The sequence below is a fragment of the Paenibacillus lactis genome (assembly GCF_017873605.1).
GTDB classification, from domain to species: domain Bacteria; phylum Bacillota; class Bacilli; order Paenibacillales; family Paenibacillaceae; genus Paenibacillus_AQ; species Paenibacillus_AQ lactis.
The window spans coordinates 57,672-115,342 of sequence record NZ_JAGGKI010000007.1 but is presented as its reverse complement, the minus strand read 5'-3'; the positions used below and the strand labels follow the sequence as shown (position 1 = coordinate 115,342).

Here is a 57,671-nt window from a genome sequence, read left to right as displayed (position 1 = left end):
GGTCCCGAACCGGGCCATGCTCCGGGCGGTAGGATTCAACGATGAGGATTTCAAGAAACCGATGATCGGGGTGGCAAGCACTTGGAGCGAGGTCACGCCATGCAATATCCATATCGACGCACTGGCCAAGGAAGCCAAGAAAGGCGTCCAGACCGGCGGCGGAGCTCCCCTAATTTTCAATACCATTACCGTGTCTGACGGCATTTCGATGGGACATGAAGGGATGCTCTTCTCCCTGCCAAGCCGGGAAATCATTGCCGATTCCATCGAAACCGTGGTGAACGCCGAACGTTTCGACGGTCTCGTTGCCATCGGCGGCTGTGACAAGAACACGCCGGCTTGTCTCATGGCCATCGGACGCATGAATCTCCCCGCAGTCTACGTCTATGGAGGCACCATTCAGCCCGGATCGCTCAATGGACGCGACGTCAATATCGTGACCGCCTTTGAAGCGGTCGGACAATATCATGACGGGAAAATGACCCCGGAGGAGCTCCATCAGATCGAGTGCCACGTATGTCCGGGTGCCGGCGCCTGCGGCGGCATGTATACTGCTAATACCATGGCCGCAGCGGCCGAGGCACTCGGTATGAGTCTGCCCGGTTCATCCTCCACGGCAGCCATAGCAAGCCATAAAGCCGATGAATGCGTCAAGGCTGGAGAAACGGTCGTTAAGCTGCTGGAAATGGGGATCTATCCCCGGGACATTATGACGAAAAAAGCCTTCGAAAATGCGATTACGGTTGTTATGGCCTTGGGAGGCTCAACCAATGCATTCTTGCATTTATTGGCTATCGCCCATTCGGTTGAGGTCGACCTGACCATCGACGACTTTGAGCGTATACGCAAAAAAGTTCCGCATCTTGCGGACCTTAAGCCGAGCGGTCAATATATGATGCAGGATTTGAGCAATGTCGGAGGCGTTCCTGCCGTGATGAAATTGCTGCTGGAGCACGGTCTTCTGCATGGGGATTGCTTGACCGTCACGGGGCGAACACTCGCCGAAAACTTGGCAGAGGTTCAGCCGCTTACGAGCGGCCAGGATGTGATCCGGCCGTTTGACCGGCCGCTGAAGCCTACCGGACCGCTCGTACTGCTGAAAGGCAATTTGGCGCCGGAAGGCGCCGTGGCCAAAATGTCCGGACTCGCCAAGCTTACATTCACCGGTCCTGCACGCGTGTTTGACAGTGAAGAAGAAGCTACGGAAGCCATTCTGAACGACCGCATACACAAAGGGGATGTGGTGGTTATCCGCTACTGCGGTCCAAAAGGCGGGCCGGGAATGCCTGAAATGCTGTCTGTCACGGCGATGATTGTCGGCAAAGGGCTTGGCGGCGAGGTCGCCCTCTTAACGGACGGTCGATTCTCCGGGGGATCGCATGGCTTCGTGGTCGGACATGTGGCGCCTGAAGCACAGGTTGGCGGACCGATCGCCCTCTTGCGCGAGGGGGACATCATCACCATCGACAGCGAAACACAGGAAATCAATATGCAGGTAACCTCTGAGGAGCTTGAAGCAAGAGCCAAGCAATGGACGCCGTTACCATTAAAGCATTCCAGCGGAGTCCTCCGCAAATATGCCAAGCTGGTATCCTCCGCCTCCAGAGGAGCCGTAACGGACTAATGTGCAGGGAGCGCCGCCTAATGCGGCGCTCCCTTTTTTTTTGCGAAAGACTTGATGCAGCTTTAACGTTCATGGACTTTAGGATTTATTTTGCTAAAGCTCCCTATTCTGCTGGACGAGAGCCGCCCACCTTCATCACGCGAAAGAACGTCTCGTCATGCGCTTTTTCCACTAAATTGTATGAACGATTAACAAGATCTTCTCTCGATCAATTCGAAGTCGTCGTTACTGCAGCGGGGGCAGCCGGCGTTCTTCAGCTTCTCGATGGTTGCGACTTGCTGATTCGCTCCAACCGTTACTTGCTGCTTGCATTGCGTGCAGCTGTATGTGCGAACGGTTCGCTTGATCTCACCCGTGTAGATGGCATCCGGATATCGGCCTGCAAATTCTGCCGACATATGATCGGTCGTGCGAAGCACAAACATTTGGCTCCGGTTTCCGATCAGCTCCGCTCCCTCGTAAGCATTGAAGCTGGGATAATTGGCGTTGATGGTTAAGCCCATTCGAACGAACTCGCGCTGCATGGCCAGCATAACCTCCGGAGATTTGTGGGCGAACGAGAGAAAAACCGGCAGTCCTTGGACCATCTTCAGGGCACGGATTCCCCGTGAGACGAACAAATTCATCCCTGGCAGCGTGTAGGGCGGATCGGTATAAAAGCAGTCAAATTGACCATGCAGTTCCCGGGGCAGCGGCTCTCTGACATCATGAAGATGGCACACAATGGGCAGCTTTCGTTCAGTTGCGATACTCTCGATAAAGCCGATGAAGCGTTCGTCAATATCAACGACGTGCACGCTTGTTGCCGTGTGATCACCGGATGGAAACAGCTTTTGCAGCAGCAGCCCGATCGAAATGCTCACCAAATCATCATCACCTACGCACAGGATTTGCTTACCGATCAGGGTGTGATACTGCAAGCCAAGCACAGCCCTGCGCAAGCTGGTTTCGGGGGTGCAGGAAGATTGGTCGATCTGAACGTTGACTTGCGGCCGCGAAGAGAAGATTTGCTGCAAAACCGATAGGATCTCCCTCCAGTCGTCCGTATCCTCCCGTCCGAGAAGCATCGACTGATGGCAATCGCGCTCTAGCCCCGCGTATCCCCATTCGCGTTCAACCGATTGACGGCCTTCGAATGTGCACCGGACGCCGCGATCCTGAACAAGCGCCCCTGCCCGAATCAGCTCCTTCTTGATGGCGGCGGCAACCGGCGTCGGAAGCAAGGCTGCGCGCGCCAGCCCTTTCGTTGATATCCCCGGATTCAAATAGCATTCGATCAGGAATCGTTCAATAGCCATCGGTCCTTCCTGCAGTCGGATGTGCTGACTTGCTTGTGCTACGTATGGATTCATGTCCTATCACCCCTTCTAGTGGTAAAAAGCAAAAAGGACAGAAGTGAACATACGTTCACCCCTGTCCTCGTATAACCCTCACTAAGCGCGTCAAAAAATAAAAAAATCCGTACGAAGAGTACGGACGCATACGCCTAGAAAAAGGTATCCCTAAGGTTGGTTATATCCGTTGTTCTTAACTAATTCCGCGACTTCGGTCCGCCAGCAAATAACGCCCCGGAATGGACATACGGGTAGCGTAAAGCGGATAAATACAAGCCAAAGTCCTTGTATGGAATTTGATTAGTTAAGAACACTCGCAGACATAAAACATTCCCCTTAGTAAAGTTACTCCCAATCTTACCGGAATGTCCCAGCGAAGTCAAGACGATCGTTTGCCTTCCTTTCTCTTGACACGCAGTCATTCCGTCGATATGATATTCCCTAGTTGTGACCAGTTAGTTTTTAATAAAACTTATTGGTCACAAAAGCGAATCAACTTCTTATTTTTGGCAGCTGGAAGTGTTATTCGCCCTTTTAAATCTTTATACTACTTAGAAAGCAGGTGCACGCTCATGTCAAATCCAACATCAGCTCATATCCCTCAAGAGCAAGGACCGCTGCCCATGAACAAAATCATAGCTTCGCTGGTCGCGGTTGTGATCGGAACCTTCATGGTTCTTCTGGACAGTACGGTTGTTAACGTCGCCATCCCTACATTGGTGAACTATTTCGACAGCTCGCTTCATCTCATCCAATGGTCGATTACCGCCTATACCTTATCCTTGTCGGCAGTCATTCCTTTAGCAGGCTGGATGTCGGATAAATTCAGTCCGAAACGTGTATTTCTGATCTCTATAGGTTTGTTTACCCTCGGATCGGTCTTATGCGCCTTCGCTCAAACGCCTCAGCAGGTGATCCTCTTTCGGATCCTGCAGGGCCTGGGCGGGGGGATGGTTTCCCCGATCGGCATGGCCATGGTCTACCGTATTGCCCCGCCCGAGAAACGAGGCTCCATTATCGGGATGCTTGGCATTCCGCTGCTGCTGGCTCCCGCTCTCGGTCCGGTGCTGTCCGGTTGGATGGTGGAATACGTAAGCTGGCAATGGATCTTTCTGATCAATCTGCCGATCGGTCTTCTGGGCCTCGTAATCGGGAAGAAATATTTGCCTGTCTTTCCGAAACAGAAGGCGCCGACGCTGGATAAGACGGGGTTAATCCTCGGGCCGTTGGCTTTTGCATTGATCACGTTCGGCGTTGGCGAAGGCGGGGTGAGCTGGAGTTCTGCCCGAACGTTATCCGGTCTCATCATCGGAGGCGCAGTGCTTCTTGTGTTTATTCTTTCTTGCTGGAGGAAAGCCGAACCGCTGCTGGAGCTGAGAGTTTTTCGATCGTCTGATTTCAGACGCGGGATTATCACATCCTGGTTCATGCAGGCCGCGATGTATGGAACGGTGCTGCTCTTTCCGCTTCTGCTTCAGCAAATCAAGGGATACTCACCGTTCACGACGGGTCTTATCTTGCTGCCGCAGGCCATCGGCTCTATGATATTCATGCCGTTAGCGGGCAGAATCTTCGATAAAGTCGGTGCCCGTCCGCCTCTCATTGCCGGCATGGCCTTGATGACGAGCGGATTGTTTGCGATGACCTTTCTCCGAACGGACACGCCGCTGCTCTTTATTCTAGTCGTTTTGTTTATGCAGGGCTCGGGGATGGGCTTGTCCATGATGTCGTTAAATACCTATGTATTAAATGCAACACCTCGGCATTTGGTCAGCAGGGTCACTCCACTCACCAGCGCATCGCAGCAGGTCATCGCCTCGTTTGCCATATCGGGCTTTACCGGCTTCCTAGCCTCCCGCATGAAGGCTAACCTGACCCTTTCCGGAACGAACGGGAATGTGCTGGAGGCAAGCCTGACTCCGTTTTGCGATACCTTCTTCGCTGCCGCATGTATTGCATGTGCGGGGCTTGCGCTCAGCTTCTTCATCCGGAAGCCGCAGCCTGTCGCCGCTGAGGTCTCCAGTCCGGGCGCGAGTTGAAGTTTCACGCTAAGCACGTCACGATGTGCCTGCATCAGGCAGGCATCCGTTGCCACAATATGCTGCCTCATTCAGGTTTCCATCGTCATAATAAGACTTGGTTACAAGGGATAAGCCGCCAGATTGGCCGTCTCATGGTGTCGTCATTCATCGTGTTAAAATAACATTATGTGCAGCCCATCATTCCTTTACGCTCGGGTGCACATGCCGGTCCATATTGTTATCCTTCGGATCTTATCAGGGTGTCATGTATTTATTGCGCCAGGACTGGTACAATGAAATTCGTATACTACGCCCGGGTGTTCCATACATGCAACCTTTAGGCCCACGAACCCGAATCCTTGGGCGATTATCGAATATATATTGATGTTTTATGTCATTGAAGGAGGCGGCAGGATGAGCATGATTAAGGAGAAAATTCTTCAATCGGCGGTCCGGCTCTTCGCGGAGAAGGGCTACCAGGCGACATCCATCCAGGATATCGCAGATGACTGCAGCATTGCCAAGGGCTCGCTGTACAAGCATTTTTCCTCGAAAGAAGAGTTGTATGTCAGCATTTTGGAGCGGCGGCAGCAGGTTATGGTCGACGAGGTGGACCGAATCAGGAAAAAGCAATTGTCCAAAAGAGATACCTTTTTGGCCGAAATTGCGTATCAGTTCGATTTTTACGTGGAGCACGGTTACTACATATCCAGGGATCACAACGAGCTTGCCCCGCTCGGCAGCGAAATCATCGAGGACGTATTAAGCCGCATTCGCAGAAGCATGTTCCTGTATTATCAGGATATTCTCCGCCGCCAATACGGATCGGCGATTGAGCCTTGGAAGTGGGACGCCACCGCCATATTTAACGGATTCATCCGCGAATATACCTTCCATCTGTTATTCGGATACAAGCCGATGGACAAGCAGGCGCTTGCTTTGTTCATTGCGGAACGAATGGACGATCTGGTGCATGGGCTGAACCAGCGATCCTCCCCTTCCCTGCTCACGGATGAGCTCATGACCGAGTATTCGGGCATGGAGCTCCGGTCGTTGTTTGCTTCGCGCGGATCGAGAAGAGATGCGCTGATTGAAATGATCGCCTCGTTGATCCCGGACATCGCCGTGCCTAACCAGAGAAAACAAGAATTGACGGAGGTCGCGGCCATGCTGCGCGATGAAGCCGTGCAGGAGCAGCCGCGATTGTTCCTGCTCCGGGCTTTAATGCGTGATCTCGAGTCTGAGAGCGAACTGGCCTTTTACGTAAATCAGCTTCGTCAACTGATCTAGTGTCGAGAGGTTATAGGGGATGCCATCCGTCCGCTTTAACCAGTGCATTCACCATCCAAAGAACCGGAGCATCCGCTCCGGTTTTTTATCGTTTGGCAGGACGTATGCACGAACATAAGCACTGCAGTTATTTGCAGAATACTGAACCATTTTTTATCCCTTTAGCTTTGTGGCTCGTATTCCTCCAACGGTATCCCCGTTTCATCCTTATTTCTATGCTCAATCAGCGAGATTCGGTGTGTCTCGTTTTGAATGGTAACGTCGATCATTTCCTCATAGACCATCGGAATCGAATCCCTCAGGCGCAGACGCAGCTGATATACGGTTTGCATCTCATCCGTACGAATCTGATCCACGTACATTTCATATACCCATGGACTCGATACATCATAGCGTTCAAGCGGAGCTTTGACCTCCGGATGCTCCCAGATGTCCGGCGTCGGGCCTCCCCAGACTCCAAGCTCCCGTTTCATGAATGCGATCCCCAGCGTTACGATCGTGCGATCATTGCCTTGCTTCGTCTCATGATCTGAAGAGCTCCACCAATCGTAATCGCCACCTGCACCGGGCTCGAAGCTGGATTGAAACGCTCCTCCCCCTTGGATGGCGAGACTTGGGGTTACCTGCTTAGGAGAATGAGCTGTCTGGTCACCGATCCAAATGCTCCCGGCACCGAAGACAAGCAGCATCACAGGTACGATTATGATAGCAGACCGAACCCTTCCACGTCGGTTTCGCTTCTTCCTAACATTCTCAAGCCGTTTCTCCACATCCTCCATCATATCTGCCGTAAACCGCCGCTCCTTAAATGGCGGCCGTGCCATCTTTTGATCCCAATCCGACCTCCATTCATTCATCATCCTTCGCTCCTTTCCATTCGGCGGCTATCTTCTTTTTAGCCCTGAAAATTCTGGACTTTACCGTTCCTGGCGCCAGACCTGTAATAACGGATATTTCCTCCATGGATAGTTGATAATGCACGCTCAACACAAGCGGGTCGCGATATTTACCGGGCAGCTTTATAACCTGCTTCCACAATTCATCCGCCATCTCCCGCTCCATATACTCCTCCTCTGCAGATGGCGATGACGAGTCCCTCGTCATCCTCCCCAATCCATCTTCCGGCGATCGCTCTCCAAGGAGGACCACTCTGCGAAAGAACGCCCGTTTTAGATAGGACAACGCGGTGTTGCGTGTGATTTTGAGCAGCCAGGTTTTCATCGAAGCCTCCCCACGAAAGGAGGCAGCATGTTGGTAGGCTTTAATAAACACATCCTGTGCAACATCATCCGCCGTATGCGCATTCTTTGTAATGACGTAAGCGTAATTCCAAACGTCCTCTCCATAGGATTCCATAAGCCCCCGTATATCCGATATGTTCAGCTCTGCAGAAAGCTGCGGCTGCATTTCCTTCAAGCTCCTCCCCCCTTACTCAAACAGACTCCACATGAAGGAAGAAAGTTCCCAAAATAGGCTGATCGATTTTTCTTGTGTCAGCCGCGTGTCGTTTTGGGTTGTTTCTTTATAGCAAAAGAGTATAAGACCGAACCAACACCGAGCATGATACTCATCGCACCGTAGAATCCTAGATCCATTACGGAGGTTTGTTGGACGATCCACCCTCCTGTAGCGGCACCGACAGCCATTCCGAGTTGGAAAATGGAGTTATTCATCCCTAACGCCAGCCCGGATGATTCAGGCGAAAGCGAAATCAAATAGTACTGTTGTACAGGCGTCGTCATGGTGGCAAAACCGATCCAGATCGCGAGGATCATTATTGCCCCGATGAATGTTGTCGCTGCCCATGGAAAAACGATCAGCGCCGCTGCGTGAAACAACAAACTCACCATCAGCATCCGGAATATACCCCAGCGATCGGACCCAAAGCCTCCTATTCTTGAGCCTGCTATAGCGAAGATCCCGCTTACAAATAACGCGGCACTAATCCGGGTCGCATCAAGATTTGCGGTTTCCTGGAGAAAGGGTGTGATATACGTAAACATCATCTGATAACCGGTAACCCAGAACAAAGTAATGAGCAGCCCGCTTACAATGCGTCGATTTCTCAGTACCCCAAGCTGCTGCTTCAAGGATAAAGACTCCTGATGCTTTGATATCGGCACGGTATAAGCAATGCCAATTACGGAGAGCAATCCCAGCATGATAATAAAAACAAAGACAAAGCGCCATCCCCAATGCCCACCGATCAGTGTTCCCAAAGGAACGCCGACAGCTAATGCCGTACCTGCTCCCATAAGAATAGTACCGATGGCTGTTCCCTGCCGGCCGGGTGCCGCAAGATTGGATCCCATCGTCAGGGCTACGACCGTAAACACGCTCGCACTTGCCGCTTGGACAATACGAGCGATCACAAGGATCGAAAAATCAGGACTTAAGTACCCGATGCCGTTGCCAATGATAAATGTTAGGAACGATAAAATAAGGAGCCGTTTTCTTTCAATCCTTGCCGTAATTGCCATCAAGACCGGAGAGCCGATAGCAATAACCAATGCATAAACCGTCACCAACTGACCTGCCATCCCAACCGACACCTTCAAATCTTCGGATATCATCGCTAAGATACCGGAAACCACGATTTCGGCTGTTGCCATGATAAAGACGCCGAATGCCAGCCAATAAATGCCTAGTGAATTTCTCAAAAGGATCACCTCATGCTCTATTTTTCTTGAATGATCATTAAAATAAACTCAAAAAAAAGAGAGGTTCGCTTTCAATCAAAAATCGAAAGCGTCACCCGGATAATATCTTCAAGAACAGCCGGATCCGAAACCGTTTTTGCGGTAACGATCAGCCCGGCTTGCGCATTGTTTAAATATCGCGCCAGAGCCCTCAAATCTTGGTATCGGTCGCCAAGATCGCCTTGTTCCTTGGCGCGGCTTAATGCGAGGAGATAGGCGTCTTCCACGCGATGGCTTTCTTTCTCAACAAAGTCTGCGATTTCGGCATCATGCGACGCTAGTTCTACGCAAGTGTTCACCATGAAACAGCCCTTCGCTCGATGATCGGGCTGTGAAAGGCTGGATAATAAATCATGAAATACCTTGATGATGGCTTGCTTTCCGGATGGAGTCTGTTCGAGCGTGGCAACAACCGTGCTCCGATTCACATAAAGCTTGAGGGCCGATAAATATAAATCCCGTTTCCCTCCAAACGTGTTGTATAGGCTTTGGGCCTTGATTCCAACATGCTGAACCAGCTCATTGATGGAGGATCCATCAAAACCATGTCTCCAAAAATACTCCATCGCTTTGGTCAATACTTCCGTCGTATCAAATTCTTTATGGCGTGCCAACGTGAGTCCTCCCTTTCTTTTTGCTGTATATTACCATTTATTTAATGAGTGTTCAAGAATTATTTTTAATGATTGTTAAAAAATAACTGGAGTCATTGAATTAACCTATAAAAAAGAGAGCCCCTATCATGGCTCTCTTCCATTAATAATATACACCTGCTTCTTTAACCTTTTGCTCTTGAAAACACCCGTACGGTCTCGTTCTCAACGATCGCTAACGACACCTCCTGAATATTCGAAATGGGCGCGATTTGTGTAAGCAGCCAACCGGTATCCTTTCCGATTTCCTGAAGAAGGGACATATCGACCTTGCCGTCTACAATGATCGGTCTTAGGATCGTGAACGGCTGCGTCTCTAGTTTCAGGTTAGCCGGTGTCACCGGTTGGTAGGGGGTGTCCATAAAGACGGATATGGTTCCTCCTGGCTCCCATAATGCCAGCGCTACTTTTTGGACATCCTCTACTTTTTCTTTCCTAAGCTCGGAGAATAAATAATCTATAGAGATCCTTGCTTTCGATAAGTTTTCAAACTGAATGAGGCCTTGTTTGATGAGCGTGATTGGCGACGGATCCAAATACCGTTTAAAGAACGGCCACTTCAGCCCGAGCCATGTCGTTGCGATATATAGCACAATGAGGACGATCGTCGTGATCATGGACCCTTTTAAACCCAACTCCTCATCGGACAGCGGGTGAGCGATAATATTGCCGAGCGTTAGAGCAAGAATGAAATCGAGAAACCTTAATTGAGAAATGGAGCGTTGGCCTAGAAATTTGGCAGCAATCAGCAAAAAAATAAAGCTGACAATTCCCCTTAAGATCCATTCGATGGCTGTCAACGATTCTTTACTTTCGAAAAAATCCACCCCATTCAGCCCTTTCACCTTTGGTCCAGTTAAGGATGATCCCTTTAATACCCGTCCGCTGAAGCGCTTCTCCATCATCTCATAAATCGAGTGTGCAATTTGAGACGGTTTAATAATCGACATGTGTTTCCTTCGCTGCATTAGATAAGTAAGTTGCCTATAGAGTGCCTCCTTTTATCAAAATCATGCCAATTTATAAGTTTTTATCCATAAACAAAAAAAACCGCTGACCTCCCAAGGTCAACGGCTTCGCTTTCTTTACACTTCCAATGAACATCCACCCTCAGCAAAATAGAGGGGCCATGTTACTTAGGTTATTGTCCCTCTTCATAGACAACAACCGTTTTACTTTCGGATTCCCATTTTACGGTGGCATTCAATGCCTCGCTTATAAAACGTACCGGCACATAGGTGCTGCCCTTTGTCACGGTGGCTGGCGCATCCAAGGTCACGTTTTTACCATTTACCTTTGCAGCTTTACTGCCCACCAGAAGTTGAATAATTACCCCATCCTTTGTGACGATGATCGTGCGATCTTGAGGATCCCATGCAACTTCGGCATCCAGTGCCTCAGCGATGGCGCGGAAAGGAACGAAGGTATTGCCTTTTTTGACAAAAGGCTCGGTGTCAGCAGCAACGCCGTTAACATATAGCTTGACTCCATTCTTTTTACCAGCCTTGTCATTGAGCTTTCCTAAAGTTTTATACAGGTCCAGGTTTTTAAAATTCACTTTAATCGCTTCTTCCTGTACATACACAGCGTCGGTTACATTACCGTTCTTATCGAGCATATCCGCCGCCTTCTCCAGCGCGTCGTCCTTTTCAACTATAGCTTCAAGTTCTTTCTTCTGTTCGTCGGTCAGCTCAGCCTCATATTCTGAAAGCAAAATATTGGCCAGAACAGTACCAGCCGGCTTATCTTTTACGTTTTGAATAGCATTGAGCAGACCTTTGTATCCTTTATGGCCCTTCTCCTTGGGCTCCGACTTATCGGCTGTACTGCTGTCCCCATTTTCCGTTTCCGTGGATGCCGGCTCCTGATCAGGCTTTTCCTCTTGCTTAACCGGATCAGAAGACTGGATACCCCCGTCTTGATTCGCTTCGATTTGTTTATCCTTATCTTTATTTTTATCTTTAGATTCTTTGGTTTCTTTGGATTCGTTAGCTTTGACATCATGACTTGAATGGCCAGGCGGCGTGTTTCCCGGTTTGGCTAATGCTGTACCAGCGGTGGTCCCGAGTATCATTGCCGCACTGAATAGTAAGATGACTGTTTTCTTCATGATCGATTCCTCCTGAAATATGAAAGATATGTACTCTTTCAATATCGGTAGAATGAATATCTTTCAATAGATAGGCGCCGAATAAAAGTGAGTGGATTGGATATATTTGCACAAATGGCATAAAGTACATTAATCTTATACTTATCGTAGCCAAGCGAGTCTATCATTCACAACGATTGGAGCAGCGTATGATTATTATGCTTTTAATGGCGGGAGGTATCGTGAACGGCGTTCTATGTACTATAGCTGGTGGGGTGGTATTGGTAGGTCTTGTATTCTTCCTGATCGGTTTGCCTGAAGCCAAATCTTCGAAAACAAGCGGCGGCGTATTTAGATTTACGTCAACCGTCTTTTCGACATTACTCACCTTGATTGTGTTTATGGTCATTACATATTGGAACGCCCGGAACGGTGCATCGCTTGCCTTTACCTCTTCAGATCAGGCTGATGCCTACTTGAATCAAGCCAAGAATCTAGTAATTTGGGGTGCTGTTCAAGGTGCATTCTCGCTTCTTGCTTTCCTCTGGATCCTGCCGCGATTCATTGGGCACCTTGGGCTTGGTACAAAGCATAAATGGGGACTGGCGGCAGGAGCAGTGTTGACGATCGCTGGCGGAGGCGCTGCATGGCTCTCGACGATTTTTTAATGAAAAAATATGATTATATTATGGAGGCTGGAATGGAACAAACCCTTACGGAGCAATTGAACCAATGGCATGATGAAGACGAACATCAGCAAATCGTGGATGTGCTGTTAACCGTTCCCGAGGAGGAACGGGACTACGAGGCCGTCAGTCGACTGGCCAGAGCGTATAACAACCTGGGACAATATGAAGATGCACTCCGCCAATTCGATAAAATTGCTGATGCGGGGCAGCACGACCCGCTGTGGCATTATCGGGTAGGTTACGCTCTCTATCATTTGAAAAGATATAAAGAAGCTGCTCAGGCATTAGCTACCTCTGATCAACTGGAGCCCGGCGATGAGCACACCGAATTATTGCTAAGCTGGAGTTTGCAAAAAGCGGAGAAGCAGGACAGAGAAGAGCGCCGAATCGCTGCCAAAAGAAAAGCCTTGGCGTCCCGCGGGTCGGTGCCGGAGGCTCCCCCGTGTGACAACATGCCGTTAGCTGATTTTTGGGACGACAGCGAGTATGCAAGAGATTCCTACCAATCCGCCCCGCCGACGGATGAGCTGATCGCCTCCATCGAGGAAGAGCTTGGATACAAGCTCCCCTCCGCTTATATTGCGCTGATGAAGCAGCAAAACGGAGGGGTTCCGAAGAACACCTGCTTCCCGACCGAGGAGCCCACTTCTTGGGCGGAAGACCATATTGCCATTACGGGGATCATGGGAATTGGCCGTGAGAAAAGCTATTCGATTGGCGGTGATCTCGGCAGTCGGTTTATGATCGAGGAATGGGGCTACCCAGACATTGGCGTAGTGATCTGCGATTGTCCTTCTGCCGGGCATGATGTCGTGATGCTCGACTACCGGGCATGCGGAAGAGATGGTGAACCCGAGGTGATCCATGTCGATCAGGAAGATGATTATGAGATTACGTTCCTGGCTGAAAACTTCGAGGCGTTCATCCGGGGGCTCGTAAGCGAGGAGGAATATGATACCTCGGAGGAGGACAAGGAAGCGGATTTGTACAAGGTCGCCCACGGGAAATTCTCGCCTTTGCTTGAGGAGCTTTGCGCTCAAGTCACGGAAGTGGAGCATATTAATGAAAAGATCCGCAGCATCTGTACCCGTATTGTTGAAGAGAAAGGTCACTTTTCATTTCATGCGGATGAATTATCTTATCTGATGTATGACGTGCAGTTTTGGCTATACGTGAAGTCTTACCCGGATACGAATCGAGATCAATATTTGGCGAACTATAGTCAAATGATTGCATTTGGCGGGGAATTCGGCCAAGGCGGCTATGCTCCTGGATGGATTACCGAATGGCTGGACCACCGCATGAATGAAGGGCTGATCATCCAAGCGAATGGACGCCTCCGGTTTATGGATACGTTTGCTTCGGATCTCGTTAAGCAGCTACGTGAATTCTAAATAGCTCATTCAAACATGGCATCATGACCAGAGCCCACGTTCGACGTGGGCTCTTCTTCGGTTTAGCCCTGCACGGGTCTTTTTTTCTACTTTACAATCTGTCGAGCTAGTCTCCCTTGACGAAGTTCAGCATGATGCTCCCCTACCGACTCCCTAATGGTAAGCCGATAGGCTAAAGGAGCTGCTCTCTACTTATAGAACATTAGGATTGGACTGAAGTCTGAACTCTTGAGGGGAGACATGGTACACTTTTCTAAACATTTTGGAAAAATGCGAAAAATTATGATATCCAAACGTTTTGGCTACATCCGAAATTGGGATGGATGAGGTCGCGATCAAGTCTTTGGCCTGTGACATCCGGACATGCAGCATGTAGTCCGATATCGATTCCCCGACCTCGCGTTTGAATAAGCGCGATAGGTAAGCGGGATTGAGATGCACGAAACCGGCAAGCTGCTCTCTTGTAATCGGCTCGCTTAAATGCTCTTGTATATAAGATTGTACTCGTTCAATCACAGACGGTTTCAAATGTAACTGATCATGAATGATCTGAACCGTTTGAAGCGCAGAAGCTTCCAATTGTTCAAGGTTGCGGGGCTGCGTGTACAGAAGCATTCCTTCCTCATCCTTAAACAGCTCAAAGGCAGATCGTCCGTTCTTATGGAGAATATAATGGACCATTTGCATAAATTCTCGCCGAAAGCCTTCAAGCTCCATTAGCGATAGATTAGGTTTATCGCTTAACTCTGCGATTCTACCGCGTATCTCTCGCCGGATCTCCTCCAACTGCCCATGCTCCATGAGAAGGGTCCAGGTCGATATTCGCGGGATCATGGTCTTCATTGAATGGCTGCCTAATGAAGCGAGCATATACACTTGGTTGGATTTGTTCAGATTGTTGTACTCCATCTCCAGCAGCTGCCTATACGTATCCGCAATTTCATACAGTGAGGAGCGATTCCCGATATAACAGGAAATTTTACAACCGAAATAGTTATAACAGTCTTGAATGAACTTCTCACATCGCAATTTCAGCTCATGGGCAGTATCTTCCTTCGTTCCACCCTCTCCAACAAGAAGCACAACATTTACCCCTTGCTTGGTCTGAATGACCTCTCCATTGCCGGCGGACAGCAGCATTTCGGATGCTCCTTTGCGGATGGCGTATTCCATCATCTCCTCATCCCTTGTGCTGAACTCACGCTGCCAGGATTCCACGCTCACCAGCACAGGGAGAATGACGGCATCCTGAAGTCCACTGAGATCATGCTCTTCAAGAACATCCGCAGCATTCGCTGGAGTACAGACGATTCTGCCCGAGAACACATCGTTCCAGAACTTATCCGTAATGAGACTTTTTTTCTTCCGCCACAGCTCATAATAAGGTTTATAGTGCTCTCTCATATGACGGAGCTCTCTTTCCTCTTTTATAGCATGCAGCGCTTTGGCAATGGTTGTTTGAAGAACATCGAATTCGATCGGTTTTAATAAATAATCAAAGCCATCCAGCTGAATCGCTCGCTTCATGAAATCATAAGCCGAGTGAGCCGTCAGGAAAATGGTCTCCGTATCGGGAGAAATATCATTCACCCGCTCCAGCAGCTCAATTCCTGTCCCTTTGGGCATTTCAATATCACAGATCATAATATCAATCCGCGTACGTTCAAATACCTGCAATGCGTCTCGCATATTATATGCCTCATACACTTCGGACACCTGCAGTTCCTGCCAATGGATGCCGCTCTTGATCCCCATCACCGCATAGATCTCATCATCTACAATAAGTGCCGTATACATTGCGACTCCCCCCATATCAATATGACGAAAACTGCTCTACCGTTCGGAAAGGAATGACAATCCGTACCCTTGCTCCGGAATCCGGCATATTATCGAACTCCAGTCGAGTCATTTGTCCAAAAATATGTTTAAGCCGATATTGCACATTGGTAATCCCTAGATGCTCTCCATTCTGATTCTCTAGGTAACTGCCCGACTGCAATTGCTGCAGCACTTCCCGAGAGAAGCCATTCCCGTTGTCTGAAATTACAATTTCCAATTGATGTTCCTCAAGCAAAGTAATACGGATGTCAATATGAAATGGATAATCCATGAAATCAAAGCCGTGTTTGATCGCATTTTCAATAAAAGGCTGAATTAAGAGCGGCGGAATTGCCGCTTGATTTGCACCCTCGGCAATATGTATTTCATAGCTGACTCGCGCCGGAAACCGGAGCTGCTGTATTTTAATATAGCTCTCCATATGCTCCATTTCTTCCGCGATGGTTACGGCGATTTGATTCGTTTTCGTTGTAAAACGGAAATACTTCACGAGATTCATGCACATGAGCTGGATCACGCTGTAATTTTTGATTTCAGCCAGATTGTAAACGATATTAATGGAATTCAGTAAGAAATGAGGGTTGATCTGAAGTTGCAAATGCTTGAGCTCTGCCTTATGCGCTTTGATCTGCTCTTCATATACGCTGATCTTCAGCTCATGAATCTGGGAGGCCATGCTGTTAAAAGTTTCATTAATGATGGTGAATTCCTTTGCTTTAGAAGAATGAAGCCGTGTAGTCCAATCCCCATGCTTGATCCTGCGCATTCCGCGTACAAGATCGTTCATAGGCTTCAGAATCGTCTCATTGAGATAAACCAAATAAATCACCAGAATAATTAACGCCACGATGGATATGATGATAATCCCTCTCCGGAAGTGAAATAGATTTTTCAGCATCTGCGATTCCGGAATGAAGGCGCTTAAAATGACATCGGTGCCCTGAATTTGATCCATGACCACGATGTATTTTCGATCATCCTTCCCCACCATTTGATACACTTGATTGGATTCGGAGGCGAGGGCAGTGTCCAGACGCTGCGTTCCAATAGCTGATGTGTTGGTTACCATTTCACCCCGCTTATTCACGAATCCGGCAAAGCCAGCTTCCAGATGGATCATATCCAGCGGTATCATCAAATTCTCCAGCTTTACGAATGCACCGAGATAAAAATCATCTCCCGTATCGACCAGTCTGATCAGCGCGTATTTATGCCGGCTATACTCAATGGCTTTCCATTCCCCGAAATAGCTGCTGTCCGGCTTTACTTGCTTAACCAGCTGTTCAATGGTTGTTTGGATGGACAGCAGCTCGTCATAGGACGAGGTCCTGATCGGCGTATAGAATAGATCCTGCTTCTGAACGGAGTAGATAAACTGAAGATCGACGCTGTTGTCGAACCGGTGGTATCGCGTAAGTGTGTTCAAAATTCTGGCCTTGGCAAGAAAGTACTCGTCAGGATCATCGAGAAGCTGCGAGAGTGCCGCAATATTAGGATCTTCAACCGCGATATTGTACAAGAAATTCGTTTCCTTGTTCAGAGCTGCCTCGATCTGATGCGAATAAAGGATCATCGAATTTTTATTGGAGTCCGCCACCTGTTCTCGAATCGTATTGGACGCGTAATGATTATTGTAGAGGAGGAGGGCGACAAGAGGTACGGCAATGGTGAAGAATCCGATGATCAACTTAAAACGAAGCGAGTCTCTAATGTTCAACATCATATACTACTCCTGCTCTATAAAAGGTTAGCAGAATGAGCTGCGTGATTCGACAAGTTCATTCTACACTTTGAGTATATTGATATACTGGTAAAAAAGGAATCCCATAAAGGACACACATCGATCGTCCCGGTCTGGAATCCCCCTTTTTCCTTAATCCCTATTACTTCTGAGTCTCAGCCCACTCAGCCAGTTGCCTTTCCACTTCGGCTTTCACTTTATCAAAGCCCGCGGACTTCCGTTTTTCTTTCCATTTGGCAATAATCTTCTCAGGATCAACGGCTCCCGATTTCAGCGTAGCCCCGAACTCTTTCTCGACATTCGCTAAGGATGCCATCTCTGATTTAACCGGCTCTTGATTAAAAGCAAACCCGAGCGCAATCGAATGCTCCGTACGTTCATTAAACTTCTTGAACTCTTCCCATTTATTCGGATCTTCATTTACCCATAAATAAGAATTGAACTGGTTCCCGAACATCCAGCCTCCCGGATTTGGGTAGCCTTGCGTGTCCGCATTCACACCCTCAGGATAATCAATCACATTATCGGATTTCTTGACATAATGTTTACCTTCGATACCCCAGTACAGCATATTGAGCAGCTTCGGATCACTGTATAGCAGATTCAAGAACATCATCGCTCTTGCCGGATCCTTAGAAGTACGCGATATTCCGAGCATCGCGCCCTGCGCGTCTCCTGTCGTTGTAAACGGCTCCGCCGTCTCTACCTGCACAACCTCTACACCCGATGATATGCTCATTTCCTTGTCTTTCCCTGGCTTTAAGGATTGGGCAACCGCAAAGGCTTTGCCTGCCTTGATCATATTCATCCCTTGGTCAGCGTCTGATGTAAGAATATCCTTATCAAACCAGCCGTTCTGATTCCACTGATGCATTCGTTTGTAGAAGTCGATGAATTTTGGGTCTTCCAGGGTATCAACGGCTTTCAATTCTTTACTTCCCCGTGGTACCGCGAGATTGGCCACGATGTAATCGTAATTGGCTGCATCCCAAATATTTGTGAATTTGCTTGAAACGATTGGAGTCACACCAGGCTCATTGTCCTTAATCGTCTTGAACATCGCTTCCATATCTTCCAGCGTCTTGACGCCACTAATATCGAACTTGTATTTATCTACCAGCTTCTTGTCTAGAAGGAACCCGAACCCCTGCCCGAATTCTTTCTTGGTGGGAAGTGCGTACAGCTTGCCTCCGATTCTGGATCCCTTGATAAATTCCTCGCCGAGGATGCCCGGAATATCTTTGCCATATTGGGCCATCAAATCATCGAGTTCCAGATACTGCCCTTTAGCAACATCCTTCGCATACGAGAACCAGCTGGCTGTGAACATCAGATCAAACGGTTCATTGGAGATTTTCATCAAATTGGTTTTATCATCCCATGAAGCCCACTCAATGGGTTTGAGCTCAATCGTAGCATTGATCTTTTCGGTCAGATATTTGCTCATTTCTTCCTGAACAAGCAGTAAATCTTTAGGAGCCGTTGCCGGGTAAACAAGCGTTATTTTATAAGGGCTAAGCGAGGAATCCGAATTATTTCCTGTTTGATCCGCTGGAGTCGGTGTGGTACCGGCAGCTCCCTTACTACAACCTGTTAATGCCAGTATTCCGCAAAGCATGAATATAAGCACTAGGTAATGCGCCTTTTTCATATCCCTGAATTCTCCTCTCAACATTTATCTTCTCTCAAAGAGCGTTATTAAAGTGCGAATCGCCTGCCCCACCTCCTCAATTGAACAGTGGTTTTAAAGCTAACCTTTCACGGCACCGGTTGTAATTCCGCTTATGTAATACTTCTGGAAGAACGGGTAGGCAAACATCAATGGAGCAATCCCAACAATGGCGAGGGCCATGCGGACCGTTTCTCTAGGCATGGTGGCGAGCAGTTCCCCGACCTGGGCCGAGCTATTGGATTTCATCAGAAGATACTGAATATTCGTGAGTGTCTTTGTCATCAGGTACTGGATGTTATACAACTCGGGTTTATCGATGAACAGCATACAGTTGTACCAGTCGTTCCAGTAAGCTAACGTGTTGAATAGGCCAATCGTCGCCATAATCGGCAAAGAAAGCGGAACAACGATTTTAAAGAAGATCTTCATTTCGCTTGCGCCGTCAATCGTCGCGGATTCAACCACGGATTCCGGAATGGACGAGGCGAAGAAGCTGCGCATAAGCAGTACATTGAAGGCACTTAACAGCAAGTTGGGAATGATCATGGCCATAATCGTATTTTTCAAATCAAACATGTTCACATAAGTGATATACCAAGGCACCATTCCTCCGCCGAACAGCATGGTGAAGAAAATATAAAACGAAAGGGTGCGGCGAAACGGAAGCTCGGGTCTGGATAACGGATAAGCGAACAGGGCTGTTATAAAGAGGCTTACGACAGTACCGACCAGGGTGGACAAGATCGTAACCCCATAAGCTTTCGCGATTTCCGAAAAATCGTTGAATAAAAATTGATAGGCTGCAAAGCTGATCTGACTTGGAAACAGCGAGTATCCGTTCTGCAGGATGGAATCCTCACTCGAAATGGACACCATAAAGACAAGAATGAACGGAATTAATGATACAAATGTAAATGCCAAAAAAAACAGGTGAATCGAGGATGCGCCGATCCATTTTTTTGCGCTCACTTCCTTCACTACATTGACCTCCCCTCTGTTAAAATAAAGCGTCTCGTTTATTAATCCGTCTTACGGCTGTATTCGCTACTAATATCAGTACAAAACAAACAACGGACTGATAGAATCCAGCTGCAGTTGACATGCCTATATCCCCCGATTGAATCATCGCACGATAGACAAAAGTATCAATGGTGTTCGTTGTCGGGATCAGAGCGCCAGTATTCATTGGAACCTGATAGAACAATCCGAAATCCGACCGCAGAATGCCGCTAACCGCAAGCAGGGTCATGGTGATGATAACAGGCAAAATTAGCGGGATGGTAATCCGGGACATCTGCTTCCACTTGCTTGCTCCGTCGATCGTGGCGGCTTCATAATATTCTTTGTCTATACCAATAATCGCAGCGAAGTAAATGATGGATAGATATCCTACGTTCTTCCATGCATTGACGATGACCAGTATGTATGGCCAATACTTGGGCTCACCATACCAAGAAACCGCCTCGGAACCAAACCAATTGATCAATAATCTGTTCACAAGGCCGCTATCTACATTTAGAAAGCTGTAGACCAGATAGGCAACCACGACCATAGAGATAATGTGCGGCAGCAGAAATGTGCTTTGATAGAATCGGCTGATCGCTCTATTCTTAATCTCATTAATCAGCAGCGCAACCAGAACCGCTAAGACCAGATTCAGCACAATAAAGACGAAATTGTAAAGGAAGGTATTCCTGGTAATGATGTAAGCATCCTGTGAGTTGAACAAAAATTTAAAATTATCAAATCCGGCCCATGCACTTCCCCAAATGCCATCGACATAATTGTAGTTCTTAAATGCTAGAATCACGCCGTACATCGGGATATAGTTGTTGATGAATAAATAGACGATCCCTGGCAACGTCATCAGCAGCAGCCATTTATACTTCTTCAAACTCTTCATAAAATGAGACGTGTCTCTCATGTTCCAACCCCTTTGTCACGACATGTAAACCTTTACATCCCCATTTTATAGCCATTTGATTTTGCCGGGCCACTATCTTCATGACTTTATGATGCAACGTTGGTGACTTTATCGTAAGGATCAAAAAGAAAGACGACTGCTTCGTGCAGTCGCCTGAGACTTACATTTACCATTTGATATATCTAGAAATAATTTATTAATCAGCCGTTAAATTTTGACGAACGACTTCTCCCTTGAACTTCGATTGCTGACCCAACGATAGCTTGCCTACCCCATACCATAGCAGCTCGACCACCGCGATGGCACCGGCGATGTCCAGAAGGACATGCTGCTTCACGAACAGGGTCGAAGCAATGATCATCCAGGCACATACTTTCACCGCTGTCCGTTCCCAATTAGGATAGGATGCACAAGCCATTGCACCCTTGATCATTAAATAACTGGTCAACACATGAATGCTGGGAAAGCAATTATAAGGATTATCGGTGCTGTACACCAGGTTCACTAAGCCTTCGAAAATCCCAGTCCCCATGGCGGTCGGACGCTCAACCGTCGTCTGGAACAGATAAAATATGATATAGCAAGCAACCAAACCGAGACACTGGGTTAGCAGCGTCCGGTAATATACACTACGCTCCCTGATACAGAGCATAAACAGAACGATGATGATGAATGGGTACCATATCAGATAAGGGATGATAAACATCGGCACAAACGGAATTTGGGCATCCAGATCCGTCATCAGGCTGTAAACCGGCAGATGCGCCTGGTTTAGTACAGCGTAAAAGATGTTCAGTACCGGAATGACCAGAATCCATAACATCGGGAGATAGGCTTTCACTTTCGAATTCACATGCTCCCTCCATTCTTCCGAGACACATCATTCTGATCCATGTATATGAAGCGGCAGCCTCTCGACATGACTCGTTGGTTTTTGATTTTTTTAGCCTTAAAACATTGAAAATCCATTCCTTGCACTCCTTATTTTCACAGTGAAGTTCATATTCTATCATGACGGACCGGATGTACAAAGTAAAAAACTGGTTAACGATGGAATCAAGCAGGAAGGTTACACGCAAAAAAACCGCGATGTTTCGCGGTTTTTTTGAATGAGCGCAAGCGAAAGGAGCATGCCCGTTCGTTGTTTCATTGGCTTTATCATTTCTTCGTGCTTCTATCGTCCGAAGCATTTATTCGTTTAACCATTAGTCAAAACAGAGATTGCCCGCAATCACCCCCCGTGTTACACCAAATGGCAGGCAACATAGTGATCGTCGCCGACAAGACGGAATTCGGGCACTAGCTCTTTGCACTGGGCTGTGGCAAGCGGACAGCGGGTATGAAACTTACAGCCTGAAGGCGGATTGGCCGGACTCGGAATATCGCCCTTGAGAACAATTCTCTCCCGCTTCAGTCTCGGCACCGGCACAGGAATTGCCGAGAGCAGCGCTTTCGTGTAGGGATGGAGCGGCCGGCTAAACAGTTCGTCCCGTGAAGCCATTTCCATCATCGAGCCGAGGTACATAACCCCAATCCGGTTGCACAAATGCTCGACTACGCTTAAGTCATGGGAAATGAACAAATAGGTCAATCCCCGGGTATGCTGAAGCTTCTGGAACAAATTAATGATTTGGGCTTGAATGGAGACATCGAGCGCCGAGACCGGCTCATCGGCAATAATAAAATCGGGGTTCAGCACCAGAGCCCGGGCGATGCCGAGCCGCTGCCGCTGTCCGCCGGAAAACTCATGGGGAAACCGGCTGTAATGATAGGAGGAAAGACCGCACGCCTCGAGCACATCGAGCACAACGTCGCGAAGCTCATCCTTCTCCGCCAAACCATGCTCCAGCAAGGATTCGCCAATGGCATCGCCAATACGGATGCGAGGGTTGAGCGAGCTGTACGGATCCTGGAATATCAGCTGCATCTTGGGTCTAAGCTTGCGGACCTCCGTTTTGGGCAGCCCGTGAAAGGGGATTCCCTTAAAAAGCACGTCCCCGCTCGTTTTCTCATGCAGCCGCAAAATGGTCCGTCCAACGGTGCTCTTGCCGCTCCCGGATTCGCCGACAAGACCGAAGGTCTCTCCCGGCTGGATCGTGAAGCTGATATCGTCCACGGCTTTAACGTAGCCGACCGTCCGGTTTAACAGCCCCGCGTTGATCGGAAAGTACTTTTTCAAACGGCGCACCTCAAGCAATGCTTCGCTCACGCTTCCGCCTCCTCTTCATACAGCCAACAGGCTGCTAAATGACCGGCTGCCACTTCGCTTAGCTTCGGCTGCCGGATTCGGCAGATCGGGATGCAGGATTCGCACCGATCATGGAAATAGCACGATTCCGTCAATTCAAGCGGACTCGGGACCTGCCCTGGTATCGAATACAGCTGTTCTGCTCGTTGACCGATGATCGGCTTTGATTTTAGCAGTCCCCGGGTATATGGATGCTTCGGCCGCTCGAACAGCTCCTCGACATCCCCTTCCTCAACGATCTTCCCGGCATACATGACAATCACATAGTCCGCCATCTCCGCCACCACGCCGAGGTCGTGCGTGATCAGCATGATCGACATATTGGATTGCTCCTTGCTTTGACGGAGCGTTTCAAGAACTTGAGCCTGGATCGTTACGTCCAGCGCCGTTGTCGGCTCGTCGGCAATCAGCAGCTTAGGGCCGCAGGAGATTGCGATCGCGATCATGATCCGCTGCAGCATGCCTCCCGACAATTGATGCGGGTATGAAGCCGCAATTTGTTCAGCCCTCGAAATGCCGACTAACTCAATCAGTTCCAGCGCCCGGGCATAAGCTTGCTTCTTGTTCAGCTTTTGATGAAGCATGAGCGGCTCCATAATTTGCCTGCCGATGGTGATGACCGGATTAAGGGAGGACATCGGTTCCTGAAAAATAATGGAGATGTCGTTGCCGCGGATGCGCCGCATCTCTTCTTTGCTGATCTTCAAGAGATCCTTGTCTCCGAACCGGATTTGACCGCCAACGACTTTCCCGTGAGGTTCATCCACCAACCCCATGATCGACATCGCCGTGATGCTCTTTCCGCAGCCGGATTCCCCCACGATGCATACCGTTTCCCCTTCACGGATGCGGAAGCTAATATCGTCAACCGCCTTGACCGTTCCTGCGCCGGATTCAAAATAAGTGCTTAAGTTATTAATCTCGATTAATGAATTCATCTTCCGTTCACCTGCTTGTATTCTGTTTAGGGTCGAGAACGTCTCGGAGCCCGTCGCCGAAAATATTGATGGCAATGACCGTCAAAAAGATGGCCAGTCCGGGAGGGATCCACAGCCAGGGCCGCTTCTCGAAATCGATCACATTGTTGGCCGCATCGATCATATTTCCCCAGGTCGGCGTCGGCGGCATAACCCCAAGCCCAAAAAAGCTGAGCGCGGACTCCGACAATATCGCCCCTCCAATGCTCAATGTAGCGATTACGATCAGCAGCGGAAATACATTGGGCAGCAAATGGCGAAACAGCTTCCGCTTATCGCTGAGGCCGAGCACGTCGGCAGCCTGCATATATTCCCGTTCCCTTAATGTCAGCATCTGGCTTCGGACAAGGCGCGCCACGCCCGGCCATCCGATAATGCTCAGCATCAGCATCACGAGATACAGCCGATAATCGGTCGGAATCTTCCAATCCGACATTAGTGCCCCCATGATGAAGAGGATCGGAAGTCCGGGGATCGTGAACAACAGGTCGGCAACCCGCATAATGATCTGATCCACAACGCCGCGGTAGTAACCCGAAACGATACCGAGAACCGTTCCAATGGTCATCGACAGCGCCATGGATGCGAGACCTACCGTAAGCGAAATCCTGCCGGCTTGCAGCAGCCTTGTGAGCACGTCTCTGCCGAGCAGATCCGTTCCCAGCCAGTGCTTGGCGCTCGGAGGCTGGTGCATATTGGCGGGGTTGATCTTGCCGTCTGCATAGGGCGAGAATAACGGGCCGATAAAACAGATCAGAAACATAAACGCGATAAAAGCGAAGCCGGCGACCGCCAGCTTGTTTTTGCGCAATTGGCGGATCGATTGCCGCCATAACGAATCGGATACATCCAGGGCGCGGATGGCTTTTTCCGGACGTCCTGCCGTCGTTGGAATAGACATGTGCAGCTCCTCCTTTCGCTAAAGCCTGACCCGAGGGTCGGAAGTATGATAGAGGATATCGGAGATGAATGTACCGACGACCGTCAAGATGGCCAGAAACATCGTAAAACCCATCAAGAGCGGATAATCCCGGACCGTAAACGACTGCATGTACAGCTGACCGATTCCCGGCCAGTTAAAAATCTTCTCGATAATGATGGAGCCCCCGAACAATCCTGGCAGCTCAAAGCCGATTAAAGTAATTGCAGGCAGCATCGCATTTTTCAACGCGTGTCGATAAAGAACCGTTCTCTCCTTCAACCCTTTGGCCCGGGCGGTACGGACATAATCCTGCTTAATGACTTCCAACATGTTGCTGCGGAAGTACCGGGTCAACGAGCCTACGCCGAGCAGCACCATGACGGCAACCGGAAGCAGCATATGATGCAGAACCTGGGCGACATATTCCCAGCCTACGGCACGGCTGCCGGTCGTAATCATTCCTCCCGGCGGAAGGATTTTCAAATCGACGGCAAACACTTTGATCAGGAACAGCCCGATAAAGAACGAAGGAATGGACATAGCGGCGAATATGCCGACCATAACCAGCGTATCGAGCAGCGAATACTGTTTGTAGGCCGTCAGTACGCCGACGACAACGGCAAAGAACCAGGTAAAGAACGTTGAGACCACCGCTAGCAAAAAGGAATTCCATATGTAATCCTGAAACAGATCGAGGACCGGACGCTGCTGTGCCAGGGAATATCCGAAATCGCCTTTGAACATATTGGCCATCCAATTTACGTATCGCTCGAGAATCGGTTTGTTCAGCCCATGTATCTCCCTAAGCTCTGCCTTGCGCTCCTCGCTTAAGCTCAAATTGTTGTCGACGTAATCGCCGGGCGTTAAAGAATACAGGAAAAAGATCAACAAGGACGCGCCAATCAAAATTAAGAGCATATATAAACATCTTCGGAGCAAATAGGTTCTCATGTTCTCTCCTTCAATCAAGCATCTCCGGCCTGAAAAGCTCAGGCTGGAGATGTCTTTGTTATCAAGCGGTTCACAGCCACTTGCTGGCTGAAGCGTACTTATTTAAGCTCCCAGTCGGGCAAGCTGTGGGCGATCCCCGCCAGCGGGTTTAGCTCGAACCCGTCAATGCGGCCATTGATGGCAATCACCGATTTGGTATAGTTGGTAAACATGATCGGCAGCTCATCGTTAAGAATTTTGAACATTTCGTGGTAAATCTTTTTGCGCTCCTCTATGTCGTCTGTTGCTAAACCTTTCGCATAAAGCTCGTCGATTTGAGGATTGTTATAGCCTTTTGTCTCCCCTTTAATAAAGCTGCTAACGCCCTGGGAAGGATCACTGATAATCGTCGTAGAGAATGAGGCCATGTCAAAATCCCCGCCGTTCACCTTTGAAACGAGCGTATTGAAATCAGGGAACTGCTCAGGGATAAAATCGACGCCGATTTCCTTGTAGTTCTCCTTGGCAACGGCGATAAAAATATCCGTATTCGGGCTCTTCGATCCCAGATAGTTGATCTGCAGCTTCTTCCCGTCCTTCTCGCGGATGCCGTCCGCACCGACCTTCCAGCCGGCTTCATCTAACAATTGCTTTGCTTTTTCCGGATCGTACGGGTAGGGATTAATCCCTTCTTCTGTATAGGACCACAGGATTGGAGAGGATGGAATATTGGCAAGCGATCCTGCACCTTGCCTGGAATCGACATAGATCAGCTGGCGGTTCAGCCCGTAAGTCAAGGCTTGGCGGACGCGCTTGTCTTTCAGATGGTCCCTCTCCAAATTGAATTGATTGTATCCGTAATTGCTCGCTGTGCTTGGGATCAAATTCAAGAAGCCGAGGCCCTTTAGCTTCTCGATATTATCCGTCGTAGCGGAGAAGCTGCCGTAATCGACCTCTCCCGTTTCAATAAACTGCCAAGTGTCTCCTTCGGTCGTCTTATAGATGAAATACTCCGTCTTCGGCTTTCCGAAAATATAGTGTTCGTTCGCAACAAAACGCACTTCTTGGCCGGGAATGAACTTCTCCAGCTTGTATGGCCCGTTCGTGATCGGGTTGGCGTGCAGGTTTTTAATGTAATCCAGATTGCCGAACTTATAGTCCTTTCCATAGTAGGCTTTGGATAAGATCGGGCCGCCCAGCACCGTCAGTGCAGTCGCATTGGTCTCTTCCAGCGTCACGGATATTGTCTTCTCATCGATCACATGAATACCTTCGATGGAATCGGCCTTACCTTCCTTGTATGCTTTCCCGCCTTTGATGTTGGTTTCCACTACGCTGTTGAGGCCGTCGTAGGATGGATCGTGAAGCAAGGTCCACGTAAATTCGACGTCCTCTGTCGTCATTGGCGATCCATCACTGTACTTCAAACCCTCGCGAAGAAAGAACGTATAAGTCAGCTTATCTTCGGAAACCTCCCATTTCTCGGCGAGTCCCGGGACCGGCAAGCCGTTCGTATCGACCCTGACCAGCGGGGTATATAGCACGGAGTTCACATTGCCGTCATATCCCACCTGTGTAAAATATGGAGTAAACGCACCGCTCGGGTTCGTCAAGGTGACGATAATCGCATCATTTCGCTGCTTGGCTCGATCCGGTAGTTTGGACAAATCCTGTGCAGGCAATGGCTCTTGAAGTAAATGTTCTCCCGTTCCTTGATTCGCTTGCGATGACGATTCATTCGCGGAAGGGGTCGATGAGGGAGTAGACGCAGCCTCCGTCTGCGTGCTTTGCGGGCTGGAGGAGCATGCCGCCAGAACGACGGATAGCGCCAATAACCAAAGCACTATCAACCCTGAATACCGTTGTTTTCTCATATAAACCACCCTTTTCATGTTTATAAAGTCCCTTGGTATTGGTATCAAACCAATTTCAATCATCGTTTCAGGATAATTTTTCTATATACTGCTGCATCTTTTTTAACTCCATTATGTATTCTTCTTCACGCTCTTCTCGAAGTAAGCCCCCTCTCCTCTTATACGTGAAAAACAAAAAAACGCAGGAATTAGCTGAAATGCTGCAGCTCTCCTACGTCTCCAATGGTATGGTCGACTTTATGTTTTTCAACTGTGTAATTTAATAATTCCAATTGGAATTATCGGACTTTTTCGTAGCTTATCATTACCTGTTAAGGATTGTCAATAGGATGTTTTGTAGCACGATTCTCACCCGTCGGTTCTGTTGTTCATTATAGCAATGGAACATACCGATTAGTATGGCATCAGCCATTCCTTCTCCAAGCCTCCAAATTCATCTCGTTGTTCATAGCCGCTGCAACAAAGGCTCCCATGGAGGCTGCAGCAACCGCTTGGTGAAGCCGGGATGCCGCATCCCCTGCGCTATAAACGCCCGGGACACTTGTCTTCCCAAAGTCATCCACGACAACGGCCCCCATCTCTGTCATGCTGCATCCCATGGCTTGCGGAAGATCCGAGCCCGTGACAAGCGTCGGTTTGAAGAATATTCCCCTGCATGGAATGGACGTCCCATCTTCGAGAACGACTTGCCGCACGATTCCCTCGCTTGAGTCAATGAACCGAATCGGTGAGTCGAACACAGGTACTTGATGCTGCTGCATCTCTTCGCGTTGGTCATCGGTCAGCTCATCGGGGCCATTCGTGCAGATGGTAAACTGCTTGGTCCATCCGGATATTAACGGAGCCAAGTGCATGGCATCTGCTCCTTTGGCAATGATGACTAGCGGCTGGTCTCTTAACTCCCATCCGTCGCAGTATGGGCATACAAACGCGCTTTTCCCATAAGCCTCTGCCAGTCCCGGAATATCGAGCGGCTGATCCTTCATTCCAACGGCAAACAGCACTTTTTTGCTGGTAATGGTGTTCCCTTGGGCAGTTGTAATTTGAAAATGACCATCCGAGCCCGTAATCGCAACGGCCGCATCCCCCACGAAAGTTACGGAAGGATAGCTGCTGATCTCTTCCTTGGCAATTCGCCGGAATTCGCCAGGGCTGATGCCATCGCGTGTAAGAAATCCGTGGGTCGCACGGGTCACGGCGTTGCGGGGACGACCTTCATCGATCACCACTACATTTTTCCTTGCCCGTCCCAGTACGAGCGCAGCATTCAATCCTGCCGGGCCGCCGCCAATAATCGCTACATCAAGAAACTGTTTTGTTGTCATTTTTAATTACCTCCATAGATCTGTAATGTCCATAATTAAGCCGCAAGAAGTGGTTCACTTCTTGTGCGATTCATGGCTGCGGTGCTTGAGAGCCTCATCCAGTACCGTTTGAATCGTATGCTCCCGTAAGTATTGGTGCAGATGCTCCTCAGCGCCTTCCATCACCTTCTCCACCAGACATCCGTTTCTCGCTGGTTGTTCCTGCTGTGCAGCTCCCTCTTGAGCTAACAACTGATGCTGCCGCGAATTCATATTCGAGCATTCAAACAACTGCTGTCGTCCTTCGATTACTTGGATCACATCAAGAAATGTAATCTGATCGGCGGGTCTGGCAAGCTCGTAGCCGCCGTTCACCCCAGGGACGGCACGGACGATTCCATCCTGTCTTAGCTTGGACATAATCTTGGACAAGTAGCTTTCGGAAACCCCAAGCGTTGCGGATAATTCCTTGATTCCGACGTTGGTGTCGCGCTCCGGAAGACCCAAATGAATTAATGCGTGCAGGGCGTAGTCCGTACTTTTGGAGAACTGCATTTTGTCTACCCTCCCTTCCTCTTATTATCACAATTATGGACCTGTGAAGTCTATGATAAATGATTCTACATCAATTTGCAACAAACAAATGATGCGGGGCGCCTAGCTTTGCTTCTCTATTAGCCATTGAATTAAAGGGGCCGCCTTTGAAATGATGGAATCCGGGTCATGGGTCATTATAAGCTGTGGATAAGAATCAAAAAGCCCCTATCAGCGCTTTGGATAGGGACCTTGATATGTTATATGCTAATGATTCCGGTTACGAATCGCAGCCTTGGCCTCTTCCCGATCATCGAAATGGATCGTTTGGTCGTTCAGGATTTGATACGTTTCATGGCCTTTCCCCGCGATGATGACGATATCTCCGGAGCGTGCCATATTCACTGCCCGAATGATCGCTTGCCGCCGATCGGCAATCATTTCATAGGATTCGGACGACATCCCGTACTCCAGCACGCCAAGCTCAATATCTTTAAGGATTCCGTGCGGGTCTTCCGTACGAGGATTATCGGAAGTGATGATTACATGATCACTGTGCTTCGCCGCCAATATCCCCATCGCGGGACGTTTGGTTCGATCCCTGTCCCCGCCGCATCCGAACACGGTGATGATCCTCTGATCCGCAAATTCACGTAAGGTGGACAGTGCATTGTCCAAGCTATCCGGAGTATGAGCGTAGTCAACAAGCACAAGATAATCCTGCTGTTCATCGATGACTTCCATTCGGCCGGAAACGTTGCTCAAACCGTGCAGCCCTAGTTGAATGACATCAAATGGAACTTGTTCTGCAAGAGCTGCAGCTATAGCAGCAAGCGCATTATACACATTAAACATGCCAACCTGTCTCAGCTCGATCTCGGCAACTCCCGCAAACGATTCAACTGTAAATTTCGTTCCTTTCGGGGTCAACTTCATATCTTTAGCCATGACATTTGCAGGGTTTTTAATCCCGTATGTAATAATCTGTGCGGCGGTTATCCCACTAAGATATCGGGAAGCCTCGTCATCCGCGTTTAAAATGGCATATTTTCGTTTGGCGGGATCCGGAGCGAACGAATTGCCTAAACCGGAAAACAACATGCCTTTTGCCGCAAGGTAATCTTCCTTTGTTTTGTGATAATCCAGATGGTCATGCGTTAAATTAGTAAACACAGCGGTTCTAAAATCGCAACCGAGCACTCTTCCCATATGCAGACCTTGGGAACTCACTTCCATGACGCAATAATCGGTTGATTGCTCCTTCATCTTTCGTAAATTCGATTGCAGAATGGGAGGGTCCTGCGTGTTGATGTCGGTTTTAAACATCTTCGAACCGATCTTCGTGCCGATATTTCCCATTAACCCTGTACGGAAACCGGCTTGTGCAAGAATCGACTCTATCATATAGCTTGTGGTTGTCTTTCCTTTAGTTCCCGTTACCCCGATCAGCTTAAGATTATAGCTTGGATACCCGTAAAAATGAGTCGACAGCAGGGCTAACGCATATCTGGCATTCGGCACCTTAATTGTCGGTACAGACGATTCAACATCACGTTCGACAACGATTGCAGCTGCGCCCTTTTTTACCGCATCTTCTACATACTGATGTCGGTCTTCCTGTAATCCCGGAATCCCCGGTATACAAACAAACAGCTCCCCAGGCTGCAAATCTTTCGAATTCATGCTGATCCCCGTGATGTCAACGTCAGCATTCCCTTGGATTTGAGCAATGGCCAAATGTTCAATCAGCTCGGTTAATTTCAAGAAGGTCCCTCCTACCGCCATAAGATGTCGTTCGACTCCATTATAATATTCCCGGCACTGAAATAACATCTTTTTCCATGGTCTCATTCATTGACGCTGCTTCGTCCACATGCTTCGAATCCATATCACAAGCACAAGAATCAGCGGCAAGGCAATTTGAAAGATCGGAGTTACGTAGGTAACGACAACCTTAATGCCGAGCCAAATATGGTGAGGATAATTGGGGGATATAAACGCTAACGCAAATATGACTACAGCAACGACGACCGTCCACATTTTATAAGATAGCCCTGTAATTTTATGAAGCCCCATGGCGGCTCCCATGAAAAATGCAGCCATTTTTGTACCCAAACCGAGAACTAACACGATCACAAATAGAACATCGAACCGTTCAAAGGCTTCAGCAATATCTATAAGCTGAACCACCTGCAGAAGCGGCAGCGTGCTGTTTGCTGCTTGAGTCGGGCCTAATACGAGGATATTGATTTGATTAATCATAATTAAGCAAATCGCCGTAATTACGTAAGTAATGATCACGCTCCGACTCAATTTTTCCTTTTTCTTGACTAGAGGAAAAAAGAGCAAAAACAATAACGTTTGCCCGAACGGAAAGGATACGATTTCCGGGACGGCGGCCGTCCAGGCAGGACGGAATCCCTCTTCCAGAATAGGCAGCATCAGCTCAAATTGAATCAGCCCCGAAGAAACAAGCAGCGTATAAATCGTGAAGTAGCTCAAAATAATGATGGGCAAAAAACCCGCGCACATCCAAATCACCACTTTGGGGCCATATCTTACGGTATTAGCCACCACGATAATTGCCGTCAACATGATAAACATTAGCGGCGTTCGGTCTAGTAACGTTAATAGCGTGAGTTCGCCCAGATCCCTTAAATTACGGGAGGCTTCATATGCAAAATAACCGGCAAAGCTTAGGTTAACCGCAGAGCCGATGATTTTGCCAAAATACTTTCTGCACAAGCCATATAAATCAAGCCCAGGATTGGACCGGTAGATTAACAGATACATGGCCAGCAGGAGCAATCCGATCAAAGCGGCAATGCCCATGGCGATCCATGCATCCCGTTTCGCTTCAGCCCCCAAGAAGAACAACGTCGTGCTTCCGACTTCAAATACCGCTAGAAAACATACCAAATCGGTAACTCGTATGGATTGTTTCATCTCCATGGTTCCCTTCTTGTTTCAGCATCCATTTAAATATGAAGCGGCTAGCCTCCATCCGGTTTGAACGTCTTTTGAGACATGCCTGTCTGACCAATGGTAACGTTAACTTGCAGAACAAGCCTGGTGGACTGCATTCCTTCCTTCTCCCATTGATCCTTGATTTTACTCCATTCCTTCGGATATTTGCGATGGATTTGATCTGCAAAATGAGGCAGGTCGGCTTGAAGCCTTTTGGAGGCTTCCCACCCCTTGCTCATGTAATCCTTAATCACCTCCTCAATCTCTTTTTCCGCAGCGCGCAGATTGGATAAATTCGCCAGATTTTCAGGACAGTTGGACTCGCTGATCCTGCCTTTTGCTTTAACGGAGACCAACATTGTAAACCCATCCGCTTCTTTACGGACTCGGGTTTTGGTTTTCGCGGAAAACGTTTGAAAGGAGAATTTCTCAGTTCCTTTATTGGAGCCTGGGCAGGTTATGGATAATGCACTGATTCGGATTTTGTCCGTTAACCAAGATATTCCGATGCTCTCATTGCGCGTTAACGTCCCGACGCTCCGGTCTTTTCGAAAGACGGCCAATTCTGTAATTCTGACCTTGGCGGGAGTAGAGGTTTTATGCAGCTGATCCATCGATTCGATCCTTGACTGCGACTCCCCAACCACTTCAACCTGAGGAACACCGGCTACACCGGATTGAGAATCCAGACTCCGTGTCAGCTCATACATCTTAATCGATGGGAAATTACTGTTGAAATGATCCGTTTGCCTTGAGATATGAGCCATTGCAGTGCCTGGAAGACGTTCCGGTGGAATAAGCTGCTTAAGCATTTCACTTGCCTGCCCTTCCGTTATCATCACGCTGACATTCTCTCGTAAGTAGGTATTTCTCCAGTAAAAATCTATAACATCTGTAATGCTCTTCCTTGCTGCCTCTTTGCCGAGAACGAGAACATCTGCATGAGGAAAATACAATCGTCTGGGAGATTCTGTGTAACTTACATCAATCGCTTCCCGAAGCGTTGGGCCTTCGGAGGAAAATACATGGACGGGTGACTCTCCTCCGCCCGCTTTACTAGCTCCGCCGGTTCCGGCTGAAATCGCCGAGGGGTTGATGAACTGGTAGGTTACGATCCAGCCTTCTTCGCTTCGGTCTATGCAAAGAGCGGAAATCAAGCCGATTTCATTTAATTCCGTTCGATTCCAACATCCTGTCAGCAATAACGCCAGAACGAGCGGGATCGAGCATAAACCGAATCTACGCATAATGCACCTCACTTTCGTACGGTTCACTTCTTCCCCTGTTGCGGTCGGTTCATTCCCTGCCTGACCATATTTCGTCGATTCATATCTTGGGGTCTTGTCTTAAGGAATGGCCATGGCAAACGAACAAACAGGTCTCTCAAATCGGCGAAGCGCAGAGGGGTAACCGGCGAAAGATAAGGAACGCCAAATGAAGTCAAGGAAACCAGGTGAGCATAGATAGGGATGATCCCTGCCAAAATCCCGTATAAACCGAAGGTGCCTGCCAGCAGCATCAACACAAAACGAATGATTCGGATGGCAGCTGCCATGCTAAATGCCGGTATAGCAAAGTTGGCAATCGCTGTAAAAGAAACCACGATGACCATCGCCCCCGATACGAGTCCCGCCTGTACAGCGGCCTGGCCCAAAACAAGTGCTCCTACGATAGAAATAGCCGGTCCGATCACCCTGGGCATCCGCACGCCCGCTTCACGAATAATTTCAAACGTAATCTCCATCATGAACGCTTCCATGAGTGCGGGCAGCGGCGTTCCTTCCCTTTGCGCTGCCAGGCTGATCAATAATGTTGTCGGAATCATCTCCTGATGAAAAGTTGAAATCGCAATATACAGTGACGGTAACAGCAAGGATATGACAAAGGAGAAAAAACGGATTCCGCGTAAAAAAGTGGAGAGATCATACCGTTGATAATAATCCTCGCTGGAATGGAGGAACCTAAAAAAGGTGACTGGAGCCAGCAACACAAAGGGCGTGCCATCCACCAGAATAACCACTTGTCCTTCCAGCAGACCTCCGGCTACCGCATCGGGACGCTCCGTATTGATCAGTGTTGGGAACGGGGAGAGCGTATTATCTTGTATAAACTCCTCAATATACCCGCTTTCCAGAACGCTATCGGTTTCTATGCTTTGCAATCGAGCCCTGATCTCTGATACCACGCTTTCATCAGCAATTCCCTCGATATACGCCATGATGACTTTGGTATTGGTATAACTGCCGATTACCATCGATTGAACCCGTAAGCTCGGCGTTCGAAGCCTTCTCCGGATGAGGGACAGGTTCGTCGAAATATCCTCTGTAAATCCGTCTTTAGGTCCCCGAATGACGGTTTGTGAACTCGGCTCTTCGATCGAGCGCTTCTCCAGGCTTTCGATCGAAGCAGAGAAGGCTTCTTTCATACCATCTGCTAATATGACAGCCTTCCCATCCAAAACAGCCGAAATGATGGATTGGGTTGTATGTAATTTGCTAATTGGGCCTGCTGGCAATATTTTATTCAGTAAGGATTCGATACCTGGCATTTGATCAGCTTCTAGCGTTACGGTTAACCAAGATTCCAGAATCCGATTAAGCAGATTCGTATCAACCAGCCCTTCAATATAGCAAATAGCAATCTCCGGAAGATCCTCTCGCCCTGATATTTTTCTAACCATAAAGTCCGTACTGTTCCCCATGATATGAGTTAAGGTTTGAATGGACTCTTGAAGAGTCATGCGGATCTCAATTGGTGCGTCGGTTCTAGTCTGTGTCGAATTCTTCGGACGGCTTCGTTTTAGCGCTTTTTTTAGTAACCGGCCCAGCATGACAGTCCCTCCCTTAACTTTATCCAGTATTATGGGAACTTGCCGGCTAAATTATTCTTCATCCAAGTCCTTCATCTTGGCGAGAATCAGTAATGATGGCCGGTTGCCTCCATGATAAAAAGAAGGATGTCATGTGATGACATCCTCTTAAACGAATTGCCTATATAGTTTTTGACAGCATGAGGAAGTTATAAGAGTTACGCTTGCTGCTTCTGGAGCCGTTTCTCGTTAACACGTCCGATAAGCTCGCTGACGATCTCATCCGGAGACCGCTCCATCATCCAGCTTTGCCCGAACATCTGGAAGATTTTAATGACCGGGAAGTCCTCCCAAAATCCCAGGAACTCATCTTGGAGAGATACTTTGTCCTTCACGTGCTTGTTCATTTCATTGATGCACTCTTCCAATACGTCCTTTGCGATCGGGTCGCTCACCCATTCATTGAGCAGGCTGAATTTATGGAACGTGATTTCTTCCTTGCCGAAGTCGCAGAACAGTCGGTTCGTCACTCGGATATCACGGGACGAGCTGCCTGCGCGGAGTTGGAAATATCCGCTTTCTGCTACCCAGCGATTGTATTTCGTGTTGTAATAGGCAAAATCTCTTTCTTCAAGCTCAAAGACGATCTTCCGCTTCTCGCCCGGCGCGAGCTCGATTTTTGCAAAAGCTTTAAGCTCCTTTTCGGGACGCACCCATTTGCATTCCTCATCGTGCACATACAACTGAACGGTTTCCTTCCCGGTGCGCTTTCCGGTATTCTCTACTTGGAGGGAAACGGTAACTCCCTTCTCATGCTGTGCCGCTTCAAGATCCGTGTACTTAAATGTCGTGTACGACAAGCCATGTCCGAACGGAAATTGCGGAGCCATCTCCTTCCGGTCGTAGTAACGATAGCCGATAAACAGTCCTTCACGATAATACAGCTTGCCGTTTTCTCCCTGAATCCGCATATGCGATGGATTATCCGACAGCTTGACCGGGAAGGTCTCGGACAGCTTGCCGGAAGGGTTTGTGTGCCCGAACAGGATTTCGGCAATGGCTCTGCCCATCCCCTGCCCCGTCAACCAGGAATGGATGACCCCGGGCACATGCTGCACCCATGGATGCATCGCCAGCGCGTTCCCGCTGCTTGTTACCACAACGCAGTTCGGCTGAACGGCTGCAACGGCTTGAATGAGCTTCACTTGATGCTCAGGAAGGTTAATTCCCTTCAAATCATGCATCTCGGATTCCGCATATTCCGGCTGGCCGACGAACAATACGGCTAGATCGGATGTCGCCGCCAACGACGCGCTCTCCTTAATCAGGTCCTCGCGAATGGAGTCATCAGCGGGGTATCCCTCTGCATAGCTTAGCGTAACCGTCTCTCCCGCCAGCTCCTTGATTTCATCCCATGGAATATCGACCCGCGTTGGCGTGACTTCGGCGCTGCCTGCCCCTTGAATTCTTGGCTTCTTGGCAAAACGTCCGATGATTGCAATCGATGGCGTGGATTCAGGCTGAATAGGGAGAATGCCATTCTCGTTCTTAAGCAGCACGATGCTTTCGGCTGCTGCTTTTCTCGCAAGAGCGTGATAGTCTTGATCAGCACCGGAGGCATTTTCTTTCGGGGCTGTCACTCGCTCTACAAGCTTTAGAATACGGGCAACGCTCTGATTGAGCTTCTCTTCGGAGAGTTCTCCGCGCTCCACAGCCTCCACAATTGCCTTTGTATTGTAGTGAGCCGGCCCTGGCATTTCAAGATCAAGGCCAGCCTTTAGCCCGCGAATCCGGTCATTGACGGCAGTCCAGTCCGACAGCACGACACCTTCGTAGCCCCACTCTTCTCTCAATATATCATGGAGCAAATGCTCGTTCTCGCTTGTATAACTGCCATTGAGCAAATTATATGAGCACATGACGGTCCATGGATCCGATTTCTTAATGATCCGTTCGAAGGCGCTAAGATAAATTTCGCGGAGCGTCCGTTCGTCGACCTCCGATCTCGTGACCATTTTCTCGTTCTCCTGATTGTTGCAAGCGAAATGCTTGAGGGAAGCCCCCACGCCTTCGCTTTGGAGCCCGTTAATGAAGGCTGCGCCAAGCTCGCCTGTTAAGCAAGGGTCCTCCGAGTAATACTCGAAGTTTCTGCCGCCAAGCGGCGTCCGTTTCATGTTAATGCCCGGTCCGAGCAGCAGCTCCACGCCCATTTCCTTGGATTCCTGTCCAAGCGCTACCCCGACTTCATGCAGCAGCTCGGTGTTCCAGGAGGAGCCGATGGCCGAACCGGTAGGATAGCAGGTTGCCGGAACATTCTCGGACGTAATGCCCATTTCTTCATCGCTGTTCGTTTTCCGGATCCCGTTGGTTCCGTCATACATATGCACAGCTGGAATGTTCAATCGCTCGATGCCTTTGGTCATCCACATATTCAATCCCGCACAGAGGGATGCTTTTTCCGTGAGCGTCATTTCTTGAATTAATTCATGAATTGATCGGTTCATTTGGTATCCATCCTTTATATATGACTTGTTGAGCTTGCTTCCCGCTCTTTCTTGAGTTCTTGCGCATCATACAGCTTGAAGAACGGAAACCATACCGCGAATACAATCAATAAGACAACGGCCAGAAGAACAAGACCGCCGAGTCCGGACATCATGTAGGTAGACAGCCCGATCGGGTATACCACAATTGAAAGATTTGGCTTGGAATTCTCGCCAGCCCCATATCGAGCGCCAAATACACAATGATCGGCGTTATAAGACCATTAATCCACATCGGAACCATGAGCAGCGGGTTGAAAGCAACCGCTCCGTAGACGATCGGCTCGTTAATATTAAACAGGGAGGGGATAATCGTTGCTTTACCGACGGATTTCAGCTTTTGCGATCTGGCAAGCAGGAACCAGACGGCGAGCGGCAAAGTAGCTCCCATACCTCCGATGCCCAGCCATCCCGAGAAAAAGGTTTCAAAGGTATTGATATTGACCGGGTCCAGTCCTTTTGCCACTAAAGCGGCATTCTCCTCGATAGCCGGAATCCAAATGGTATACCATATCGGCATCAACACCCACGGGCTGACCCCGAAGGAGTACAGAACAACGCCGATAAAGTTAAACAATACGAACCCGATGAGACTTTGCCCCACAGCATTAAGAGGTTCAAATGCATTTACGATGAGCGCAAAAATATCAAAGTGCAGCTGGTAAACCAGAACCCATCCTGTAGTTAAAATGATCGCGATCGGAATGAGAAAATCGAACCATTCCTTAATGAACTCAGGAAGCGAGCTCTCTGTTTTAAAGAAGGAGAATTTACCGCAGACATTCATGATCACCGCTACGAATATCCCCACAAGCAGTGCTGTAATCATGCCCGTCGCGCCAAAGCGTTCAAGGATAAACTTGACGGTTCCATCCTCGTTCATGGTCGGGTTAAGCAGCATGATGAATAAAGATAAGCCTGTCATTCCTGCCAGCAGCTTGATTTTGTGGCGCTCCCTCTTTTCCATTACCATATAAGGCGTTAAGAAAGAAATGAATAAACCTAGCAGACCGAAGCTAAATGTCGTGATCGGTGATAGATCCGGCATCCCCGGGAAGAAATCCTTTAAAATCGAAATCAACGTAATGATTGAGCCGATAAATATCATCGGAATCGCGACCATAATGGCGTCTTGAATAGATGAAACCCAAACATTGTTCGTAAACGCCTCCAATCGAGGCGCAAACGATTCTGTCATCCATTTCATGAAACGCTTCATCTTGTTTTCCCTCCTGTCATTCTCGTGCGGCTGTATCATTAGTATAGGGCCTTCTTGGCAACGCTTTCTTGTTTTAAGTTGTCGTTAAGGGGGGCATTTTTTGCCTAGTTCGTCTCTTTCGTTCTAGCTTGCGTCTCACCCTCAAAAATAAACAGCAAAAAACACCCCTTTTAAAAAAGGGATGTTTGTTGATCCATGATTCGATTCATGCTAATACTGCCTGTCCAACGTTAGCAGCATGACGCCATGAGGCGGGAGTACAATTTCTTTCCGCCAGTTATCCTGCTGGAGAAGCTCTGTCCTTATGCCGGGCCCGCTTCGCTTGTGAAGATAGACAAGCTCTTCCTCCGTAAGGAACTCGGGAGCCCCCATGTGTATCCACTCGTCAAACACCGACCCATGCTGCCGGTCCAGCCGATAACTTGTACATTTGAACGTTCCGGTAAGCTTGCTCAGCGATAATTCGAATATGCGGCTTCCTTTTTCCTCGAAGACATCGTAACGGTTCGTGCTGGTCAATTCGGACCAGTCGCCGCTTGAAAACAGCGGATCCACGTGCACGTAGTGATAGAACAGGAACTGCATGCTGCCGTCCCGGGTTCGCGTTCCAACATAACCGTCCCCTTGTACCAGAAGCTCGTCACCCAGCTTTTGCAACAGCTCTAAGGCATAATAGCTCGGCTTTTTGAGGCCGTCCCGGTTGATCAAGCCAAAGCCTCCATAGAACGGTGAAGTCGGCACCGTGCTTTCTTCGAAGACGTCGGTAAAGGACCAGAAGGCCAAGGCTTTAACCACACCTAGCGTGTGCAGCGCATGATAAATAACAAACGGTGCCATAAACATCGTATCATGCAGCAAGTTGCGGTCGTACATGGAGAAATTCCATTCCGTAATATGAAGCTCCAAGTCGCCATAGGCGGAAGCTTTCATTTTCTCCCGTAAACGGTCAATGCTTTCCCTATAAAATGAAGCAGGCATAATCTTGGTCAGAAACTCTCTTTCATGCTTAAGCCGCGGGTATTCCGAATAAATGTGGAACGAAAAAAAGTCGAGAGGCACTTCATGCTCCCTGCAATAGTTCATAAACTCATCCGCCCAAGGATCATTCCAGAGCGAGCCATAGCCCATCGCTGGCCCCCCTGTTCTAAGCTGAGGCCAGACCGACTTGATCGCGCGAACCGTCGATGCATAAAAAGCAAAGTATTCCTCCTTGCTTCCGGCCCAGCACACCCCGGACAAATCCGGTTCATTCCATACCTCGAAATACCAGCTTTCCACTTCCTTCGCCCCATATCGATTCAGGCAATGGCGCACGAACGCCCGAACCAGCGCGTCCCACTTGGTTTGATCGGCAGGCGGTGAAATATTTCCTCTCCACCAAAATATCGTTTCCTTGGAACGGGCGAGCTGGCTCGGCATGAAGCTGAGCTCGACAAACGGCTTCACTCCCTGCTCCAGGAGAAAATCATACAGCTTGTCGACATATGACCAATTATATACAGGAGTTCCGTCTTCTTTCTCGCTGTACACCATCATCTCATCGTTAAATATGCCGTGGAAACGGATATACCGGAACGGAATATGCCCTTTCAGTTCACGCAGCTGCCGGCGCCAATCTTCCCGCAATCCTTCGATTGCCCTGCCTGCGGTCGTCGTTACATTCCAGTGCTGTTCATATCTTGCCGAAGGCCCATCGGCTTGGATCTCGATCAACTGCCGCTCCGCCGCAAGCGGAGGCGGTGGGTTTAGCGAATCGGGCTTCGTGTCTGCTCTAGCATCCAGATACCGATATAACGTACCCATGGCATTCCATGTATCCATCTCATAATAGTCGCCGCTTGAGGACTCGTCGTAAGTTAACGGCTTGCGGTCCGGCCGATGAGCTTCTTCGGCAAGCAAGGCATCGCGATAGGAGCTCGGGGTGCAGCCGTACTTTTCTTTGAAATATTTATTAAACAGCTTCACGTTGGCAAAGCCGCAATCGAGCGCGATTTCCGTTATGCTTTTCTCGCTTCCGGCAAGCTCGGCTTGCGCCTTCTCCAAGCGTACCAACGTCAAATACTTTTGGAAGGGGATGCCGATTTTATCCGTAAAGAAGTGCGAGAAATAATGCAGGCTTAAATGCTCCAGATCTGCCATGGTTTGCAGACTAATCTTCTCATTATAATGCTGGTCTACATACGTAAGGACCCTGTTCAGCCTCTTATAGTCGTACTCTCTGCTGCCCTCGTCGGCTGCGGGATTCGTTCCATCCGCAAAATACCGAAGCAGGCCGCCGCACAACGTTTGCAGGGTTCCCATCGCGTAGCTTTGATAACCCGGCGCCTTCTTGTTGATCTCCCATACCATCTGGGCGAGATTTTGCTTGATGCCCTGCAGCTGCCGGTGCTGCTCCGGATCGGCAGCAGAATTACAAGAAATAAATGCTTGATTATTCAACCATTCAGGACCGAACTGCAGCGTCAGCAGCACATTGTCTTGGCTTGTCCGCTCGATCTGATGCACCGACATGCTGTTCACGACAATGACATCATCTTCATGGAGCGTATATTGCTTCTGATCAAGGTACATGATGACGGAGCCTTGGAGAACATAGACGATTTCCACCTCCTTATGCCAGTGAAAATGAATATGCTTTACGCTGTTCACGAAGAGCTTGATAGGCAGATCTTCCTGATGCTCTATAAATTCATAAAGGTAGCGAATACGCTGCTCCTCCCTTCATATAGCCTATTATATGCACATTTTTTCGAGGATATCAAAGCCGCTAAGCCCTCGCAATGTCGAAAAGGACACCCTGGAACCGCCCGGGATGTCCTTTAACAATCACTTATGAACAACGAGTTATATGGGGTGTTAGTTGCCTCATAAATATATCCCGAACAGAGCCCAGCTCCTCCTATTTGCAGTGCGTTCATTTTCTAGATGATAGATCCTTCACGGCCCCTATTAAACCTGCTGGAAGCAACGTAGCGGCGAAGATTGCGGTGAATAGATTATGCGACGCTGTTTTATACGGCGTGAACCATTCCGTAAATAGCTTGGCTTGCGAAAGGTCTTCAAACCAGGACCCTTCCTTCACTTTAAACGGCGTCCACGAAGCATGATCGAACGCGATGAATAGCAGCTGCAGAACTACAAGTCCTGCAAGAATATACATCCATTCTTTTCTGCGATGAGGGCGGCTTGTATGTAATGTATCTTTCAAAATGCGTAATCTCCTTTATAAGTAAAAGTTGACCCCCGTTGCAGGAAAAGCTTGGTTCTGCAAAAGTGGCCGGGACAATGGGCAGGCGTGGCTCAGCTTCTTACATGTCCTTTCTCGAGAACAGGGTGACCGCCACATAATAGGAAGCAATGAATAGCAGTAAGATACCGGCTGCAGCCATAAATAATAGATTACTGCTCATCATGTGATTCTCATTCAGCAATGTCATCATGAACGCAGTGGGCTGTGCCATAATAATGAGCGCGATTAAAAATACAGCGTTAATAATGCCGGCTCCTTTTTTACTCAGTGCATAGAATAAAGGCATATATATGGAAGTTAATACTAGCAGTATCCCCATTGGAACCAGGATGTCCAAGACGGTATAATCCGGCTTGTTAAGCTGCGGGAATGCAAGCTTTACAAACCAATGGATACCAAAGGAACCAAGGACGCCAAACAGCATAAACAGGATCGCCGTGATGTATTTCGCCTGTACAATATGCTTGCGGCTGACCGGCAGCGTGACCAGAAAATGATGATTATTGTTCTTGATATCGATCATCGTCACAAGACTAACGGAGGCGAATGCAGTATAGATCCCGACAAAGTAAATGGAAAAGTCGCTCCTTGGTATAAAAGCGATACTGAACACCGCCAGATAAAATAAAGTCATCCACAAGGAGCTTTTTAAGGCGATAAAGTCCTTGCGCAGCAGATTAAGCATGAACCCGTCCTCCTTTGGCCGTGAAATACATGATGTCTTCCAGGGAAGGGGTTTCCAATACAGCGTGATTCCCGAACAATTGTGCAGCCTTGTGCCTGTTATCGACTAAGCCCTCAAAACCGACGGCTGTCTCACGAATCCCGATGAATTCTTTTCGGATATCCGAATCAAGCAGCTCCATATCCCCCTTTATGAGCGCGTATCGCTCAAGCACATCTTCCTTCGCTTCATTAAATACAATCTTCCCGCGATTGATGAAGGTAATATAGTCCGCGATCCGGTCCAGATCCGTCGTGATATGGGTCGAGAAAATGATGGAATTCCTCTCGTTCTGCATCATATCCGCAAGCAGATCAAGCATTTCCCTTCTAAACACCGGATCGAGACCGGAAGTCGGCTCATCCATAATAAGAAGCTCGGCCTCATGCGATAGAGCAACGGCAAGGGCAAGCTTGATCTTCATTCCTTTGGATAGATCTCCAATCTTCTTCTTGGGAGACAGCTCGAATTGGTCGAGATATCCCTTAAACTTGCTGTCATTCCACTTGTCGTAGAAGGGAGCGACCAGCTTTTTCGTATCATGAATCGTCAGATGCTCATAGTAGAAGCAGTCATCCGATACGATCCCGATCCGCTGCTTAATGGCGATTTCTTGTTTAGGCATTTCGCAGCCCAGTATTTTCACGCTTCCGGAATCCGGACGGACGATGCCCAGCATCATCTTGATCAAAGTGCTCTTGCCAACGCCGTTCGGGCCAATCAGGCCGGTAATATATCCTTGCCTCACATCCAAAGATACATCATCAACGGTGAATAGCGGGTATGCTTTGGTTAGATTTCGTATTTCTATGGCATTCATGGCGTCTGTTCCTCCTCAAACAATAATGTCAGATGTTCGATGACATCCTGCTGACTCAAACTTAATTCCTTGCTTTCCCGAATGATTTCCATCATTTTCTCTTCTAATCGTTTCATTCGCTGCTCCCGTATAAAATCTTTATTTGCTCCTGACACAAAGCATCCCTTGCCTACAACCGTGTCAATGAGCTGCTCCTTCTCGAGCTCTTCATAAGCGCGCTTAGTCGTAATTACGCTAACCTGCAGATCCTTGGCCAGCTGCCGTATCGAGGGAAGACTATCGCCGGCCTTCAAATCACCGTTCAGGATGCTCTGCCGGATCTGATTCATGATCTGTATGTAAATCGGGTCGCTCGATGCGTTAGACAAAATAATGTTGATGATCATTCACCTCACTGCCGTTAATTGAGTATATACCGTATATATATAATATATACACTTAGCATTCATGTGTCAAATTCTTCATTGGAAATCACCAATCGATTTCTTCACAGCTCATAAGATAATGCAGGCCAGCCGCTGTGCACGGATGGTTACTAGCAATCAGAATAAAAAAAGCCGCGATGAATCGCGACTTGATCTGTGTATATCGTTGCTTCCCTAGAATACGGGCTTGATGATCATAAGAAGAATGATCGCGATGGCCATAAGGTTCGCAATCGTATCGCGGGCTTGTTTTTTTCGGAACAGCTGCTTGTATTCCTGAGAAACTTCTCCCGAGGTTGACTGGCTCGCGATTTGATGAAGTCTCTTTAAGATCGGTTCAACGACCAGAATCGCGTAAAAGCCTGAGATTAGGAACAGCACAATCGACGCGATATACCACATTTGCCGAAACAAGTAGGGGCTCATCCAGCCCAAAATCAAGCCCGTGACGAGAAGGATGCCGAATGAAAGATTCGCATTTTTGTTTAACTTCTCCACGATGTGGTGAGCATACCGCAGCTGATCGGCCGTCTTCGCTCTTTTCAGAATCATATTGAATAAAAACACCGGTCCAACACCGAATATGGCCGAAGAAATATGAATGACTAACAGGGATAGATACAGGTAATCCATGGCGATTTCGTTTCCTCCTTGTTACTTGCCCCAAGTTACACTATAAATACCTCGATCGTATGCATCCTTCGTAACAGCGTCCAGCAATGCAGCTGCTAAATCCGCCCGGCTGATTTGATACGGGCCCGATTTGAAATCGTTCCCTCGTTCCTGGATTCTCCAACGACCCGTGGCGGGTTTGTCGTTTAGCTGAGTCGGCCGATAGATCGTCCAGTTCAACCCGCAACTTCGGATTACATTCTCAGCTTCGCGCAGTTCTGCCAAGTCGCGGCGAAAGATCCATCTTGCAACGAGAACGGTGGGCCATGGACGTTTAGCTTCAAGTAAATAGGAACTGACAAACACCAGTCGCCGGACTTTGGCTTCTTGCATGGCCTGAATGACATTTTGAATAACAGCGGCGACATTGGCCTTTCCACCGACGATGGCAATCACTCCTTCGCTTCCGTTGATCGCATGCTGGAGGTCTGACAGGTGGATTCCATCTCCGGTTACTATCTTGGTTATACCTTGAAAAGACTTTAATACGTTCGGCCGCCTTGTGAACGCGACCAGTTCATCACCTCTGGCGATGCCGTTCCTTAAAACCTCCAGTCCGGTTGGACTCGTTGAGCCGATTACGGTTATACGCATATACATCCCACATGTCATTCAGTATGTTGACGAATGGATTGAGCATGCTTGTCAAAGTTGTTCAACACGATCTTCAGCAGCCGCATGAATTCCCCATATTCCTCTGCGGACATCCCTTCGATGCCAATTTCCATCACCTCCGCTAATGCCTCCTCAATCTTCGGCACGACAGCCTTCCCCGCATCTGTAAGAAAAAGTTGATGGTTGCGTAAATCCGCAGGATCCATCTCTTTGCGAACATAGCCTTCGAGCTCCAGCTTACGGATCGCCTTTGCCGTCGTGGTCTTGTCTAGCAGCAGCTGCTCACTCAGCGTCTTCTGATTCACCCCTTCCTTCTTTGACAGCATGAACAAAAACATATGCTGACCAAAGCCCAGCTGAAGAGCAGCGAGCCGTGGAGCAAGCAATAATTGCAAATGGCGATTAATTGCTGTAACTTCTTTTCCGTATGCTCCATGTTGAAGAACTTCAGGTTTCATGTACTTCGACTCCATTAGTTTTATTTGCCAACTACATACATAATAAACGCATATAGTTGGCTTATGCAACTAATGTTTCAAATCCCAGTGAGCGGAGGTGCATAAAGTTTTTTTTAGTTGAGAACATGGGATAGTCTACTTGCACGCAGTACGTAAAAAAGTCGCCACTATTGGCGACTTCTGTTGTTCATAACTCAACATCAGAGCATAGAACTCCCTAACTTCAGGCTTTGATGAAGCCCACTTTAATTACATCTATTATAGATACCTTGGAATTCAAAATGAAAAGATGAGGGCAAGGATAAATGCACTGATGATAGCTATAACAAGAACCATAATTCGGATGCCGATCCGAACCAGCCAAGACTTCTGTGCAATCCGATCATTGATACGCTCCATATATAAAGCTCCACCCGCAATGAGAAAGACCAGCACGTTAAACATGTAGTCCCAAAATGATTTCGGCTTGGGGGTGTAGGCTTGAAGCCCAATGGTATTTCTCATGCCTTCATCTCCAGGAAAAACCGCCATGATTGCAGCCATAATGATGTGTAGTACCAAAAAACATATTATAATCGTCCCGACCATCTTCTGCCTCCTATATTATGTCACGAATCCATTTCGCAGTAGAAATTTCCTTTTTAATATAGAGGAAGAGCAGCTGCCAGGGCAAGCTGCTCTCATCGAAGTCGTCCTATTTAAGAGGATAGGGACTAGTAGATTCTCTTAGTGAGCACCCGGCTCATGTAAGGGCATTTCCCCGATCAATCCGTCGCTCTGGCGGATCCATGTCTCAAACTGCCGCTCGCCCGCTGTGATTCGAATAACTCGTGCACCCGTCGGGAATTTATCCTTCCTCACACCTTCCACATAACTGACATAACGAGTAGATCTGCCGTAACAAAGGCGGATGCCGTGCAGCACTCCGGAATAATCGTTCGAGTGGTCATGGCCGACAAATGTGCCCATAACATCTCCCATTTCTACCATGGCGGCGAACATGCCGGAATTGACTTTGGGCGAGCTGATCCATTCACTGCAATGGCCTTCGCACACTGACGTCTCCCACACCTTTTTGTATTCCGGCAGCGGAATATGGAAAAATGCCAGTGCAGGTAAAGGCGTCCCGCCGTTCCGTTCGGCCAATCGCCGGGATTCGGAGACGTACCAATCGATTTGATCACGGCGAATCCAGTCATACCCACCCACCGCTTCAATCGGTGAGTAATCGCCGCTGTCGAGGAAGAACAACGCAGCAGCCGGCTTCCCCGTTGGATCGTCAACCGTCAGCACATAGTTACCCGCTCCGCTTACTCCCGGAGGATCCGGTTTGGCGACGCAATATGCATGATGGAGCTGCTCCTCATGCATCCTCTTTCGGGGAACATTCCCCTCCGAGTCATGATTGCCAAACACCGCCGCCCACGGCACACGGTTGTCTTCAGCGACAGCAACCGCGCTGCGGAATGATTGCAGCGGATCCTTGCTCCTTGCGCTTGCAATCAAATCTCCCGCGAATACAACAAGATCAGGCTGCTCAAGCGCAATGATCCTGTCCATCGTTGCCTTCGTCATCGAGTCGAGCATCGGCGTCTCCGGATCCACATCCTCCTCATCAATAAACTCCACATCGGAAAACTGCACGATGACAAACGATCCGTCCTCACGAAATGTTAGCTTCTTCTCCAAGGAATCCCCTCCCTTTTCTCATACCGTCCTGCCGGTACCATAAACCAATCAAAATGAATACAGCTGCGCACGCTAGATACATGGATGTCATGCCATATTGCAAGCCGACCACCCAATAAATCAACGTCGGGCCGATCGCCGCCCCTAAATCGGTTGACACGGAATATGCGGTCATGACGGTAATCACGGATGTATTCTTCGCTGCGTCGGAGGCCATCGCGTCCATAATGGTGCCAAGTGCGGTGCTGGTAATCATGACGAAAATTACAATTCCGACCCAAATGCCGATTGGCAGCTGCCAAGGCAGCAAAGCATATCCGGCCGCTGCGCCCGCCAGCGATACCATAAACAGAGGAAGCCTTCCTCTCGGCCCATCGGTATGACGTCCGAACCATCTGGCCAGGAACGGCTCCCATGCACAGCGCAGCGCCGTCAATACACCGCCTAACGCAGTGCTGCCGATTATCAAACCGAACCAAGGGATCCCGCCGGGATGGCTTGTATCGATGAGATACGTGAGCGTCGCGCCGAACACAGCGTGCAGTAACGATATCATTAATCCGCTTATCACGATTTTTTTCACCTGCAGCGACCAGACCGTGTTCCTCACTCCGCGTGGAGGATCCAGTTGATGCATTCCCGAAGCTTTTCCCTTGCTTATGGATACGGCGATGAGCGGAAGCCCGATCAAAGCCATGATCCCGAATAGTATGGAGACGGCTGACAGGCCGATCATGGGCACGAGCAATCCTCCGAACAGTACGCCGACCAAGCTGCCAAGACGCCACAATCCGTTATACGTTCCCATGAAGCGTCCCCGGTTCGTATCATCGGAATAGCGGATGACGGTCAAATATCCACCCATTCGCAGCAAGGACCATGCAATCCCCCAAATGGCACGGAGGGCTACCCAGAGAACGAACCCTTTGAATATGCCGTATCCCACCGTGGTAAGCGCCGCCAGCCCGACCGACATAAACAGACCGGTTCGAAGCGACATGCGGTGATACAGCCACCCGATTAGTGGATTAAGAGGGAGCCTGACAAGACGATTGACGGACAGCAGTACGCCGACCTGCCATAGCGCGTCTAGTCCCGCTTCCTTCCAATATACCGGCAATACGATGTACAGCATCGAATCACCGAAGAGGGTCAGTGCAGTAACGATACCTACAATTACAATCTGTCGCCGTTCTTTGGCGCTGTCTCCGCCCGTCATAGATCGACGATCAAGCCATCGTAGGCAACCTTGATGCCGGCAGGCTCGAAGGCACGCTCAAAATCATCATGCAAAAAGCCGGAGTTATGCGTAAAATGAGTCACGTAAACCTGGCCATCCATGCCAAGGTTGCCTTCCTCCCGCCACACGCGCTGGACCTCCAGCACGGTTTCAATGCCCATATGATTTGGATTTCGGTCATTGTTTGTATAGCTATGCGTACAATCAAGAATCGCCATATCGATCGCTTTGCCTTTCAGCCATTCCCATGTATCGTCATGCAGCCAGCCCGTATCATTGCCGTAAAACAGCGTCTTGCCCCCTTTTTCAATATAAAACAACAAACATGTTTCCATACGGTCATGATTCGCGAGCAAAGGAGTAACTTGCGTATCGCCCAAGAAAATCGTCTCGAAGGGACGCAATAAGTGGAAGGCGAACCGGTCTCCAGCATCCGGGCCAATCGCTGGTATGCTTTGGCTAATCGCCGCATCGTTGCCATAAATATGTAAGGGGTGATCGATACCGTGTGCAAACCCGTCAACGCGGTTGTACAGATCCGATGGCTGGAAATGATCGTAATGCGTATGCGTGAATAACAGATGCTCAACCGCACCCAAATCGATCCCGTCACGGAGCGCCTGCATATGGGAGTCTGCGGAGTAGTCGACCTTGATTATGCCATCAATCAATACAGAGCTTCTCGTTCGGATGTTTTTTCCTCCAAGCGATCTCGCCTTGCAACAGACGTCACAGCGGCAGTACGGATTGGGGAATCCTTCCGCAGCAGCCGTTCCGAGAAAATGGATTTTCATTTTGAGGCTCTCCTCCCTTAGTGAAGCGATCGTTTATCTCATTCCTTTGATTAATACAAATAATACCACATAAACGCAATCAATCACACACAAAAAAACGATTCCGGGTTTGCATAAAACCAAGAATCGTTCACCGCTCCTGCCTATTTATATACGATCTCAATGCCGCTCTTGCTGAATTGATCAACAATATTTCTGTCGATTTTCGAATCCGTTACAAACCGCTCGACTTCGCTTGCCCCGCATACTTTGATAAACGAGTTTTGTCCGAACTTGCTGCTGTCTGCGAGGGCGATGGTACGCTTGGCGTTAGCGTGCATGATTTTTTTCACCTGAACCTCGCCGATGGCGTTATCCGTAATCCCTGCTTCTAACGTAACCCCGCTCATGCTCATAAAAAATAGATCCGCGTGAAAGCGAGCTGTAAATTCCTCCGTTAGGTCGCCGATGATGCTCAGCTCTTCATGACGAATGACGCCACCGGTCATGATGACCGTATACCCCGGCATCGACACGAGTTCATTCACGATCGGAAGCGAGTTCGTAATAATCGTTAATCGGTCGAATTTCGTCTTGAGCGCCTTCGCTATTTCAGTGTTTGTCGTACTCGGGTCCAGCGCGACGGACATCCCTTCAGTCACATAACGAACCGCGATTTGAGCCAGCTCCTTCTTCTCTTCCATAAAGATCGATTCACGGATCGGAAGCGGAATTTCGTGGCTGTAATCCGGATCTCTAGGAATCGCCCCCCCGTGCACCCGCCGCAGATGGCCTTCGTTTTCCAAGTATTCAAGGTCCCGTCTAATCGTCTCGAACGAAACCCCGAAATGCTCCATGAGCTCCGAAGCCCGGATCGATTTGTCTTGATTCAATTTCTGAATAATGATTTGATGCCGCTGTTCAGCAAACAACTGCTCCACTCCTTACTTGCCTGAACTTCTTCTTATCTAAAAAGTTTACCATAAAAGCGCCACCTCCACCCGCAGCACTGTTTTTCGTCCCTATGCTAGCAAGAGAGATCTATGCTTGCTTGGCTTTAAACACATTGATCATGAGAAACAAACACGCTAGATGTAATAGCAAGCCCAGCAAGAAGAACACAAATGCAGGGAATGGTTCATCATGCATGATCAGATCGAGGACCTTTGCCGGCCAATAACTAGGCAGCAAAGCCCCAAGCACCTGCCAAGCTCCCGGAACAAAATGAACCACCACAGGGCCTATGATGAACAACCCTCCGATTTTGGATAAGGCCAGTCCCTCCACTTTATTTGATGAGAATGCGGCGAGAAAGAGCGTAAACAACGGCGATTCCAATGCCAGCAGCAGCAAAGCATACAGCGTTTCCCATCGAACGACCGACATCGTAGACCATTGCAAATAGATTGCGGATAAAACGATGCACAGCAGGGTTGGAAGCGCCACTCTATACAGCAAATAACCTTTACGCATCAGCGGCGTAACCGCGTAATAGGCTATCATATTCTCATCCCGTTCGTCGAGGATAAGCAGCCCCGTAAGCATCCCTGTTAACATCGGGATCGTCACAACTAACAATGAGGCAGCAAAGCCGCGATATTGCTCAAGATTAAACGAATAATGCATGTCAAGCCAATGAACGGCTATAGGAAAACCGAACCTGGACAGGAAGATAAGCACCAGCGGACCGATCATAGCCGCCATGAGCACGGGGTCTTTCAATGCGTGCCGAAAATCCTTCATCATCAGGGCTTTATATTTTTCCATTGCCATCCCCTCCTTCTCCGATCCTCATCAGCACATGGCGTGAATAAGAGCGGTGTGCCCAGATATATGCTGCGGAATTCCAGATCAATAGGATGAATGCGGAGTAAAGAAGGTGATTTACGGACAGGCCGCCAGAAGGAGAACCGAGTAATCGAAGTGTCCCTTCGGTCGGAAGCAGGAGAAACAGATCCGTATGCCATAAATGAAAGTAGCCCAGCAATGGAAGGACAAATGGCAAAGCGTAGACTTGCACCATCAGAATAAAACCATTGATGGTACGGTGTCGTGCCGCCACGCCTATCGATAGCAAGGTCATAAAGGTTGACGTCAGGACGATGCCTGCAGAAAAAGCAAGCGGTGACTGCGGAAGGCTGCCGCTTGCCGCATGAATGGCCCATCCTGCCGCAAGGGACAAGACGGACAGCGATCCGGCTTTCGCCAGCAAATAATCCCGAATATGAGCCGGCGTGACGAACAGCGGATCGTGGACGCCTTGGTCCCTCTCCAACAAAACCATCCCGCCTGCCATGATAAGTCCTAAAGCTGCAGGGTCACTGAAGGTCAGCGCTATGGCTGTCGTCTCCTTATAGATTTCTGGAATGAACCTAAGCAAGATCCAATAACAAAAACAAACGAATACATAAACGAAATAGAATCCATGACGCCATTGAAAACGCAGGTCGAATATCAACAGGGATAAGCCTTTCATATCAGCTGCCTCCCCGTCACCTCGATAAAAATTTGTTCAAGGGATGCCTCCTGCGAATGAATCGTTTCGAGCATATCATTCTTTATAATCTTAAGAAATTGATCATTCCCGCCAATACCGTCAAGAGGAAATAAGGCTTCCTTCAGCTGGCCGTTCTTGCGAAATTCTACGCGAAGCTCCTTCCTTCCCTTCCGCAGCTTCAATTCTCTTGGCGAATCGATCAGTTTGATTTCACCGTCAACAATAAATGCTACTCGATCACAAAGCTCCTCTGCCGCTTGCATATTATGCGTTGTGATGAGGACGGTCTTCCCCTCCGCCTTTTTCGCCAGAATCAATTCCTTCATCCGTTTCGCGTTCACCGGGTCCAAGCCGGAGGTGGGCTCATCCAGAAAGAGGATATCCGGATCGTGCAGCAGCGCCCGGCAGAAGTTAAGCCTCATCTTCATCCCTTTGGACAGCTGGGACACCTTCATGTTTGCAGCATCTGCAAGATTGACTTGTTCCAGCAGATGCATAGGATCCTCGGTTTTTCCCTTGTAGAGGGAACGAAAGAGCTTTAAATTCTCAAGAACCGTAAATTTGCTGTAGAAGTTCGGGAATTCAAAGGCAACCCCGATTCGTTCGTAATAGTCGGGACCGATATCCCTGATTTCGCTGCCCATTACTTTTACGCTTCCCTGATAGCCCTTCAGCACGCCGATCAGCAGCTTTTGCGTCGTGCTTTTACCCGCGCCGGAAGGACCGAGGAATCCGAAGATTTCCCCGGTTGGAATCACAAAATCCAGTCCGCGCAGGGTCTGCTCGCTCCGGTTCGGATAGGTAAAATGAAGCCCTCTAACTTCGATCATACCGGCTCGTCTCCTTTAAAAGGCCTTGATGCCGCAAGCATACCAGCCGATAACAATTCGACCAGCAGCTCGATCGTTGCCGTATATTGGGCTTCTCCGATGTCATTCTTGTGCAGCGTCAGCAAGGCCAAGGATCGAATCATCCCCACAATCGATTCAGAAGGCGTACCGGATAAAATGCCCGCTCTTTGCCAAGACGTAATGATCGGCAAGAGCGCTTCTTGATCCTCGCTAAAATTGCGTTCCAGCTGCACCTTGGGTAACTTCCTGAACAACATTTCCATCTCGCCCCGATCCATCATCTTCCGGAGGAGCGGGCTTTCATCCATCATTCTTAATGAATAGGAAAGAAACCGCTTGATGCCTTCCTTGCTGCAAACCTCATCAGGGGGGAATAAATCCAGCACAGTATTGCGGATACGCTGTTCCTCTTCCAGCAGAAGTTCATAATATAACTCCTCTTTCGAAGCGAAAAACATGTAAAACGAGCCTTGGGCAATGCCGGCAGCCTTCGTCAAATCCTCCACGCTCGTTTTGCGAAGACCTGCTGTTTCAAATTGGTGCCGCCCCTCCGAAAGCAATTTCTGACGGATCCATTCGCGTTCCTGCTCGGAAAACTTTTTTGGCATGTCGCTGTTCACATCCTTCATGAATTTATTTATGATTTTATGAATGTTTTTATTTTATATTCACAAATTACAGCTGCAAGCTCCGAATGTCAATAGTGCGCTTTAGGACTGCGTTTGCCATCATGTTGCAATTATTGGGGTTTAGGGCCGCTCGGCGAACAAGCCGCCGAATGTAGGGCAGCCTGTTTTCAGCGTATAGAAGAACTCCAACAGATTTTATCCCAAAAGATGTAAGTGCGTTATATTTGCGAAATCGATTAATACAAATCGCCCATCAACGTATTTTATATGAGTGATAGAACACTCAGGGACCAGTCGACTCTGCGTTTGAACAAAGTCCGGGTGATAGGCATTCAACTCATCTTGGGAAAATTCGTTTACCATAAAGTCTGTGATTAACCCGCCATGCGTCACGATAACGATCCGCTCGATTGTGTGCTGAGCCGAAAGCTCCACTATGCAGGAAGACAAGCGCTCGCCTGCCCTTCTTGCAGAGTCGCCGACTGGGGGGACAAAATCTCTTTCCAAGGTGCAGTGATTCCACATCTCGATAAACTCCTGAAATGTTTGTCCAGGGAGGTCTCCCCAGTTTGCTCGTTCCCGTAACCGGGTATCTTCCAATATGGTTTGATTCACGGCTTCTGCAATGAACCCAGCGGTCTGCTTGGCTCGCTGAAGAGGACTGCAGCAGATTCTGCTTATGGGCATTTTACGAAAATATGCTGCTGTCATCCGAGCCTGCTGTATCCCTAATGGAGAAATGGAAACATCTCCAGTTCCTTTCTGCTTTTCAGCATGTCTAACCAGGTAAAAGTCCGTGCTCATTCCAGCACTCCTTCCTGAATATTAAATTTAACGATCGTTTAATTTAATATATGTCTAATTAGATGATATCATGGGTTTGCACCATTGGGAAGTCAGCGCTTAGGAAAAATAAAATTGCCAATCTACTCGTAACGATGATCGTCATTTTTGCGATTCGTGAACGCAGCAACGCTAGCCTCTAATATAGATCGAAAAAAAAGAGCAGCTGCCGCTGGCAACGCTCTTTTATTCGATCAGTCCACCATGTACCGATATATGATCAGCGAAACCCAAAGGAATGCCGCGATCCATAGGAGAATAATAAAACTTCCTGCAAGCCAATTCTTCGGTTTACCGTTTTTTATACGTTGCTCGGCTTTCTCTTCGTTCTCTTGGACGACATCAGGAGGTATCATTTTCAGTGCGATGGCTACTCCAAGTGGAACTAAGATCACATCGTCCAGATAGCCTAGAATAGGAATAAAATCTGGAATCAGATCAACGGGGCTAAACGCATAGGCTACAACACAAATGGCAAATACTTTGGCGTACCACGGGGTCCGAGGATCCTTGTAAGCATAATAGAGCACGAATATCTTTCCTTTTAGCTTTCTAGCCCATTTCTTGATTCGGTCAATCATCCCGCTCTCCTTGCGTGCATGTTTTCATTCCAACAAAACCATTCTACAGACCTAGTTCATGATCCTTCCTGCGCCGGGTTAAGGTCACTGTTCCATATTGTATTGTATCAATAATGAAGTAATTGAGACATTGTTTATTTCCCGGAAAGGAAGTGTCTTATCATGCATGCAGACAAGATGGATATTAGCCCGAAGACAGGAACAGCGAGTAATGTTCCCAAAGTTTCGGTCGCCATTGTGGGCGCAGGTTTAAGCGGCTTATGCTTAGCTCAAGCACTGCTTCGGGCCGGGATGGAAGTGCAAGTGTATGAACGCGATCAAGCTGTGGACGCCCGTCGCCAAGGGTATCGAATTACGGTAGATGAACACGGGATTGCCGCCATAAAGCGATGTCTTCCTCCTCGTTTATTCGAGCTGTTTCTGGCCACTACTTCGCCTACTGACCTTGATAGTTATTTTAGATTAACCAATGGGAAACTACGCGAAATATTCAAACTCACGTTTAAAGGAGACCCAACGGGCACCGACTTACGGATCCCTCGCCAAGCGGATCGCCAAACATTGCGCACGATCATGCTGGAAGGACTTCAAGAACGGGTGCATTTTGGGAAACGAGTGGTCCATTCCGAATCTAACCCGGATGGGGCCGTCCTTCACTTCAACGACGGAACTTCCGCACATGCAGCATTCATCGTTTGTGCAGATGGAGTACATTCATCCCTACGCAAACAATACCTTCCGGATTGTGAACCGGAAGATGTGAACCATTGGGCGATTTATGGCCGTACTAGATTGGTTCATGAAAAAGATAGACCATTGATGCCCGAAGGTCTCAAAACAAGCGGTATCCACGCCATCGGTCGTTCAGGCGACGGCATCTTTTTTACGACGATGGCCTTTCGCGAAGCTCCCCAAGCTGCGTTCTCCCGAATGGGAATCGTCCAGCCGCCTCCTATGGTTGATGATTATATCATGTGGGCTGTTCTCATGCCCAAAGAAAGGTTCTCGGAATATCAAACTACCTCTGACCCCGACCTGCTGTTTCGGGTGGCCCAAAACGTTTCGCGAGACTTCCACCCGGCGATCCGGCGTCTAATCGAGCATGCTGACGTAGATTATACGATGGGAGTTAAATTCAAAGCTGGAAGGAAACCCTCCCGTTGGCCCAACTCACGCGTTATTTTTATGGGTGATGCAGTCCATGTCATGCCTCCTACTGGATCGCACGGGGGCAACACGGCCCTGCGAGATGCAGGTCTCCTCGCCGACAAGCTTGAGGCTGCGATGAAACAGGAAGCGGATTTTGAAACAGCGATCTACAATTATTATCACGAAATGAGTAAATATGCATTCCACGAGGTTGAAGCATCGAAGTCCATGATGAAACGATTTACGATGAAAAATCCGGTCATGCGATGGACGATGTTAAGTGCGATACCTTGGATTCGATCCCTGACGAACCAGCCACTTACGATTGATTAACCAATCCATGTCGATAGACGATTAAGCAACGATTAATAATGAAAATGCCGATCTTAAAGACCGGCATTTTGTCATTTCTATGTGAATCATTTGGCGGTATAACGCTGTCGAAACTCTTCAAGACGAATAATCGATCCCTCGATTCGGGATTGCTCGGCTGCAAAGGCCATCAGATGGCTCTGCACAGAGCGGTCCGCCGAGGTAAGCCCTTGCGTTTGACCACCGTCGCGGACCAGCTTCAGAAAATCCTTGATCAAGCGCATGTCCCCGCCCCCGTGGCCGACATGACCGCCCATATCGTCAAAGGAAATCCTTTCGACCTTTCCGCTGCCAAAATGAATGATCTCGATTTCGTTTTTTTCCATGGCCCCCCGGATCTCACCGCGCGTTCCCATCAGCTTGATCGTCCGGCTCACGTCCCTTGTAAAGGCACTCATCGTAAATGCTGCCGTGACGCTGTTCGAAAACTCTAAATTCACCACCTGGTGATCAACCACGTCGTTATCGCAATGATAAACGCATCGGCCATACGGTCCTTCCTGCAGCGCCTTATACCGCGCACTGTAGCTCATGTCGTCGCTGATGGCAGATGTCGGCCAGTTCGTATCCGCCGTTAAATAAAGATTTGGCGCATAGTAGAGACATTCATCCGCCGCCGGGCATCCGTCCAGACAGCGCAGCGGCGCTCCTTCCGGCGCTTCGGCAGCCGTAAAATGAGTGAGTGAACCGAAGGAGGATACCCGAACGCAGTCCGCATCCGCCAGCCAGAGCAAGATGTCCAGATCGTGGCAGGACTTTGCCAGAATCATAGGGCTGGATTCATCCT

At 48.7% G+C, this 57,671-nt stretch carries 52 protein-coding genes (2 of these 52 cut by a window edge); 6 read left to right on the top strand and 46 right to left on the bottom strand.

Annotated features, from left to right (window positions below):
• A protein-coding gene (gene ilvD, locus J2Z18_RS15005; RefSeq protein WP_210094927.1) for a dihydroxy-acid dehydratase crosses the window boundary here: on the top strand, positions 1-1,624 show its 3' portion. Its footprint begins 65 nt before the window's first position; 1,624 of the gene's 1,689 nt are visible here — the last part of the coding sequence; its start codon lies beyond the left edge, outside the window; it ends in the stop codon at positions 1,622-1,624.
• Positions 1,625-1,812: 188 nt separating this feature from the next.
• Here the strand turns inward: ilvD and J2Z18_RS15000 are convergent, their stop codons facing one another.
• A complete protein-coding gene (locus tag J2Z18_RS15000; protein WP_144878539.1) occupies positions 1,813-2,976 on the bottom strand; it encodes a bis-aminopropyl spermidine synthase family protein in 1,164 nt (387 codons plus the stop codon).
• 554 nt (positions 2,977-3,530) lie between these two features.
• Between J2Z18_RS15000 and J2Z18_RS14995 the strand changes: the two genes are divergently transcribed.
• Positions 3,531-4,997: an MDR family MFS transporter gene (locus J2Z18_RS14995; protein WP_210094926.1), complete on the top strand. Its 1,467-nt coding sequence runs from the start codon at positions 3,531-3,533 to the stop codon at positions 4,995-4,997.
• A 396-nt stretch (positions 4,998-5,393) separates the two neighbouring features.
• The gene (locus J2Z18_RS14990; RefSeq protein WP_028405710.1) at positions 5,394-6,269 is read left to right on the top strand and encodes a TetR/AcrR family transcriptional regulator; all 876 of its coding nucleotides are present in this window, start codon (positions 5,394-5,396) and stop codon (positions 6,267-6,269) included.
• A gap of 161 nt (positions 6,270-6,430) precedes the next feature.
• Here the strand turns inward: J2Z18_RS14990 and J2Z18_RS14985 are convergent, their stop codons facing one another.
• The 6 genes from J2Z18_RS14985 to J2Z18_RS14960 all read right to left on the bottom strand — a co-directional run bounded on the left by J2Z18_RS14985 (position 6,431) and on the right by J2Z18_RS14960 (position 11,731).
• Positions 6,431-7,129, bottom strand: coding sequence for a hypothetical protein (locus J2Z18_RS14985; protein ID WP_210094925.1), 699 nt, complete (start codon positions 7,127-7,129; stop codon positions 6,431-6,433).
• The gene (locus J2Z18_RS14980; protein WP_210094924.1) at positions 7,119-7,685 is read right to left on the bottom strand and encodes an RNA polymerase sigma factor; all 567 of its coding nucleotides are present in this window, start codon (positions 7,683-7,685) and stop codon (positions 7,119-7,121) included. Before J2Z18_RS14980 ends, J2Z18_RS14985 begins: the two co-directional genes overlap by 11 nt.
• Before the next feature lie 77 nt (positions 7,686-7,762).
• On the bottom strand, positions 7,763-8,929 hold the full coding sequence (locus tag J2Z18_RS14975) for an MFS transporter (RefSeq protein ID WP_210094923.1): 1,167 nt from the start codon (positions 8,927-8,929) through the stop codon (positions 7,763-7,765).
• A gap of 71 nt (positions 8,930-9,000) precedes the next feature.
• Positions 9,001-9,582, bottom strand: a complete 582-nt coding sequence (locus J2Z18_RS14970; protein WP_210094922.1) for a TetR/AcrR family transcriptional regulator — start codon at positions 9,580-9,582, stop codon at positions 9,001-9,003.
• 164 nt (positions 9,583-9,746) lie between these two features.
• Positions 9,747-10,448 carry a DUF421 domain-containing protein gene (locus tag J2Z18_RS14965; protein ID WP_144878555.1) on the bottom strand — a complete coding sequence of 234 codons (702 nt, stop codon included), beginning with the start codon at positions 10,446-10,448 and terminating at the stop codon, positions 9,747-9,749.
• Positions 10,449-10,762: 314 nt separating this feature from the next.
• On the bottom strand, positions 10,763-11,731 hold the full coding sequence (locus J2Z18_RS14960; RefSeq protein WP_210094921.1) for a copper amine oxidase N-terminal domain-containing protein: 969 nt from the start codon (positions 11,729-11,731) through the stop codon (positions 10,763-10,765).
• A gap of 188 nt (positions 11,732-11,919) precedes the next feature.
• Between J2Z18_RS14960 and J2Z18_RS14955 the strand changes: the two genes are divergently transcribed.
• Together J2Z18_RS14955 and J2Z18_RS14950 are read left to right on the top strand one after the other, a co-directional pair.
• Positions 11,920-12,378 (top strand): hypothetical protein, encoded by a 459-nt coding sequence (locus tag J2Z18_RS14955; protein WP_144878533.1) that lies wholly within the window; start codon positions 11,920-11,922, stop codon positions 12,376-12,378.
• A 32-nt stretch (positions 12,379-12,410) separates the two neighbouring features.
• Positions 12,411-13,793: an SMI1/KNR4 family protein gene (locus J2Z18_RS14950; protein ID WP_210094920.1), complete on the top strand. Its 1,383-nt coding sequence runs from the start codon at positions 12,411-12,413 to the stop codon at positions 13,791-13,793.
• A 192-nt stretch (positions 13,794-13,985) separates the two neighbouring features.
• Here the strand turns inward: J2Z18_RS14950 and J2Z18_RS14945 are convergent, their stop codons facing one another.
• The 38 genes from J2Z18_RS14945 to J2Z18_RS14760 form a co-directional block, all read right to left on the bottom strand.
• On the bottom strand, positions 13,986-15,590 hold the full coding sequence (locus J2Z18_RS14945) for a response regulator (RefSeq protein ID WP_210094919.1): 1,605 nt from the start codon (positions 15,588-15,590) through the stop codon (positions 13,986-13,988).
• 16 nt (positions 15,591-15,606) lie between these two features.
• On the bottom strand, positions 15,607-17,355 hold the full coding sequence (locus J2Z18_RS14940) for a sensor histidine kinase (protein ID WP_210094918.1): 1,749 nt from the start codon (positions 17,353-17,355) through the stop codon (positions 15,607-15,609).
• A 160-nt stretch (positions 17,356-17,515) separates the two neighbouring features.
• Complete coding sequence (locus J2Z18_RS14935; RefSeq protein ID WP_244869098.1) at positions 17,516-18,820, bottom strand: ABC transporter substrate-binding protein; 1,305 nt, start codon at positions 18,818-18,820, stop codon at positions 17,516-17,518.
• A 303-nt stretch (positions 18,821-19,123) separates the two neighbouring features.
• Positions 19,124-20,023: a carbohydrate ABC transporter permease gene (locus tag J2Z18_RS14930; RefSeq protein ID WP_210094916.1), complete on the bottom strand. Its 900-nt coding sequence runs from the start codon at positions 20,021-20,023 to the stop codon at positions 19,124-19,126.
• 19 nt (positions 20,024-20,042) lie between these two features.
• Positions 20,043-20,969, bottom strand: a complete 927-nt coding sequence (locus J2Z18_RS14925; protein ID WP_210094915.1) for an ABC transporter permease — start codon at positions 20,967-20,969, stop codon at positions 20,043-20,045.
• 196 nt (positions 20,970-21,165) lie between these two features.
• On the bottom strand, positions 21,166-21,822 hold the full coding sequence (locus J2Z18_RS14920; RefSeq protein WP_210094914.1) for a phosphatase PAP2 family protein: 657 nt from the start codon (positions 21,820-21,822) through the stop codon (positions 21,166-21,168).
• 390 nt (positions 21,823-22,212) lie between these two features.
• A complete protein-coding gene (locus J2Z18_RS14915; protein WP_210094913.1) occupies positions 22,213-23,178 on the bottom strand; it encodes an ABC transporter ATP-binding protein in 966 nt (321 codons plus the stop codon).
• The gene (locus J2Z18_RS14910; RefSeq protein WP_210094912.1) at positions 23,175-24,155 is read right to left on the bottom strand and encodes an ABC transporter ATP-binding protein; all 981 of its coding nucleotides are present in this window, start codon (positions 24,153-24,155) and stop codon (positions 23,175-23,177) included. Before J2Z18_RS14910 ends, J2Z18_RS14915 begins: the two co-directional genes overlap by 4 nt.
• A 7-nt stretch (positions 24,156-24,162) precedes the next feature.
• Entirely contained in the window at positions 24,163-25,095 is a 933-nt protein-coding gene (opp4C, locus tag J2Z18_RS14905) for an oligopeptide ABC transporter permease (protein WP_210094911.1), read from the bottom strand.
• An 18-nt stretch (positions 25,096-25,113) separates the two neighbouring features.
• The gene (locus J2Z18_RS14900) at positions 25,114-26,067 is read right to left on the bottom strand and encodes an ABC transporter permease (RefSeq protein ID WP_210094910.1); all 954 of its coding nucleotides are present in this window, start codon (positions 26,065-26,067) and stop codon (positions 25,114-25,116) included.
• Positions 26,068-26,165: 98 nt separating this feature from the next.
• Complete coding sequence (locus tag J2Z18_RS14895; protein ID WP_007131860.1) at positions 26,166-27,920, bottom strand: ABC transporter substrate-binding protein; 1,755 nt, start codon at positions 27,918-27,920, stop codon at positions 26,166-26,168.
• 404 nt (positions 27,921-28,324) lie between these two features.
• Positions 28,325-29,245, bottom strand: coding sequence for an NAD(P)/FAD-dependent oxidoreductase (locus J2Z18_RS14890; protein WP_210094909.1), 921 nt, complete (start codon positions 29,243-29,245; stop codon positions 28,325-28,327).
• 54 nt (positions 29,246-29,299) lie between these two features.
• Positions 29,300-29,779: an RrF2 family transcriptional regulator gene (locus J2Z18_RS14885; protein WP_210094908.1), complete on the bottom strand. Its 480-nt coding sequence runs from the start codon at positions 29,777-29,779 to the stop codon at positions 29,300-29,302.
• A gap of 246 nt (positions 29,780-30,025) precedes the next feature.
• On the bottom strand, positions 30,026-31,522 hold the full coding sequence (locus J2Z18_RS14880) for a UDP-N-acetylmuramoyl-L-alanyl-D-glutamate--2,6-diaminopimelate ligase (protein ID WP_210094907.1): 1,497 nt from the start codon (positions 31,520-31,522) through the stop codon (positions 30,026-30,028).
• Positions 31,523-31,609: 87 nt separating this feature from the next.
• Positions 31,610-32,710 carry a GerAB/ArcD/ProY family transporter gene (locus J2Z18_RS14875; RefSeq protein WP_245256010.1) on the bottom strand — a complete coding sequence of 367 codons (1,101 nt, stop codon included), beginning with the start codon at positions 32,708-32,710 and terminating at the stop codon, positions 31,610-31,612.
• Between the two features lie 41 nt (positions 32,711-32,751).
• Entirely contained in the window at positions 32,752-33,972 is a 1,221-nt protein-coding gene (locus J2Z18_RS14870; RefSeq protein ID WP_210094906.1) for a Ger(x)C family spore germination protein, read from the bottom strand.
• A gap of 23 nt (positions 33,973-33,995) precedes the next feature.
• A complete protein-coding gene (locus J2Z18_RS14865) occupies positions 33,996-35,555 on the bottom strand; it encodes a spore germination protein (protein ID WP_210094905.1) in 1,560 nt (519 codons plus the stop codon).
• Positions 35,556-35,752: 197 nt separating this feature from the next.
• Positions 35,753-38,038 (bottom strand): beta-glucosidase family protein, encoded by a 2,286-nt coding sequence (locus J2Z18_RS14860; RefSeq protein WP_210094904.1) that lies wholly within the window; start codon positions 38,036-38,038, stop codon positions 35,753-35,755.
• Positions 38,039-38,189: 151 nt separating this feature from the next.
• Positions 38,190-39,296 carry a PTS sugar transporter subunit IIC gene (locus J2Z18_RS14855; RefSeq protein ID WP_312889625.1) on the bottom strand — a complete coding sequence of 369 codons (1,107 nt, stop codon included), beginning with the start codon at positions 39,294-39,296 and terminating at the stop codon, positions 38,190-38,192.
• Between the two features lie 210 nt (positions 39,297-39,506).
• Positions 39,507-41,945: a GH39 family glycosyl hydrolase gene (locus J2Z18_RS14850; protein ID WP_251535089.1), complete on the bottom strand. Its 2,439-nt coding sequence runs from the start codon at positions 41,943-41,945 to the stop codon at positions 39,507-39,509.
• 265 nt (positions 41,946-42,210) lie between these two features.
• The gene (locus J2Z18_RS14845) at positions 42,211-42,504 is read right to left on the bottom strand and encodes a YfzA family protein (protein ID WP_028406806.1); all 294 of its coding nucleotides are present in this window, start codon (positions 42,502-42,504) and stop codon (positions 42,211-42,213) included.
• A gap of 100 nt (positions 42,505-42,604) precedes the next feature.
• Positions 42,605-43,231, bottom strand: coding sequence for an ABC-2 transporter permease (locus tag J2Z18_RS14840; protein WP_210094903.1), 627 nt, complete (start codon positions 43,229-43,231; stop codon positions 42,605-42,607).
• On the bottom strand, positions 43,224-44,090 hold the full coding sequence (locus J2Z18_RS14835; protein WP_210094902.1) for an ABC transporter ATP-binding protein: 867 nt from the start codon (positions 44,088-44,090) through the stop codon (positions 43,224-43,226). Before J2Z18_RS14835 ends, J2Z18_RS14840 begins: the two co-directional genes overlap by 8 nt.
• Entirely contained in the window at positions 44,087-44,470 is a 384-nt protein-coding gene (locus tag J2Z18_RS14830) for a GntR family transcriptional regulator (RefSeq protein WP_040739992.1), read from the bottom strand. Before J2Z18_RS14830 ends, J2Z18_RS14835 begins: the two co-directional genes overlap by 4 nt.
• A 219-nt stretch (positions 44,471-44,689) precedes the next feature.
• Positions 44,690-45,148 (bottom strand): DUF2269 family protein, encoded by a 459-nt coding sequence (locus J2Z18_RS14825; RefSeq protein WP_028406637.1) that lies wholly within the window; start codon positions 45,146-45,148, stop codon positions 44,690-44,692.
• A 21-nt stretch (positions 45,149-45,169) separates the two neighbouring features.
• Positions 45,170-45,781 (bottom strand): NAD(P)H-binding protein, encoded by a 612-nt coding sequence (locus tag J2Z18_RS14820; protein WP_210094901.1) that lies wholly within the window; start codon positions 45,779-45,781, stop codon positions 45,170-45,172.
• A 14-nt stretch (positions 45,782-45,795) separates the two neighbouring features.
• Positions 45,796-46,260 carry a MarR family winged helix-turn-helix transcriptional regulator gene (locus J2Z18_RS14815; protein ID WP_210094900.1) on the bottom strand — a complete coding sequence of 155 codons (465 nt, stop codon included), beginning with the start codon at positions 46,258-46,260 and terminating at the stop codon, positions 45,796-45,798.
• Between the two features lie 276 nt (positions 46,261-46,536).
• A complete protein-coding gene (locus J2Z18_RS14810; protein ID WP_210094899.1) occupies positions 46,537-46,848 on the bottom strand; it encodes a hypothetical protein in 312 nt (103 codons plus the stop codon).
• A gap of 138 nt (positions 46,849-46,986) precedes the next feature.
• A complete protein-coding gene (locus tag J2Z18_RS14805) occupies positions 46,987-47,949 on the bottom strand; it encodes a metallophosphoesterase family protein (RefSeq protein WP_210094898.1) in 963 nt (320 codons plus the stop codon).
• Positions 47,924-49,168 carry an MFS transporter gene (locus tag J2Z18_RS14800; RefSeq protein WP_210094897.1) on the bottom strand — a complete coding sequence of 415 codons (1,245 nt, stop codon included), beginning with the start codon at positions 49,166-49,168 and terminating at the stop codon, positions 47,924-47,926. The genes J2Z18_RS14805 and J2Z18_RS14800 overlap by 26 nt, the downstream gene beginning before the upstream one ends.
• Positions 49,165-49,983 carry an MBL fold metallo-hydrolase gene (locus J2Z18_RS14795; protein WP_210094896.1) on the bottom strand — a complete coding sequence of 273 codons (819 nt, stop codon included), beginning with the start codon at positions 49,981-49,983 and terminating at the stop codon, positions 49,165-49,167. The genes J2Z18_RS14800 and J2Z18_RS14795 overlap by 4 nt, the downstream gene beginning before the upstream one ends.
• Positions 49,984-50,126: 143 nt before the next feature.
• Positions 50,127-50,903 (bottom strand): DeoR/GlpR family DNA-binding transcription regulator, encoded by a 777-nt coding sequence (locus J2Z18_RS14790; protein WP_306436990.1) that lies wholly within the window; start codon positions 50,901-50,903, stop codon positions 50,127-50,129.
• A gap of 100 nt (positions 50,904-51,003) precedes the next feature.
• Positions 51,004-51,729, bottom strand: a complete 726-nt coding sequence (locus J2Z18_RS14785) for an Rv2686c family ABC transporter permease subunit (protein WP_210094895.1) — start codon at positions 51,727-51,729, stop codon at positions 51,004-51,006.
• Positions 51,716-52,438, bottom strand: coding sequence for a fluoroquinolone export ABC transporter permease subunit (locus tag J2Z18_RS14780; RefSeq protein ID WP_210094894.1), 723 nt, complete (start codon positions 52,436-52,438; stop codon positions 51,716-51,718). Before J2Z18_RS14780 ends, J2Z18_RS14785 begins: the two co-directional genes overlap by 14 nt.
• Positions 52,435-53,289: an ABC transporter ATP-binding protein gene (locus J2Z18_RS14775; RefSeq protein WP_210094893.1), complete on the bottom strand. Its 855-nt coding sequence runs from the start codon at positions 53,287-53,289 to the stop codon at positions 52,435-52,437. The genes J2Z18_RS14780 and J2Z18_RS14775 overlap by 4 nt, the downstream gene beginning before the upstream one ends.
• Positions 53,286-53,918, bottom strand: a complete 633-nt coding sequence (locus tag J2Z18_RS14770) for a TetR/AcrR family transcriptional regulator (protein ID WP_244869095.1) — start codon at positions 53,916-53,918, stop codon at positions 53,286-53,288. The genes J2Z18_RS14775 and J2Z18_RS14770 overlap by 4 nt, the downstream gene beginning before the upstream one ends.
• A 216-nt stretch (positions 53,919-54,134) precedes the next feature.
• Positions 54,135-54,743: a histidine phosphatase family protein gene (locus tag J2Z18_RS14765; RefSeq protein ID WP_210094891.1), complete on the bottom strand. Its 609-nt coding sequence runs from the start codon at positions 54,741-54,743 to the stop codon at positions 54,135-54,137.
• Between the two features lie 233 nt (positions 54,744-54,976).
• Complete coding sequence (locus J2Z18_RS14760; protein ID WP_210094890.1) at positions 54,977-55,363, bottom strand: YkvA family protein; 387 nt, start codon at positions 55,361-55,363, stop codon at positions 54,977-54,979.
• A 162-nt stretch (positions 55,364-55,525) separates the two neighbouring features.
• Here J2Z18_RS14760 and J2Z18_RS14755 point away from each other — a divergent pair, with 162 nt between their 5' ends.
• A complete protein-coding gene (locus J2Z18_RS14755) occupies positions 55,526-56,845 on the top strand; it encodes an FAD-dependent oxidoreductase (protein ID WP_051425203.1) in 1,320 nt (439 codons plus the stop codon).
• 86 nt (positions 56,846-56,931) lie between these two features.
• Here J2Z18_RS14755 and J2Z18_RS14750 read toward each other — a convergent pair whose 3' ends face one another.
• Positions 56,932-57,671, bottom strand: partial view of a Gfo/Idh/MocA family protein gene (locus J2Z18_RS14750; protein WP_007131829.1) — the 3' portion only. It continues 526 nt past the right edge of the window; only the last 740 of its 1,266 coding nucleotides appear in the window; the start codon falls outside the window, past its right edge; it ends in the stop codon at positions 56,932-56,934.

Excerpts from the sequence above, each read along its gene's own strand:
- J2Z18_RS14855 (WP_312889625.1), bottom strand. The coding sequence starts at position 39,296 with ATGAAGCGTTTCATGAAATGGATGACAGAATCGTTTGCGCCTCGATTG.
- J2Z18_RS14870 (WP_210094906.1), bottom strand. The coding sequence starts at position 33,972 with ATGCGTAGATTCGGTTTATGCTCGATCCCGCTCGTTCTGGCGTTATTG.
- J2Z18_RS14885 (WP_210094908.1), bottom strand. The coding sequence starts at position 29,779 with ATGCAGTTCTCCAAAAGTACGGACTACGCCCTGCACGCATTAATTCAT.
- J2Z18_RS14945 (WP_210094919.1), bottom strand. The coding sequence starts at position 15,590 with ATGTATACGGCACTTATTGTAGATGATGAGATCTATGCGGTGATGGGG.
- J2Z18_RS14910 (WP_210094912.1), bottom strand. The coding sequence starts at position 24,155 with ATGAATTCATTAATCGAGATTAATAACTTAAGCACTTATTTTGAATCC.
- J2Z18_RS14770 (WP_244869095.1), bottom strand. The coding sequence starts at position 53,918 with ATGCCAAAAAAGTTTTCCGAGCAGGAACGCGAATGGATCCGTCAGAAA.
- J2Z18_RS14935 (WP_244869098.1), bottom strand. The coding sequence starts at position 18,820 with ATGAGCAAATATCTGACCGAAAAGATCAATGCTACGATTGAGCTCAAA.
- opp4C (WP_210094911.1), bottom strand. The coding sequence starts at position 25,095 with ATGTCTATTCCAACGACGGCAGGACGTCCGGAAAAAGCCATCCGCGCC.
- J2Z18_RS14825 (WP_028406637.1), bottom strand. The coding sequence starts at position 45,148 with ATGGATTACCTGTATCTATCCCTGTTAGTCATTCATATTTCTTCGGCC.
- J2Z18_RS15000 (WP_144878539.1), bottom strand. The coding sequence starts at position 2,976 with ATGAATCCATACGTAGCACAAGCAAGTCAGCACATCCGACTGCAGGAA.
- J2Z18_RS14995 (WP_210094926.1), top strand. The coding sequence starts at position 3,531 with ATGTCAAATCCAACATCAGCTCATATCCCTCAAGAGCAAGGACCGCTG.
- J2Z18_RS14795 (WP_210094896.1), bottom strand. The coding sequence starts at position 49,983 with ATGAAAATCCATTTTCTCGGAACGGCTGCTGCGGAAGGATTCCCCAAT.
- J2Z18_RS14785 (WP_210094895.1), bottom strand. The coding sequence starts at position 51,729 with ATGGAAAAATATAAAGCCCTGATGATGAAGGATTTTCGGCACGCATTG.
- J2Z18_RS14775 (WP_210094893.1), bottom strand. The coding sequence starts at position 53,289 with ATGATCGAAGTTAGAGGGCTTCATTTTACCTATCCGAACCGGAGCGAG.
- J2Z18_RS14875 (WP_245256010.1), bottom strand. The coding sequence starts at position 32,710 with ATGGAGATGAAACAATCCATACGAGTTACCGATTTGGTATGTTTTCTA.
- J2Z18_RS14900 (WP_210094910.1), bottom strand. The coding sequence starts at position 26,067 with ATGAGAACCTATTTGCTCCGAAGATGTTTATATATGCTCTTAATTTTG.
- J2Z18_RS14860 (WP_210094904.1), bottom strand. The coding sequence starts at position 38,038 with ATGAACCGATCAATTCATGAATTAATTCAAGAAATGACGCTCACGGAA.
- J2Z18_RS14955 (WP_144878533.1), top strand. The coding sequence starts at position 11,920 with ATGATTATTATGCTTTTAATGGCGGGAGGTATCGTGAACGGCGTTCTA.
- J2Z18_RS14810 (WP_210094899.1), bottom strand. The coding sequence starts at position 46,848 with ATGGTCGGGACGATTATAATATGTTTTTTGGTACTACACATCATTATG.
- J2Z18_RS14990 (WP_028405710.1), top strand. The coding sequence starts at position 5,394 with ATGAGCATGATTAAGGAGAAAATTCTTCAATCGGCGGTCCGGCTCTTC.
- J2Z18_RS14940 (WP_210094918.1), bottom strand. The coding sequence starts at position 17,355 with ATGATGTTGAACATTAGAGACTCGCTTCGTTTTAAGTTGATCATCGGA.
- J2Z18_RS14985 (WP_210094925.1), bottom strand. The coding sequence starts at position 7,129 with ATGATGAATGAATGGAGGTCGGATTGGGATCAAAAGATGGCACGGCCG.
- J2Z18_RS14815 (WP_210094900.1), bottom strand. The coding sequence starts at position 46,260 with ATGAAACCTGAAGTTCTTCAACATGGAGCATACGGAAAAGAAGTTACA.
- J2Z18_RS14950 (WP_210094920.1), top strand. The coding sequence starts at position 12,411 with ATGGAACAAACCCTTACGGAGCAATTGAACCAATGGCATGATGAAGAC.
- J2Z18_RS14780 (WP_210094894.1), bottom strand. The coding sequence starts at position 52,438 with ATGAAAGGCTTATCCCTGTTGATATTCGACCTGCGTTTTCAATGGCGT.
- J2Z18_RS14895 (WP_007131860.1), bottom strand. The coding sequence starts at position 27,920 with ATGAGAAAACAACGGTATTCAGGGTTGATAGTGCTTTGGTTATTGGCG.
- J2Z18_RS14925 (WP_210094915.1), bottom strand. The coding sequence starts at position 20,969 with ATGAGAGACACGTCTCATTTTATGAAGAGTTTGAAGAAGTATAAATGG.
- J2Z18_RS14765 (WP_210094891.1), bottom strand. The coding sequence starts at position 54,743 with ATGAGCACGGACTTTTACCTGGTTAGACATGCTGAAAAGCAGAAAGGA.
- J2Z18_RS14760 (WP_210094890.1), bottom strand. The coding sequence starts at position 55,363 with ATGATTGACCGAATCAAGAAATGGGCTAGAAAGCTAAAAGGAAAGATA.
- J2Z18_RS14840 (WP_210094903.1), bottom strand. The coding sequence starts at position 43,231 with ATGCTTAATCTGCTGCGCAAGGACTTTATCGCCTTAAAAAGCTCCTTG.
- J2Z18_RS14835 (WP_210094902.1), bottom strand. The coding sequence starts at position 44,090 with ATGAATGCCATAGAAATACGAAATCTAACCAAAGCATACCCGCTATTC.
- J2Z18_RS14960 (WP_210094921.1), bottom strand. The coding sequence starts at position 11,731 with ATGAAGAAAACAGTCATCTTACTATTCAGTGCGGCAATGATACTCGGG.
- J2Z18_RS14820 (WP_210094901.1), bottom strand. The coding sequence starts at position 45,781 with ATGCGTATAACCGTAATCGGCTCAACGAGTCCAACCGGACTGGAGGTT.
- J2Z18_RS14865 (WP_210094905.1), bottom strand. The coding sequence starts at position 35,555 with ATGCTGGGCCGGTTACTAAAAAAAGCGCTAAAACGAAGCCGTCCGAAG.
- J2Z18_RS14890 (WP_210094909.1), bottom strand. The coding sequence starts at position 29,245 with ATGACAACAAAACAGTTTCTTGATGTAGCGATTATTGGCGGCGGCCCG.
- J2Z18_RS14755 (WP_051425203.1), top strand. The coding sequence starts at position 55,526 with ATGCATGCAGACAAGATGGATATTAGCCCGAAGACAGGAACAGCGAGT.
- J2Z18_RS14800 (WP_210094897.1), bottom strand. The coding sequence starts at position 49,168 with ATGACGGGCGGAGACAGCGCCAAAGAACGGCGACAGATTGTAATTGTA.